This is a genomic window from Paractinoplanes rhizophilus, from assembly GCF_042664765.1.
Taxonomy (GTDB): domain Bacteria; phylum Actinomycetota; class Actinomycetes; order Mycobacteriales; family Micromonosporaceae; genus Actinoplanes; species Actinoplanes rhizophilus.
In genome coordinates this window covers 1-55,199 of sequence record NZ_JBHTBJ010000008.1, presented here as the reverse complement: position 1 = coordinate 55,199, position 55,199 = coordinate 1, and the positions used below count along the sequence as shown (strand labels likewise).

General features: G+C 71.6%; 53 protein-coding genes, 2 tRNA genes and 1 pseudogene (1 of these 56 running past the window's edge). 21 read left to right on the top strand and 35 right to left on the bottom strand.

The genetic code is table 11. From position 1 onward, the window contains the following. Both ACFQS1_RS13985 and ACFQS1_RS13980 read right to left on the bottom strand, forming a co-directional pair. On the bottom strand, positions 1 to 425 hold the 5' portion of the coding sequence (locus ACFQS1_RS13985; RefSeq protein ID WP_378967846.1) for a GNAT family N-acetyltransferase. It extends 46 nt beyond the left edge of the window; only the first 425 of its 471 coding nucleotides appear in the window; it begins with the start codon at positions 423 to 425; its stop codon lies off the left edge, out of view. A gap of 18 nt (positions 426 to 443) precedes the next feature. Further along, entirely contained in the window at positions 444 to 1,382 is a 939-nt protein-coding gene (locus ACFQS1_RS13980; protein ID WP_378967844.1) for a thiamine-phosphate kinase, read from the bottom strand. 113 nt (positions 1,383 to 1,495) lie between these two features. Between ACFQS1_RS13980 and ACFQS1_RS13975 the strand changes: the two genes are divergently transcribed. Both ACFQS1_RS13975 and ACFQS1_RS13970 read left to right on the top strand, forming a co-directional pair. After that, positions 1,496 to 1,729: an Lrp/AsnC ligand binding domain-containing protein gene (locus tag ACFQS1_RS13975; RefSeq protein WP_378967841.1), complete on the top strand. Its 234-nt coding sequence runs from the start codon at positions 1,496 to 1,498 to the stop codon at positions 1,727 to 1,729. 3 nt (positions 1,730 to 1,732) lie between these two features. Then, positions 1,733 to 2,371: a DUF3515 domain-containing protein gene (locus tag ACFQS1_RS13970; RefSeq protein WP_378967839.1), complete on the top strand. Its 639-nt coding sequence runs from the start codon at positions 1,733 to 1,735 to the stop codon at positions 2,369 to 2,371. A gap of 4 nt (positions 2,372 to 2,375) precedes the next feature. On the opposite strand, the gene ACFQS1_RS13965 is transcribed toward ACFQS1_RS13970, so the two are convergent. Beyond that, entirely contained in the window at positions 2,376 to 3,470 is a 1,095-nt protein-coding gene (locus ACFQS1_RS13965; protein ID WP_378967837.1) for a D-alanine--D-alanine ligase family protein, read from the bottom strand. Positions 3,471 to 3,578: 108 nt separating this feature from the next. Between ACFQS1_RS13965 and ACFQS1_RS13960 the strand changes: the two genes are divergently transcribed. Then, a complete protein-coding gene (locus ACFQS1_RS13960; RefSeq protein WP_378967835.1) occupies positions 3,579 to 4,061 on the top strand; it encodes a hypothetical protein in 483 nt (160 codons plus the stop codon). Between the two features lie 4 nt (positions 4,062 to 4,065). Here the strand turns inward: ACFQS1_RS13960 and ACFQS1_RS13955 are convergent, their stop codons facing one another. The 7 genes from ACFQS1_RS13955 to ACFQS1_RS13925 form a co-directional block, all read right to left on the bottom strand. After that, on the bottom strand, positions 4,066 to 4,749 hold the full coding sequence (locus tag ACFQS1_RS13955; RefSeq protein ID WP_378967833.1) for a hypothetical protein: 684 nt from the start codon (positions 4,747 to 4,749) through the stop codon (positions 4,066 to 4,068). Beyond that, a complete protein-coding gene (locus ACFQS1_RS13950) occupies positions 4,746 to 5,627 on the bottom strand; it encodes an ABC transporter ATP-binding protein (RefSeq protein ID WP_378967831.1) in 882 nt (293 codons plus the stop codon). Before ACFQS1_RS13950 ends, ACFQS1_RS13955 begins: the two co-directional genes overlap by 4 nt. Then, entirely contained in the window at positions 5,624 to 5,977 is a 354-nt protein-coding gene (locus ACFQS1_RS13945; protein ID WP_378967829.1) for a GntR family transcriptional regulator, read from the bottom strand. The genes ACFQS1_RS13950 and ACFQS1_RS13945 overlap by 4 nt, the downstream gene beginning before the upstream one ends. Before the next feature lie 77 nt (positions 5,978 to 6,054). Next, positions 6,055 to 6,408 (bottom strand): hypothetical protein, encoded by a 354-nt coding sequence (locus tag ACFQS1_RS13940; RefSeq protein WP_378967826.1) that lies wholly within the window; start codon positions 6,406 to 6,408, stop codon positions 6,055 to 6,057. Then, positions 6,405 to 7,550, bottom strand: coding sequence for a cystathionine gamma-lyase (locus ACFQS1_RS13935; protein WP_378967824.1), 1,146 nt, complete (start codon positions 7,548 to 7,550; stop codon positions 6,405 to 6,407). Before ACFQS1_RS13935 ends, ACFQS1_RS13940 begins: the two co-directional genes overlap by 4 nt. Then, positions 7,547 to 8,542, bottom strand: coding sequence for an NAD(P)H-dependent glycerol-3-phosphate dehydrogenase (locus tag ACFQS1_RS13930; RefSeq protein ID WP_378967822.1), 996 nt, complete (start codon positions 8,540 to 8,542; stop codon positions 7,547 to 7,549). The genes ACFQS1_RS13935 and ACFQS1_RS13930 overlap by 4 nt, the downstream gene beginning before the upstream one ends. After that, the gene (locus ACFQS1_RS13925) at positions 8,539 to 9,273 is read right to left on the bottom strand and encodes a lysophospholipid acyltransferase family protein (RefSeq protein ID WP_378967820.1); all 735 of its coding nucleotides are present in this window, start codon (positions 9,271 to 9,273) and stop codon (positions 8,539 to 8,541) included. The genes ACFQS1_RS13930 and ACFQS1_RS13925 overlap by 4 nt, the downstream gene beginning before the upstream one ends. A gap of 215 nt (positions 9,274 to 9,488) precedes the next feature. Here ACFQS1_RS13925 and cofC point away from each other — a divergent pair, with 215 nt between their 5' ends. The 4 genes and pseudogenes from cofC to ACFQS1_RS13905 all read left to right on the top strand — a co-directional run bounded on the left by cofC (position 9,489) and on the right by ACFQS1_RS13905 (position 13,536). Then, positions 9,489 to 10,133 carry a 2-phospho-L-lactate guanylyltransferase gene (gene cofC, locus ACFQS1_RS13920; protein WP_378967817.1) on the top strand — a complete coding sequence of 215 codons (645 nt, stop codon included), beginning with the start codon at positions 9,489 to 9,491 and terminating at the stop codon, positions 10,131 to 10,133. A gap of 19 nt (positions 10,134 to 10,152) precedes the next feature. Continuing rightward, a complete protein-coding gene (locus ACFQS1_RS13915) occupies positions 10,153 to 10,350 on the top strand; it encodes a cold-shock protein (RefSeq protein WP_378967815.1) in 198 nt (65 codons plus the stop codon). A gap of 199 nt (positions 10,351 to 10,549) precedes the next feature. Beyond that, positions 10,550 to 12,658 (top strand): annotated as a pseudogene (locus ACFQS1_RS13910) (RNA degradosome polyphosphate kinase); the annotation flags it as partial. After that, entirely contained in the window at positions 12,658 to 13,536 is an 879-nt protein-coding gene (locus tag ACFQS1_RS13905; protein ID WP_378967813.1) for an NUDIX hydrolase, read from the top strand. The pseudogene ACFQS1_RS13910 and the gene ACFQS1_RS13905, both read left to right, overlap by 1 nt. Here ACFQS1_RS13905 and ACFQS1_RS13900 read toward each other — a convergent pair. The 4 genes from ACFQS1_RS13900 to leuC form a co-directional block, all read right to left on the bottom strand. After that, positions 13,493 to 13,909: a hypothetical protein gene (locus tag ACFQS1_RS13900; RefSeq protein WP_378967810.1), complete on the bottom strand. Its 417-nt coding sequence runs from the start codon at positions 13,907 to 13,909 to the stop codon at positions 13,493 to 13,495. The genes ACFQS1_RS13905 and ACFQS1_RS13900 overlap by 44 nt on opposite strands. 103 nt (positions 13,910 to 14,012) lie before the next feature. Beyond that, on the bottom strand, positions 14,013 to 14,810 hold the full coding sequence (locus ACFQS1_RS13895; protein WP_378967808.1) for an HU family DNA-binding protein: 798 nt from the start codon (positions 14,808 to 14,810) through the stop codon (positions 14,013 to 14,015). Between the two features lie 259 nt (positions 14,811 to 15,069). Further along, entirely contained in the window at positions 15,070 to 15,657 is a 588-nt protein-coding gene (gene leuD, locus ACFQS1_RS13890) for a 3-isopropylmalate dehydratase small subunit (RefSeq protein WP_378967806.1), read from the bottom strand. Between the two features lie 29 nt (positions 15,658 to 15,686). Next, positions 15,687 to 17,132, bottom strand: coding sequence for a 3-isopropylmalate dehydratase large subunit (gene leuC, locus ACFQS1_RS13885; protein ID WP_378967804.1), 1,446 nt, complete (start codon positions 17,130 to 17,132; stop codon positions 15,687 to 15,689). 49 nt (positions 17,133 to 17,181) lie between these two features. On the opposite strand from leuC, the gene ACFQS1_RS13880 reads away from it, so the two are divergent. From ACFQS1_RS13880 to ACFQS1_RS13860, 5 genes are read left to right on the top strand one after another with little or no spacing between them, the layout of a single operon-like run. After that, on the top strand, positions 17,182 to 17,868 hold the full coding sequence (locus tag ACFQS1_RS13880) for an IclR family transcriptional regulator (RefSeq protein WP_364292830.1): 687 nt from the start codon (positions 17,182 to 17,184) through the stop codon (positions 17,866 to 17,868). 4 nt (positions 17,869 to 17,872) lie between these two features. Next, positions 17,873 to 20,518, top strand: a complete 2,646-nt coding sequence (locus tag ACFQS1_RS13875; RefSeq protein WP_378967801.1) for an AAA family ATPase — start codon at positions 17,873 to 17,875, stop codon at positions 20,516 to 20,518. Positions 20,519 to 20,562: 44 nt separating this feature from the next. Then, complete coding sequence (locus tag ACFQS1_RS13870; RefSeq protein WP_378967799.1) at positions 20,563 to 21,351, top strand: alpha/beta hydrolase; 789 nt, start codon at positions 20,563 to 20,565, stop codon at positions 21,349 to 21,351. Continuing rightward, on the top strand, positions 21,348 to 21,908 hold the full coding sequence (locus tag ACFQS1_RS13865; RefSeq protein ID WP_378967797.1) for an MBL fold metallo-hydrolase: 561 nt from the start codon (positions 21,348 to 21,350) through the stop codon (positions 21,906 to 21,908). Before ACFQS1_RS13870 ends, ACFQS1_RS13865 begins: the two co-directional genes overlap by 4 nt. Next, on the top strand, positions 21,905 to 22,078 hold the full coding sequence (locus ACFQS1_RS13860; protein ID WP_378967795.1) for a hypothetical protein: 174 nt from the start codon (positions 21,905 to 21,907) through the stop codon (positions 22,076 to 22,078). The genes ACFQS1_RS13865 and ACFQS1_RS13860 overlap by 4 nt, the downstream gene beginning before the upstream one ends. Here the strand turns inward: ACFQS1_RS13860 and ACFQS1_RS13855 are convergent. The 8 genes from ACFQS1_RS13855 to ACFQS1_RS13820 all read right to left on the bottom strand — a co-directional run bounded on the left by ACFQS1_RS13855 (position 22,027) and on the right by ACFQS1_RS13820 (position 27,153). After that, on the bottom strand, positions 22,027 to 22,722 hold the full coding sequence (locus tag ACFQS1_RS13855) for an N-acyl homoserine lactonase family protein (RefSeq protein ID WP_378967792.1): 696 nt from the start codon (positions 22,720 to 22,722) through the stop codon (positions 22,027 to 22,029). The genes ACFQS1_RS13860 and ACFQS1_RS13855 overlap by 52 nt on opposite strands. A gap of 444 nt (positions 22,723 to 23,166) precedes the next feature. After that, a tRNA-Glu gene (locus tag ACFQS1_RS13850) sits at positions 23,167 to 23,239 on the bottom strand. 91 nt (positions 23,240 to 23,330) lie between these two features. After that, positions 23,331 to 23,402, bottom strand: a tRNA-Gln gene (locus ACFQS1_RS13845). Positions 23,403 to 23,466: 64 nt separating this feature from the next. Continuing rightward, a complete protein-coding gene (locus ACFQS1_RS13840) occupies positions 23,467 to 24,279 on the bottom strand; it encodes an NAD(P)H-binding protein (RefSeq protein ID WP_378967790.1) in 813 nt (270 codons plus the stop codon). After that, the gene (locus tag ACFQS1_RS13835) at positions 24,276 to 25,070 is read right to left on the bottom strand and encodes a fumarylacetoacetate hydrolase family protein (protein ID WP_378967787.1); all 795 of its coding nucleotides are present in this window, start codon (positions 25,068 to 25,070) and stop codon (positions 24,276 to 24,278) included. Before ACFQS1_RS13835 ends, ACFQS1_RS13840 begins: the two co-directional genes overlap by 4 nt. Positions 25,071 to 25,107: 37 nt before the next feature. Next, positions 25,108 to 25,365, bottom strand: a complete 258-nt coding sequence (locus ACFQS1_RS13830; protein ID WP_378967785.1) for a helix-turn-helix transcriptional regulator — start codon at positions 25,363 to 25,365, stop codon at positions 25,108 to 25,110. Between the two features lie 16 nt (positions 25,366 to 25,381). Continuing rightward, a complete protein-coding gene (locus ACFQS1_RS13825) occupies positions 25,382 to 26,230 on the bottom strand; it encodes an ABC transporter permease (protein ID WP_378967783.1) in 849 nt (282 codons plus the stop codon). Beyond that, positions 26,227 to 27,153 carry an ABC transporter ATP-binding protein gene (locus tag ACFQS1_RS13820; protein WP_378968192.1) on the bottom strand — a complete coding sequence of 309 codons (927 nt, stop codon included), beginning with the start codon at positions 27,151 to 27,153 and terminating at the stop codon, positions 26,227 to 26,229. The genes ACFQS1_RS13825 and ACFQS1_RS13820 overlap by 4 nt, the downstream gene beginning before the upstream one ends. 56 nt (positions 27,154 to 27,209) lie before the next feature. Here ACFQS1_RS13820 and ACFQS1_RS13815 point away from each other — a divergent pair, with 56 nt between their 5' ends. Together ACFQS1_RS13815 and ACFQS1_RS13810 are read left to right on the top strand one after the other, a co-directional pair. After that, the gene (locus ACFQS1_RS13815; protein ID WP_378967781.1) at positions 27,210 to 27,971 is read left to right on the top strand and encodes an alpha/beta fold hydrolase; all 762 of its coding nucleotides are present in this window, start codon (positions 27,210 to 27,212) and stop codon (positions 27,969 to 27,971) included. A gap of 41 nt (positions 27,972 to 28,012) precedes the next feature. Further along, positions 28,013 to 28,954 carry a 3-methyladenine DNA glycosylase gene (locus tag ACFQS1_RS13810; RefSeq protein WP_378967779.1) on the top strand — a complete coding sequence of 314 codons (942 nt, stop codon included), beginning with the start codon at positions 28,013 to 28,015 and terminating at the stop codon, positions 28,952 to 28,954. 26 nt (positions 28,955 to 28,980) lie between these two features. Here the strand turns inward: ACFQS1_RS13810 and ACFQS1_RS13805 are convergent, their stop codons facing one another. Then, the gene (locus ACFQS1_RS13805) at positions 28,981 to 29,316 is read right to left on the bottom strand and encodes a hypothetical protein (RefSeq protein WP_378968190.1); all 336 of its coding nucleotides are present in this window, start codon (positions 29,314 to 29,316) and stop codon (positions 28,981 to 28,983) included. A 355-nt stretch (positions 29,317 to 29,671) separates the two neighbouring features. Here ACFQS1_RS13805 and ACFQS1_RS13800 point away from each other — a divergent pair, with 355 nt between their 5' ends. Both ACFQS1_RS13800 and ACFQS1_RS13795 read left to right on the top strand, forming a co-directional pair. After that, positions 29,672 to 30,703 carry a 3-isopropylmalate dehydrogenase gene (locus ACFQS1_RS13800; RefSeq protein ID WP_378967777.1) on the top strand — a complete coding sequence of 344 codons (1,032 nt, stop codon included), beginning with the start codon at positions 29,672 to 29,674 and terminating at the stop codon, positions 30,701 to 30,703. Positions 30,704 to 30,835: 132 nt separating this feature from the next. After that, a complete protein-coding gene (locus ACFQS1_RS13795; RefSeq protein ID WP_378967775.1) occupies positions 30,836 to 31,933 on the top strand; it encodes a branched-chain amino acid aminotransferase in 1,098 nt (365 codons plus the stop codon). Positions 31,934 to 31,954: 21 nt separating this feature from the next. On the opposite strand, the gene ACFQS1_RS13790 is transcribed toward ACFQS1_RS13795, so the two are convergent. Beyond that, complete coding sequence (locus ACFQS1_RS13790; RefSeq protein ID WP_378967772.1) at positions 31,955 to 32,170, bottom strand: helix-turn-helix transcriptional regulator; 216 nt, start codon at positions 32,168 to 32,170, stop codon at positions 31,955 to 31,957. A gap of 36 nt (positions 32,171 to 32,206) precedes the next feature. After that, entirely contained in the window at positions 32,207 to 32,947 is a 741-nt protein-coding gene (locus tag ACFQS1_RS13785) for a tyrosine-protein phosphatase (RefSeq protein ID WP_378967770.1), read from the bottom strand. A 195-nt stretch (positions 32,948 to 33,142) separates the two neighbouring features. Between ACFQS1_RS13785 and cimA the strand changes: the two genes are divergently transcribed. After that, positions 33,143 to 34,729 carry a citramalate synthase gene (gene cimA / locus ACFQS1_RS13780; protein ID WP_378967768.1) on the top strand — a complete coding sequence of 529 codons (1,587 nt, stop codon included), beginning with the start codon at positions 33,143 to 33,145 and terminating at the stop codon, positions 34,727 to 34,729. On the opposite strand, the gene thrS is transcribed toward cimA, so the two are convergent. From thrS to ACFQS1_RS13760, 4 genes are all read right to left on the bottom strand, one after another. After that, a complete protein-coding gene (gene thrS / locus ACFQS1_RS13775; protein ID WP_378967766.1) occupies positions 34,696 to 35,937 on the bottom strand; it encodes a threonine--tRNA ligase in 1,242 nt (413 codons plus the stop codon). The genes cimA and thrS overlap by 34 nt on opposite strands. Positions 35,938 to 36,108: 171 nt before the next feature. Beyond that, entirely contained in the window at positions 36,109 to 37,116 is a 1,008-nt protein-coding gene (locus ACFQS1_RS13770) for an endonuclease/exonuclease/phosphatase family protein (RefSeq protein ID WP_378968188.1), read from the bottom strand. 128 nt (positions 37,117 to 37,244) lie between these two features. Beyond that, complete coding sequence (locus ACFQS1_RS13765) at positions 37,245 to 38,591, bottom strand: M16 family metallopeptidase (RefSeq protein ID WP_378967764.1); 1,347 nt, start codon at positions 38,589 to 38,591, stop codon at positions 37,245 to 37,247. Next, positions 38,588 to 39,910, bottom strand: a complete 1,323-nt coding sequence (locus ACFQS1_RS13760; protein WP_378967761.1) for a M16 family metallopeptidase — start codon at positions 39,908 to 39,910, stop codon at positions 38,588 to 38,590. The genes ACFQS1_RS13765 and ACFQS1_RS13760 overlap by 4 nt, the downstream gene beginning before the upstream one ends. Positions 39,911 to 39,983: 73 nt before the next feature. Between ACFQS1_RS13760 and arfB the strand changes: the two genes are divergently transcribed. Then, on the top strand, positions 39,984 to 40,424 hold the full coding sequence (gene arfB / locus ACFQS1_RS13755) for an alternative ribosome rescue aminoacyl-tRNA hydrolase ArfB (protein ID WP_378967759.1): 441 nt from the start codon (positions 39,984 to 39,986) through the stop codon (positions 40,422 to 40,424). 11 nt (positions 40,425 to 40,435) lie between these two features. On the opposite strand, the gene serA is transcribed toward arfB, so the two are convergent. The 5 genes from serA to ACFQS1_RS13730 form a co-directional block, all read right to left on the bottom strand. Next, the gene (gene serA, locus ACFQS1_RS13750; RefSeq protein WP_378967757.1) at positions 40,436 to 42,034 is read right to left on the bottom strand and encodes a phosphoglycerate dehydrogenase; all 1,599 of its coding nucleotides are present in this window, start codon (positions 42,032 to 42,034) and stop codon (positions 40,436 to 40,438) included. Between the two features lie 207 nt (positions 42,035 to 42,241). Continuing rightward, positions 42,242 to 43,255 carry a ketol-acid reductoisomerase gene (gene ilvC / locus ACFQS1_RS13745; RefSeq protein WP_378967755.1) on the bottom strand — a complete coding sequence of 338 codons (1,014 nt, stop codon included), beginning with the start codon at positions 43,253 to 43,255 and terminating at the stop codon, positions 42,242 to 42,244. Positions 43,256 to 43,271: 16 nt separating this feature from the next. Then, positions 43,272 to 43,787: an acetolactate synthase small subunit gene (ilvN, locus tag ACFQS1_RS13740; RefSeq protein ID WP_378967752.1), complete on the bottom strand. Its 516-nt coding sequence runs from the start codon at positions 43,785 to 43,787 to the stop codon at positions 43,272 to 43,274. After that, a complete protein-coding gene (locus ACFQS1_RS13735) occupies positions 43,787 to 45,613 on the bottom strand; it encodes an acetolactate synthase large subunit (RefSeq protein ID WP_378967750.1) in 1,827 nt (608 codons plus the stop codon). The genes ilvN and ACFQS1_RS13735 overlap by 1 nt, the downstream gene beginning before the upstream one ends. A gap of 145 nt (positions 45,614 to 45,758) precedes the next feature. Beyond that, positions 45,759 to 48,113: a putative bifunctional diguanylate cyclase/phosphodiesterase gene (locus ACFQS1_RS13730; RefSeq protein ID WP_378967748.1), complete on the bottom strand. Its 2,355-nt coding sequence runs from the start codon at positions 48,111 to 48,113 to the stop codon at positions 45,759 to 45,761. Between the two features lie 101 nt (positions 48,114 to 48,214). Between ACFQS1_RS13730 and ilvD the strand changes: the two genes are divergently transcribed. Beyond that, positions 48,215 to 50,062, top strand: a complete 1,848-nt coding sequence (ilvD, locus tag ACFQS1_RS13725; protein ID WP_378967746.1) for a dihydroxy-acid dehydratase — start codon at positions 48,215 to 48,217, stop codon at positions 50,060 to 50,062. A 106-nt stretch (positions 50,063 to 50,168) separates the two neighbouring features. On the opposite strand, the gene ACFQS1_RS13720 is transcribed toward ilvD, so the two are convergent. Next, the gene (locus tag ACFQS1_RS13720; protein ID WP_378967743.1) at positions 50,169 to 50,735 is read right to left on the bottom strand and encodes a TetR/AcrR family transcriptional regulator; all 567 of its coding nucleotides are present in this window, start codon (positions 50,733 to 50,735) and stop codon (positions 50,169 to 50,171) included. An 82-nt stretch (positions 50,736 to 50,817) separates the two neighbouring features. On the opposite strand from ACFQS1_RS13720, the gene ACFQS1_RS13715 reads away from it, so the two are divergent. Continuing rightward, positions 50,818 to 51,699: an SDR family oxidoreductase gene (locus ACFQS1_RS13715; RefSeq protein WP_378967741.1), complete on the top strand. Its 882-nt coding sequence runs from the start codon at positions 50,818 to 50,820 to the stop codon at positions 51,697 to 51,699. Between the two features lie 25 nt (positions 51,700 to 51,724). Further along, entirely contained in the window at positions 51,725 to 54,397 is a 2,673-nt protein-coding gene (locus ACFQS1_RS13710; protein ID WP_378967739.1) for a DHA2 family efflux MFS transporter permease subunit, read from the top strand. The last annotated feature ends 802 nt before the right edge of the window (positions 54,398 to 55,199 follow it).

The window sequence follows — 55,199 nt, the reverse complement described above, 5'->3', positions numbered from 1 at the left end:
TACCCGAAGTCCTCGATGCGGGCGTACCCGGCCGACTGGTAAAGGCCGATCGCCTCGGGCTGCCGGTCGCCGGTCTCCAGGATCAGCCGCGAACACCCGGCCGCCCGCGCCGACTCCTCGATCGCCGCCAGCATCCGCCGGGCCAGGCCGCGCCCGCGGGCGGGCTTGGCGGTGAACATCCGCTTGAGCTCCGCGTCGGCGGCGCCGTGCCGGCGCCAGCCCGCGCAGCCGATCAGCCGCTCGCCGTCGTCGGCCACGAAGAACGCCCCGTTCGGCGGGGTGAAGTCGTCGTCGCCGATGGGCGTGTCGTCGCCGCTGCCGCCATACCGCTCGGACAGCTCGTCGAGCACTTCGACCAGCAGCGCCCGCACCGCCGGGTCGCCGAACTCCGCCGTCCTGATCTTGATTTCCGGAACTTCGAGCACGGCGACGACGGTACGTCGTCAGCGGAAATGATCCCAGCCCGCGGGTCCGCTCCAGGCCTTGCGGTCGACGGTGATCCCGGTCCCGTTGTGTACCGTCCCGATCTCGCGCCACCCCCCGGGCAGAGCGGCGCCGGGCGGGAACGTCGCCACCAGCGCGTGGTCCTCGCCGCCGGCGAGCAGCCACTGGTACGGGTCGACGCCCAGCGCCGCGGCCGCGTCCCGCATCGGGCCGGGCACCTCGAACGCGTCGGTGCGCACGTCGATCCCCACGACGCCGGCCGCGGCGATGTGACCGAGATCCTGCAGCAGTCCGTCCGAGACGTCGATCATCGAAGTGGCGCCGTGCGTCGCGGCCGACGGTCCCGCGGCGTACGGCACCTCCGGCCGCCGGTACGCCTCGACCAGCATCTTGGGCGTACGAAATCCCCGGGAAAGAATCGTGTAACCGGCCGCCGCGTGACCCGTACGCCCGGCAATCGCGACCACATCGCCCGGCTGCGCCCCCGACCGCACCACCGGCGGCCGGCCGCCGAGGTCGCCGAGCGCGGTCACCGCGATGGTGATCGTCCGGCTCGACGACATGTCGCCGCCCACCACGCTCGCGCCGACCAACGCCGCCTCCTCCGACAGCCCGCCCGCCAGTTCCTCGGCCCAGGCCACGTCGAGGTCGGCCGGCGCGCAGAACGCCACCAGCAGCGCCGTCGGCGTCGCTCCCATCGCCGCGATGTCCGCGAGGTTGGCCGCGGCCGCGCGGTGCCCGATGTCGGCGGGGCCGGACCAGTCGCGGCGGAAGTGCCGCCCCTCGACCAGCACGTCCGTGGAGGCCACGACCCGGCCGTCGGGCGCGGCCACCACCGCGGCGTCGTCGCCCGGCCCGAGCAGTGCCGCGGAACCCGTCCCGAGCCGCGCGACGACCCGGGAGATGAGCCCGAACTCGCCGATCTCGGCAATGCTCACCAGCGCAGCGCCCCTCTCCTGACAACAGCCCCCAAGGTGGCGTCCCGCAGCCGAGTGTGTTCTTACGGTAGTTTCACGTTCTGGTTACGGCTGGCGGCGGATGGGAGCGGATTGTGGTCCAGGCATACATCCTGATCCAAACAGAGGTCGGAAAGGCTCATGACGTGGCCGTATCGATCGGAAAGATCCCCGGAGTGATCCGGGTCGACGCGGTCACCGGGCCGTACGACGTGGTCGTGCTGGCCGAGGCGCACACGGTCGACGACCTCGGCGGGCTCATTGTGAGCAAAGTCCAGAACGTCTCGGGCATCATGCGGACGCTCACCTGCTCCGTGGTAAACCTCTGAACCATGGTTGACGTGGAGACCAGACCCGAGGCGAAAAGACCGGACCCGACGACCCGCAGCGCCGCCCTCTGGGCCGCCGCGTTCGCCGTGCCGATCGCCATCGTGGCCGGTCTCATCATGTTCGCGCGGTTGAGCCCGGGCGATCAGAAGGCCGACCCGGCGGCGACGGCCACCTCGGCCGCCGTGGTTCCGGCCACCCCGGTGCGGATGGCGGCCCCCCGGCTCGACGCCCGCGCCGCCCAGGTCTGCCTGGCCGTCACCTCGCAGCTACCGACGACACTGCGCGACCTGCCCGGCCGCAAGGTCAGCGCCGGCCCCGAGCAGAACGCGGCGTGGGGCGAGCCGCCGATCACCGTGGCCTGCGGCGTGACCCAGCCGACGATGTGCGAGCGGATCGACGGCGGCCATCCCGGCTGCGTGCCGCTCGACGCCACCATGTACGCGATGAACGGCGTCTGCTGGTGGGGCCAGGATCTCCCGGCCACCGACGTGTTCACCACGATGGACCGTGAGGTCGCCGTGCAGGTGAGCGTGCCCAGCAGCTATCAGCAGACGGCGCAGTGGGCCAACGAGTTCTCCGACCCGGTGGTCAAGACGGTCAAGTCCCGCGACAAGGGCGTGCCCACCGGCTGCACGCGATAAAGGGTCAGTGCAGTCCGGTCCCGCGGCGCAGCGCCGTGCGGATCAGCCGGTCCACGACCTTCGGGTACTCCAGCCCGGTGGCCGCCCACATCAGCGGGAACATCGAGGTCGGCGTCATGCCCGGCATCGTGTTGATCTCGTTGAGGTAGATCTGGTGGTCGGCGGTGACGAAGAAGTCGACCCGGGCCAGGCCGGCGCAGTCCAGCGCGGTGAAGGTGCGCCGGGCGTACTCCTGGACCCGCGCGGCGACGGGGCCGGGGAGGTCGGCCGGGATGTCGTAGCGGCCGCCGTCCAGGTACTTCGCCTCGAAGTCGTACCAGTCGTGGGAGTCGACGTGGATCTCGGCGAGCAGGGACGCCTCCGGCGCACCCCCGGCCTCGCCCTCGAGCACGCCACACTCGATCTCGCGGCCGGCGATCGCCGCCTCGACCAGCACCTTGGGGTCGATCCGCCGGGCGGTGGCGATCGCCGCGTCCAGGTCGGCCCAGTCGCTCACCTTGGTGATGCCGTGCGACGAGCCGGCCCGCGACGGCTTCACGAAGACCGGCAGGCCGAGCCGCTCCTTGTCCGCCTCGGACAGTTCGGAGCCGGCCCGCAACACCGCGTACGGCCCCACCGGGATGCCCTCGACGGCCGCCAGCTTCTTGGTGAACTCCTTGTCCATGGCCGCCGCCGAGGCGAAGACGTTGGCGCCGACGTACGGGATGCCGGCCATCTCGAGCATGCCCTGGATCGTGCCGTCCTCGCCGTAGGCGCCGTGCAGGACCGGGAAGACGACGTCGACGCCGGCCAGCGAGGAGACGCCCGCGGCCGGGTCGCGCACGATGAGCTCGGTGGCGGTCGGGTCGGCGGCGAGCACGACCGCGTTGCCGCTCGCGGTGGTGATCTCGGGGAGCTTGCGGTCGCTGATCGCGAGGGTGGCGGGATCGGCGCCGGCCAGCACCCAGGCGCCGTCCCGGGTGATGCCGACCGGGACGACCTCGTACTGACCCGGGTCGAGCGCGCGCAGGATGCTCCCGGCGCTCACGCACGAGATGGCGTGCTCGGTGCTGCGTCCACCGAACACGATCGCGACGCGGGTCTTCCGAGGAGTCGTCACTTTTCTCGCGCCTCTCGCTAGCGGTCATGCCGGGGGGAACCCTACTCTGCGTTAGCCACTCACGGGTTCACCCGTCCGCCGCCACGGAACAAGGAAAACTGCGGGTTCATGACTGCGTCACTCCACGTGATCTTCGGCATGGGTACCGGCCGGCTCGCGACCATCGCGCACCCGCGCGGCGACGGCTGGGCCGCCGATCGGCTGAGCGCGCTGGCCGCCGACGGCGTGTCCGTCCTGGTCTCCGCGCTGACCGCCCCCGAGCAGCAGCGGATGGGCTTCGACAGCACCGTCGCGGCGGCCGCCGCGCTGGGCGTGGAGATCGTCACGTTCCCGCTCGGCGAGGCCGGCGTGCCGCGCGAGGAGGCGGCCCAGGTCGTGCTGCTGGCCGGCCGGCTCGCCGCGCACGTACGCGCCGGCCGGTTCGTCGCGATTCAGTGTTTCGGCGGCGTCGGCCGGTCGACCCTGCTGGCCTGCCTGACGCTGGTGCTGCTGGGCATCGCCCCGGGCGACGCCCTGCGCCGCGTCACCGGTGGCGAGCCGGCCCCGGTGACGCGCGACTGGCTGCACGAGCTCGTCCTGCAAAAGGCCTGAGCGCTCAGGCGGCCGCCGGGCGGATCGCCACGTCGCTGATCAGCCGGTGGAAGAGCCACCCACCCAGCCCGGTCGCCAGCAGTGAGAGCGCCAGCGCCGCCGGGTACGGCACCCGGCCGGCCAGCTCGCCGAACTCGTTGTACCCGAGCAGCACCTCGGCGACCGCCGCCGGCACCAGCCCGCCCAGCATCACCACCAGCCCGGTCCACGGACGGAACCGGTAGAACCCGGCCGAGACGGCCGCCCCCGACACCAGATAGGCCGCCGCCACCGGCAGGACCGAGCCGAGCTCCCGCAGCGCCCCGCCGGCGGTCAGCGTCGGGTAGTCCGCCCCCCGGGCGCCGAAGGCGTTCAGCAGCAGGCTCTCCACCTCGTGCCCGAGCACCACCGCGACGGCCCAGCCCAGCACCATGACCAGAGCGAACACCCCGGCCCCGGCGATGAACTCGTGCCGGGTCACCCCGTTGACCACGAACTGCCGCAGCTGCATGGCGACCAGGATGATGCCGACCACCAGCAGCCAGTACTTCGCGGCCGACCCGGCCAGCACCAGCCACATGCTGAAGTCGAGGTCCGTCACGCTCGTCACGATCGCGGTGACGATCGCGGTGACGGCCACCAGGATGATCGCGAACGAGATGGAGATGATCGGCCGATAGATGCGGAACAGGGCGCCGGTGACGCTCATCGGGTGGCCTCCCACCGGGGCGCGGACGACGTGAGGTGGACGAAGAGGTCCTGGAGGCCGACCGGGCCGAAGGTCAGCCCGGCGCTCTCGCCGCGGGCGACCTCCTCGGGCGTCGGCCGCCAGTCGAGGGTGACCGCGCTGACCCCGCCGAGGCTCTGCTCGCCGAGCACCGGCCGCCCGACCACGAACTCGCCGACCGCCATGGCCGGCCCGGTCACCGTGACCCCGCGCCCGCGCAGCTCGTCGGTCTCCTCGTGCAGCAGCACCCGGCCGCGGTCGATGATGATCACGCGTTCGAAGAGGTCGGCGACCTCCTCGATGAGGTGCGTGGAGAGGATGATCGTGCGCGGGTGGGCCAGGTAGTCGTCGAGCAGCTCGCGGTAGAAGGCGGCCCGGGCCACCGCGTCCATGCCGAGGTACGTCTCGTCCAGGATGGTCAGCGGCGCGCGGGAGGCGAGGCCGAGCACGATCCCGACCGCCGACTTCTGCCCGCGGGACAGCGACGAGGCCCGCTTCCTGGGGTCGATCTCGAAGAGGTCGAGCAGCTTGGCCGCGTAGTCGGCGTCCCAGGTGGGCCGCATCCAGCCGGCGAAGGTCAGCAGCGCCCGCACCTTGTCGGACTCGTTGGTGTCGAGCGTGTCGCGGATGAAGCAGGTCTGCCGCATCACTGCGGGGTTCTCGAAGGCGTCGGCGCCGTCGACCCGGATCGTGCCGGCCGCCGGGCGGCGGAACGAGGCGAGCGCGCTGAGCAGGCTGGTCTTGCCGGAGCCGTTGCGCCCGAGCAGGCCGTAGATCTTGCCGGTCGGCAGGTCGAGGTCGATGCCGTCGACCGCGACGGTCGAGCCGTACCGGACGGTGACCCCGCGCAGCTCGATCATCGCGCACCGCCGAGGTGCCGGACGATCTCGTCGATCTCGATGCCGACCCGCTTGGCCTCGGCCAGCATCGGGTCGACGACCTCGGTGAAGAACCGCTCGCGCCGCTCGCGCCGGAGCTTCTCCCGGGCGTCCGGGCTGACGAACATGCCGATTCCCCGCTTCTTGTAGAGCACGCCCTCCTCGACCAGCTGGGCGAAGCCCTTGGCCGCGGTGGCGGGATTGATCCGGTAGAAGGCCGCGTACTGGTTGGTGGACATGACCTGTTCGTCCTCCTTGAGGGAGCCGCTCAGGACGTCGTTCTTGATCCCGTCGGCGATCTGCAGGTAGATCGGGCTGCGGTCGTCGAACACCGAGCCTCCCTAGTTCTGCGGTTCATTACTCATGTAACGAACCATAGAACCTAGTGCTCCGGGAGGTCAAGTGAAAGTCAGGCCGCGAAGGCCTGCGGCAGCACTCCGTCGTCCCACAGCCGATCGAGGTGTGCGAGGAAGCCCACCAGGCTGCATTCCAGCGCACGCCGCTCGCCGGCGGACAGGGCGGCGAGCGGGTCGGAGAAGACGAGTCCCTCGGGATGACGAGCCCGGGTGCCGACGAACTTGCGGCAGCCGGCGCACCAGACATAGCTCACGAGGGTGGGGCGACGAGCATTTTCAGGCGCATTCACGTACGTCCGGAGCCGGCGCTCGCCGCACGCCGGACAGATCCGCTCCCCCGGTGCGGCGAAGAAGCTCTCCCCGGTCGTCAGGGCCGCGACCTCGTCGCCGGAGAAGCTACCGATCAAGCTTGGTCCAAGGCGGCGGTCAGATCGGCCACCAGGTCGGCCGTGTCCTCGATGCCGCAGGAGAGCCGCACGAAGCCGGGCGCGGTGTCGTCGCCCCACTGCGCCCGGCGGTCGGCGGTGGTGTGCACGCCGCCGAACGAGGTGGCCGCGAAGACCAGCGCGGCCGCGGCGAGGAACCGGGCCACCCGGTCGGCCGAGCCCAGGTCGAACGAGACGATCCCGGGAATCCGGCGCATCTGCTTGCTCGCCACCTCGTAGGCCGGGTCGGACTCGAGCCCGGGCCAGCGGACCCCGGTCACGTCCGGCCGCTGCGACAGCAGCGCGGCGATCGCGCCCGCGTTCGACGTCTGGCGGGCCAGCCGCAGGTCGAGCGTGGCGATCGACCGGTGTGCCAGCCAGCAGTCGAAGGCGCCCGGCACCCCGCCGGTCTGCTTGCGCCAGGTCTCGATCCGGTCGAACAGCGCGTCGTCGGCGGTCGAGACGTAGCCGAGCAGCACGTCGGAGTGGCCGGTCAGCGCCTTGGTGCCGGAGGCGACGACGATGTCGGCGCCCAGGACCAGCGGATTCTGCCCGAGCGGCGTCGGGGTGGTGTTGTCGACGGCGACCAGGGCGCCGGCGGCGTGCGCGGCCGCGGCGACGGCCTGGATGTCGCACACGTCCAGGCCCGGGTTGGCCGGCGTTTCCAGCAGCACCAGCCGTACGCCGGAAAAATCGGGATATGGCCCGGCGGTCGGCACCTGCAGCGAGGTCACGCCCAGATCTCGGAGGGTTCCCTCGGCGAAGGCGCGCACCGTGAAATATCCGTCGGAGGGCAGCGCCACGGTGTCGCCCGGGCGCAGGACCGAGAGCAGCAGCGCCGTGATCGCCGCCTGACCGCTCGCGAAGACCAGCGTGGGCGCCCCCTCGAGCTGCCCGATCGCCGCCTCCAGTGCCCGCCGGGTGGGGTGCTCGGTGCGGCCGTAGCCGTTCTCCCCCGGCCCGGTCGCCGGGTCGAGATGGTACGGCGCGGCGAACACCGGCCCGGGCAGGAACGGCTCGCCGACCACCGGCTCGGGCAGTCCCGCGTGCACCACCCTGGTGCCATCAGAAAGGCTGCCTTCAGGCCGGTCAGGGGCGGCGGCGGGGTGGTTGGACGGGATCATTCCGGTTTGATCTCCCGTGTCATCAGCATCTTGACCGCTATCCGCGGGTCGGCGCCCTCGTGGCACACCTTTTCCACCTGCTCGACGATCGGCATCTCGACGCCGTGCGCCCGGGCCAGATCGCGGATCGACAGACAGCTCTTCACGCCCTCGGCGGTCTGCCGGGTGGCCGCCTGCGCCTGTTCCAGGCTCTCGCCGCGGCCCAGGTGCTCGCCGAAGGTGCGGTTGCGCGCCAGCGGCGACGAGCAGGACGCGACCAGGTCGCCCAGCCCGGCCAGCCCGGCGAAGGTCAGCGGGTCGGCGCCCAGCGCCGCGCCCAGCCGGGCCGTCTCGGCCAGCCCGCGGGTGATCAGCGACGCCCGGGTGTTGTCGCCCATGCCCATGGCGACCGTCATCCCGTAGGCCAGCGCGATCACGTTCTTGACCGCGCCGCCCAGCTCGCAGCCGACCACGTCGTCGCTGGTGTACGGCCGGAAGTAGGGCAGGGCCAGGGCGTGCTGCACCCGCTTGGCGCGGTCCTCGTCGAGGCAGGCAACGACGGTGGCGGTGGGCTGGCCCGCGGCGATCTCGGGCGCCAGGTTGGGGCCGGAGACCACCACCACCCGTTCCGGCTCCACCTGCGCGGTCTCGACGATCACCTCGCTCATCCGCCGGGTCGTGCCGAGCTCGATGCCCTTCATCAGCGAGACGATCGTCGCGTCCCGCCCGAAGTGGCCGGACCAGTCGGCGAGGTTGCCGCGCAGCGTCTGGGACGGCACCGCGATGGCGATCAGGTCGGCGCCGTGCACGGCCTCGGCCAGGTCGCCGCTGGCGGTGACCGTCTCGGGCAGCTTCACCCCCGGCAGCGAGATCTCGTTGCTGCGCCGGTCGCGGATCTCCTCGACCACCGAGGCCTTCCGCCCCCACATGGTCACGGACGCGCCGGCCTCGCCGAGCACCTTGGCGAACGCGGTGCCCCAGGCGCCCGAGCCGATGACCGCGGCCCGGGTCATCCCGTCTCCCCGGTCGTGTCGGCCGGCTTGGCGGCGGGCCGGGCGTAGAGGCCCTCCGGCGCCGGCTCGCCCCGCACCTCGGCGACCAGGCGCTGGACATCGAGCATGATGGCGTCGGTCATCTCCTCGAGCACGGCGCGGGTCGGCGTGGCGCCCTGCCAGCGGGCGAAATCCACCGGCTTGCCGGCGGTGACGGTCACCGGCGTACGCGGCCGGATGCGCAGCCTGCTCGTGCGCGGGTCGTAGATGGTCTGCGACCCCCAGTTGGCCATCGGGATCACCGGCGCGCCGGTGAGCAGGGCGAGCCGGGCCGCGCCGGTCTTGCCGCGCATCGGCCACAGGTCGGGCTGGCGGGTGGTGGTGCCCTCCGGGTAGATCACCACGGCGCCGCCGTCGTCGAGCGCCTCCACCAGCGCGTCCAGCGACTTCACCGCCTCCACACTGCCGCGTTCCACCGGGATCTGCTTGACCTTGCGCAGGAACGGGCCCAGGACCGGCACCTTCCACAGGCTGGCCTTGCCGAGGAAGCGCGGCCAGCGGCCGGCCCCGTAGATGAAGTGCGCCACCACCAGCGGGTCGAAATGCGACGCGTGGTTCGGCGCGATGATCACGCCGCCGGTCCGCGGGATGTTGTCCATCCCGGTCCAGGTCCGCCTGGTCCAGACCTTGAGCACCGGAAGCACCAACACCACCGCGAAACGCTGCCAGAATCCCAGCCCGCGCTGCGCCACGGCCCCTCCTGCCCTACCCACGGCGTGTCCCCACCGCGGCCGATACCTCGCCAGGAATCATGCCTGCTCCCGGCGCGCGGGACCAGGCAGGGGTGCCTGACCTGCCCGCTGGCACACTTGCGGCATGACCGCCCGCACCGAGCGGCAGTCAGCCGGCGCCGGACAACGGCGTCGCCGGCGAGGGCCAGAAGGCATGCCAAAGGAAGGCACAGGCGATGTTTGCGGACTGGACGGCGGTGATCCCCGTCAAACGGCTGAGCGCGGCCAAGAGCCGCCTGCGCGGCGCCGTGCCCCCGGCCCGCCACGCCGACCTGGCGCTGGCCATGGTGCGCGACACGGCGACGGCGGTGCTGGCCGGATCGGCCGTGGCCGAGCTGGTGGTGGTGACCGACGACCCGGTCACCGCGACCGCGGTGACCGAGCTGGGCGCCCGGGTGGTGCCGGACCGGCCGGGCGCCGATCTCAACGAGGCGATGCGCTTCGGCGCCGACGAGGCGGCCGGCCTCGACCGGTTCCGCGTGGTGATGACCGGCGACCTGCCCGCGCTGCGCCCCGAGCAGCTCGACGAGGCGCTGGCCACGGCGCAGGGGCGCAGCTTCGTGGCCGACGCGGCCGGCACCGGCACCGTGCTGCTCGCGGCCCCGCCCGGCGTCCCGCTCGGCCCGCGCTTCGGCCTCGGCTCGGCGGTGGCCCACGCGGCCTCCGGCGCCACCCCGCTCGCCGGCGACTGGCCGGGCCTGCGGCAGGACGTCGACACCCCCGCCGACCTGGCCGTCGTGCTGGCGCTCGGCGCCGGCCGGCACACCTGCGCGCTGCTGCGTGATCTGGGACTCACGGTGAGTTGCGCTCCCGCCGCGTGAACCCGGTAGCGTGCAGGGCATGCAGGGCACGATCGCGACCTTCGACCCGCGGACCCGGGCCGGGACCCTCCTCCTCGACGACGGCACTGAGCTGGCCTTCGACGCTGACGCGTTCCAGCGATCCGGGCTGCGGCTGCTCCGCCTCGGCCAGCGCGTCGTCGTGGAGGCCGAGGCCACGGGCCTGATCAGCCGGTTGGCCATTCCCGGAATCGGTTGAGTTGATCTAGGCGCCGTTCGTTTCACGTTTCCCCGGAAACCGCGATGATGGAGCGATGCAGACCCCGCCCCGGATCCCCGAAGCCCGCCGGCGTGGCCCCAACGGCCGCTTCCTGTCCCGGAGCCGGGAAAGCAGTACCGACCAGCACCAGCCGCAGCGATCGACGGAGCGCCGCATGACCGACATCGAGACCACCGAGGCGCCGGCGACGGACGAGGTCTTCGAGTCCGACAGCGCGCCCGAGCTGCCCGAGGACCGCTTCCTCAATCGTGAGCTGTCCTGGCTCGACTTCAACGCGCGCGTGCTGGCGCTGGCCGAGGACCCGAACACGCCGCTGCTCGAACGGGCCAAGTTCCTGGCCATCTTCGCCAGCAACCTCGACGAGTTCTACATGGTGCGCGTCGCCGGGCTGAAAAGGCGGCTCAGCGCCGGCCTGCCGATGCGCGGCGGCGACCGCTCGTCGCTGCGCAACCAGCTCGAGATGATCAGCGAGCGCACCGCCGACCTGGTGACCCGCCATTCGGCCTGCTTCACCGACGAGGTGCGCCCCAAGCTGTCGGCCGAGAGCATCCAGCTGGTCAGCTGGGGCGAGCTGGGCCCGGCCGAGCGCGAGCGCATGCGCACCTACTTCCGGGAGCAGGTCTTCCCGGTGCTGACCCCGCTCGCGGTCGACCCGGCGCACCCGTTCCCGTACATCTCGAGCCGGTCGCTCAACCTGGCCGTGGTCCTGCGCGACCCCGAGGACAGCCACTCCGAGCTGTTCGCCCGGATCAAGGTGCCCAACAACGTGCCCCGCTTCGTCACGGTGCAGAACGACAGCCGGGCGGTGCGCTTCCTGCCCGTCGAGGAGCTCATCGCGGTCCACCTCGACCAGCTCTTCTCCGGCATGCAGATCCAGGAGTGGCACCTGTTCCGGGTGACCCGCAACGCCGAGCTCGAGGTCGACGAGGACCGCGACGAGGACCTCCTGCAGGCGCTCGAGCGCGAGCTGGCGCAGCGCCGCTTCGGCCCGCCGGTACGGCTCGAGGTGGCCGCCTCGATCAGCGACCACGTGCTCGACACCCTCTGCCGCGAGCTCGACATGGATTCCCAGGACGTGCTGCGCGTGCCGGGCCTGCTCGACCTGTCGTCGCTGTGGCAGGTGTTCGGCGAGACCGACCGCGACGATCTGAAGGACCGCCCGTTCGTCCCGTCCACCCACCCGCAGCTGGCCGACGGCGAGGTGCCGCGCAGCGTGTTCAACCGCCTGCGGGAGAGCGACATCCTGGTGCACCACCCGTACCACTCGTTCTCGACGAGCGTGCAGCGTTTCATCGAGCAGGCCGCCGCCGACCCCAACGTGCTGGCCATCAAGCAGACGCTCTACCGCACCTCCGGCGACTCGCCGATCGTCGACGCGCTGGTCGACGCGGCCGCGGCCGGCAAGCAGGTGGTGGTGCTGGTCGAGGTCAAGGCGCGCTTCGACGAGGTGGCCAACATCGCCTGGGCCCGCACGCTGGAGCGGGCCGGCTGCCACGTGGTGTACGGCCTGGTCGGCCTCAAGACGCACTGCAAGACCGCGCTGGTGGTGCGCCAGGAGGGCAACCAGATCCGCCGCTACTGCCACATCGGCACCGGCAACTACCACCCCAAGACGGCGCGGCTGTACGAGGACTTCGGCATGCTCACCGCCGATCCCGAGGTGGGCGCGGACGTCACCGACCTGTTCAACGTGCTGACCGGGTACAGCCGGCAGCGGTCGTACCGCCGGCTGCTGGTCGCGCCGCACGGCGTCCGGTCCGGACTGATCGAGCGCATCGAGCGGCAGGCCACGATCGCCCGCGAGGGCGGCGAGGCGCTCGTGCAGTTCAAGGTGAACTCACTGGTCGACGAGGAGACCATCGACGCGCTCTACCGCGCCTCCCAGGACGGCGTGCGGATCGATCTGATCATCCGCGGCATGTGCGCGCTGCGCCCGGGCGTGCCAGGCCTGTCCGACAACATCCGGGTCCGCTCGATCGTGGGCCGCTTCCTCGAGCACTCGCGGGTGTTCCGGTTCGGCCCCGGCGACGACGCCGAGTATTGGATCGGCTCGGCCGACCTCATGCACCGCAACCTCGACCGCCGGGTCGAGGCGCTGGTGCGGGTGACGCTGCCGTCGGCCCAGCGCGACCTGCGGCAGGTCCTCGAGATGTCGATGAGCGACGAGAGCGAGGGCTGGGACCTGCACGGCGACGGCACCTGGCACCGGCGCCAGTACGGCCCGTCCGACCAGCACATGCACCTGCAGGAGGCGCTGCTGCGCCGCGTCATCGGCAAGGCGGCCTGATGCCGGAAGTGGTTCGGGCCGCGGGCGGCGTGCTCTACCGCCCGGCCGGCGACGGCGTCGAGATCTGTCTCGTGCACTGTCCCCGCTACGACGACTGGGCGCTGCCCAAGGGCAAGCTGGACGCCGGCGAGCACCCGCTGGCCGGCGCGGCCCGCGAGGTGGCCGAGGAGACCGGCTGCGCCGGCATCCCGCAACTGAGGCTGCCCACGCTCGCGTACGACCTGCCGGACGGCACTCCCAAGACGGTCGACTACTGGCTGATGCGCCTGGGCGAGGACGGCCCGGTGCGGGACACGTCCGAGGTCGACGAGATCGCGTGGCTGCCGCCCGGCGCGGCCGCGGCCCGGCTCAGCTACGACGACGAGCGCGGCCTGCTCGCCCGCCTCGCCGGCCTGCCGCCGATCACGTCGATGGTGGCGCTGGTGCGGCACGCCCACGCCGGCGAGCGCAAGGAGTGGAAGGGCAACGACGCCCTGCGGCCGATCGACGAGCGGGGCCGCGAGCAGGCCGAGCAGATCGGCGGGGTGCTGGCGCTGCTGCGGCCCGACCGGCTGGTCGCGGCGACGCCGTTGCGGTGCAAGCAGACGCTGGAGCCGTTGGCGGCGTTGCTCGGCGGCGTCCCGATCGTGCAGGACGGCGCGTTCGCCGAGCCGGCGGACATCGACGAGGCCCCGGCCCGGGCAAAGCTCGGCGCGCAGCGCCTGCTCGAGCTGCGCGGCGCGGGCGTGCCGGTGATCTGCAGCCAGGGCAAGGTCATGCCCACGATGCTGGCCACCCTGTGCGACGAGTCCGACCCGGCGCCCTACAAGACGCCCAAGGGCGACGGCTGGCTGCTCACCTGGTCCGGTGACCGACTGCTGGACGCATCGCGGATCTAGGCGGGTCCGCCCGCCACAGGCCGAGCCGGTCGCCGGTGAGCCAGCGCGCCCGCCACAGCTCCTCCTCGCGCGGCTCCCAGTCCCGGTAGGGCAACAGCGCGACCCGCCAGCACAGCACGCACGTGAGGTACCAGCCGTAGAGCGGGACGACGCCGAGCCAGCCGTCCCGCGCCCGGTAGGACCCCCACGGCGCCAGCACCCGCACCGCGAGGCCCGACCAGGCGCAGGTGACCAGCCAGTCGAGCAACCCGTTGCCGGTCCACGACTCGGTCAGGTCGCCGAGCGTCCATCCGGGCACCACGGCGACCGCGAAGAGCCCGGCGGCGACCAGCGACCGCCCGACCAGCCCCCGAGGTTCCGCTTCTCGCTGCATTCCCGGACGGTAGGCAGAGCCGCCGCATCCGCGCCTGAAGACACGAAAGGCGTCCACCGAAGGGTGGACGCCCAACGCGCCGCCTGCGCGGCGTACGGCTCGGTCAGCGGGTCTTGCGGGACGCCGACGTGTTGGCCCGGGCACGCGCCGGGGTGGCCGCCGCGGCGGCCGTCGTGGTCTTGCGGGCGGTGGTCTTCTTGGCCGCCGCCGTCTTGGTGGCGGTCGCCGTCTTCTTCGCCGGCGTCGCCTTGGCCGCCGTGGTCTTCTTGGCCGCCGCCGTCTTGCTCGCCGCCGTCTTGGCCGGAGCCTTGGTGGCGGTCGCCTTGGTGGCGGCGGTCTTGGTGGCGGTGGCCTTGGTGGCGGTCGTCTTCTTGGCCGCGGCCGTCTTGCTCGCCGCGGTCTTGGCCGGAGCGGCCTTCGTGGCGGTCGTCTTCTTGGCCGCCGCCGCCCTGGTCGCGGTGGTGGCCGTCTTCTTGGCCGGCGCCGCCTTGGTCGCCGTCGTCTTCTTGGCCGCGGTCGTCGTCCTGGCAGCCGCGGCGGTCTTGGCGGGAGTGGCCTTCGTGGCGGTGGTCTTCTTCGCCGCCGCGGTCGTCGCCGCCTTCTTGGCGGGGGCCGCCTTGGCGACCTTTCCGGACGCGACCATGTCCTTGAAGGCCGTGCCGGGCCGGAATGCGGGCACCGACGTTTTCTTCACTTTCACCGTCTCGCCGGTCCTCGGATTGCGCGCGGTACGCGCATTGCGCACCCGCTTCTCGAAGGAGCCGAAGCCGGTGATGGCTACCTTGTCGCCCTTGGTGACAGCGTTCTGCACCTCGCTGATGACCGCATCCAGCGCCGCCGTCGCCGTCTTGCGGTCTCCCAGTCGGGCGGCGAGCGCCTCGATGAGCTCGGCCTTGTTCACGGTAAATCCTCCCGAACGTGAGATGGTGCTGGTTCCCGACCGGCGACGAGCCGCACCGTGCTTGAGTCCGGCACTCCGCCTCCACCGTCGCGAACAAGCATCATTGGCCCCAATGCGAGCCATTCTGCGCGCACCGTATGCCCTCTGACCAGCAGACACAAACATTAGGGCAAAAAAATCCCTTGTGTTGCAACGAAAACGCCCCCGCCGGAGATGCGGCGGGGGCGGAATTTCGTGCTCTGGCAAGCGTTTTGAAGCCTCAGGCGAGAGCCGGCTTGAAAGCGGGACGGCCCTTCTCGTACGCCGTGATGGCGTCCTCGTGGCGCAACGTCAGTCCGATGTCGTCGAGGCCCTCCATGAGCCGCCACCTGCTGAAATCGTCGATCGGGAAGGACCAGGCGGCGTCGTCCACGCGCACCTGACGGCCCTCGAGGTCCACCGTGATCTGCTTTTCCGGCTCGCTCTCGGCCATGTCCCAGAGCGCCTCGACGGCTTTCTGGTCGAGCTGGACCGGCAGCAGACCCTCCTTGAGCGCATTCCCCCGGAAGATATCGCCGAAGCGGGCGGCGACGACCACCTTGAAGCCCCAGTCGCGCAGCGCCCAGACCGCGTGCTGGCGCGAGGAACCGGTGCCGAAGTTGGGCCCGGCGACCAGGATCGTGGCGCCGGCGTGCGCCGGATTGTTGAGCACGAACGAGGGGTCGTCGCGCCAGGCGCTGAACAGACCGTCCTCGAATCCGGTGCGGGTGACCCGCTTCAGATAGACCGCCGGGATGATCTGGTCGGTGTCCACATCGGAGCGGCGCAGCGGCATGACCTTGCCGCGGTGGCTGACGAACTTGTCCATCAAGAAACTCCTGTCACAGATCGGCCAGATCAAAGGTCGGCCGGGGCGGCGAGCCGGCCGACCACGGCGGTGGCGGCGGCGACCTGCGGCGAGACCAGGTGGGTGCGCCCGCCCTTGCCCTGCCGGCCCTCGAAGTTGCGGTTGGACGTGGAGGCGGCCCGCTGGCCCGGGCTCAGGGTGTCGGGGTTCATGCCCAGGCACATCGAACAGCCCGCGAACCGCCACTCGGCGCCCGCCTCGGTGAAGACCTTGTCGAGGCCCTCGGCCTCGGCGGCCTCGCGCACCTGGTACGACCCCGGCACGATCATCATGCGGACGCCCTCGTGCACCTTGTGGCCGCGCAGCACATCGGCGGCGGCGCGCAGGTCTTCGAGGCGGCCGTTGGTGCAGGAGCCCACGAAGACCACGTCGACCGGGACGTCGCGGAACGGCGTGCCGGGCGTGAGGTCCATGTACTCCAGCGCGCGCCGGGCGGCGTTGCGGTCGGTCTCCTCGACGAACTCCTCGGGGTCGGGCACCGCGGCGTCCAGCGGCGCGCCCTGGCCCGGGTTGGTGCCCCAGGTGATGAACGGGCTGACCGCCGAGGCGTCCAGGATGATCTCGGTGTCGTACTCGGCGCCCTCGTCGGTCACCAGCGTCTTCCAGTACTCGACCGCGGCGTCCCACTGCTCGCCCTTGGGCGCGTGCTCGCGGCCCTGGAGGTAGGCGAACGTGGTCTCGTCCGGCGCGATCATGCCGGCCTTGGCGCCCCACTCGATGCTCATGTTGCAGATGGTCATCCGGCCCTCCATCGAGAGCTTGCGGATGGCCTCGCCGCGGTACTCCACGATGTGGCCGTTGCCGCCGCCGGTGCCGGTCTGCGTGATGAGCGCGAGGATCAGATCCTTGGCGCTGACGCCGGGGCGCAGCTCGCCGACCACCGTGACGGCCATCGTCTTGGGCTTGGCCTGCGGCAGGGTCTGGGTGGCGAGCACGTGCTCGACCTCGCTGGTGCCGATGCCGAAGGCCAGCGCGCCGAATGCGCCGTGCGTGGCGGTGTGCGAGTCGCCACAGACGATCGTCAGGCCGGGCTGGGTGAGGCCGAGCTGCGGGCCGATCACGTGCACGATGCCCTGCTGGACGTCGCCGAGCGGGCGGATCTGCACGCCGAACTCGGCGCAGTTCTTGCGCAACGTCTCGATCTGGGTGCGCGACACCGTGTCGGCGATCGTGAGGAGCTCGCCGCGGCGGTTGTTGAACGCCGGATCCGCGTACCCGGTCGGGGTGTTGTGATCCTCGGTCGCGAGCGTGAGATCGGTGCGCCGCACCCGGCGACCGGCCAGCCGGAGGCCGTCGAAGGCCTGCGGGCTGGTCACCTCGTGCAGCAGGTGGAGGTCGATGTAGAGCAGGTCGGGCTCGCCATCGGCAGCCCGCACGACATGGTCGTCCCAGACCTTTTCCGCCAAGGTCCGCGGCTTCGGAGTGACTCCCACCATCTGGACATCCTAAATTCTGGGAGGTATGTTTCGGCTTGTGGGACACAGTATGAGCGGTGTCGGCGTTCTCGACAAGGCGGTAGTCATCCTGGCGGCATGTGTCGACGGCGCCAGTCTGGCCGAGCTCGTCGACCGTACGAAGCTGCCCCGGGCGACGGCACATCGCCTGGCCCAGGCCCTGGAGATCCACCGGATGCTGGTCCGGGACACCCAGGGCCGCTGGCGTCCGGGCCCCCGGCTGGGCGAGCTGGCGAACGCCGCGCCGGACGTGCTGCTGACCGCGGCCGAGCCGCTGCTTTCCGCATTGCGGGACGCGACCGGCGAGAGCGGGCAGCTCTACCTGCGCCGTGCCGACGAGCGCATCTGCGTCGCGGCGGCCGAGCGCGCGAGCGGCCTGCGCGACACCGTCCCGGTCGGCTCGGTGCTGCCGATGACGGCCGGCTCGGCCGCGCAGATCCTGCTCGCCTGGGAGCCGCCCGAGGCCGTGATGCCGCTGCTGCCGCGGTGCAAGTTCACCGGCCGCACGCTGGCCGAGGTGCGCCGCCGCGGCTGGGCTCAGAGCGTCGCCGAGCGCGAGCCCGGTGTGGCGAGTGTCTCGGCCCCGATCCGGGACCGCACCGGCCGGGTGATCGCCGCCATCTCGATAAGCGGCCCGATCGAGCGGCTGGGCCGCCGCCCCGGCGAGCGCCACGCGATGGCCGTGGTCCGCGCCGGGCAGCGCCTCTCCGGCTTGTAAGACCGTGATCCGGGGCCGCCGGGCGGAGATCGAGGCCCTGACCGCATTGCTGGACGCGGCCTGCGCCGGCACCGGTGGCGCCCTGGTCCTGCGGGGCGAGGCCGGCATCGGCAAGTCGGCGCTGCTGGAGCAGACCGCCGCCGCGGCCGGCGGCCGGGGATTCCGGGTTCTGGGCACGGCGGGCGTGCAGGCCGAGGTCCTCATCCCGTACGCCGGACTGGACCGGCTCACCCGGGCGCTGGCGCTGCCGACCGGCCCCGCGACCCAGCCCTACCGCCTGGCCACCGCGCTGCTCGAGGCGCTCGGCGCGGCCGGCGACCCGGTGCTGGTGGCCGTCGAGGACGTGCAGTGGCTCGACGAGGCGAGCTGGGCCGCCCTGGCCTTCGCCGCCCGCCGCCTCGGTGCCGACCCGATCGCGATCGTGCTGACCGCCCGCGACGGCGACGACGTCAGCGGCCGGCTGGCCGCGGCCGGCCTCGCCGAACGGAGACTCGAATCACTCGGCCCGGACGACTCCGCGGCCCTGCTCGCCGCGGTCGCGCCCGGCCTGAGTCCGGTGCTGGCCGCGCGCGTGCTCGAGCAGGCGGCCGGAAATCCCCTCGGCCTGGTGGAGTTGGGGATGGCGGCCTCCCGGGGCGGCGGCGCCGCGCTGCTGCCCGCCCGGCTGCCGTTGAGCGAGCGGCTCGAGCGCACCTTCGCCGGCCTGGTCGCCGAGCTGCCGCCGATCACCCGCGGCCTGTTGCTGGTGGCCGCGCTCGACGACGGCGACGACTTCGACGAGCTGATCGGCGCCTGCGCCCGGATGACCGGCGCGCCGGTCGTCGCCGACGACATCGAGCCGGCCGTCACCACCCGGCTGGTGCGGGTGGACGATCAGTTCCGGGTCCGGTTCCGGCATCCGCTGCTGCGCTCGGCCCTGCGCCAGGCGGCGACCGTGGCGCAGCGCCGCCGGGCGCACGCCGCCCTGGCCGGCACGGTCGCCGACCCCGAGCGGCGGGTCTGGCACCGGGCGGCCGCGGCGGCCGGCGCCGACGAGGCGCTGGCCCGAGAGCTGACCGAGACCGCGCGCCGAGCCCAGCACCGGCAGGCCGCCACGATCGCGGTGGAGGCCTTCGAGCGGGCCGCCCGGCTCAGCGCCGAGCCCGGTGCCCGGGGCGGACGCTTGCTCGCCGCCGCCAACGCGGCCGCGGAGCAGGGCGACCCGGCCACGGTGGTCCGTCTGCTCGCCGAGGTGCCGGAGCAGTGGCTGAGTGCCACCGACCGGGCCTGGCACGGCCTGCTCCGGGAGGTCTTCCTGGGCACCGGCTGGAGCGGCGGCGACCGGTTCGCGTCGTTCGTGGAAGCGGTCGAGACAATGTGCCGCGAGGGCGACACCGACATGGCGCTGGAGTCGTTGCTCGCCATCTGCCTGCGCGTCTACTGGACGGTGCCCGATCCCGAGACGGCCGGGCGCCTGCTGGCGGCGGCCGAGAGCGTCGGCGTCCCGCCCGGCGATCCGCGGCTGGTCGCGGTGCTCGCGCAGGTGGCGCCGGTGGCCCGCGGCGCCTTCTGCCTCAAGCAGATGCGGACGCTGCGCACCTCCGGCGAGGCCAACCCGCGCGAGCTGTTCGAGCTGGGCCTGGGCGCCGGCGCGATCGGCGCGTTCTCGCTCGGCGTCTCGTTCCACGCCGCCGCGCAGGTCGAGCTGCGCGCGCAAGGCCGGATCGGGCTGCTGGCCAAGTCGCTGGTGAGCCACGCGTTGCAGGCCGCACACCTCGGCGACGCGCGGACCGCGCTCGGCCTGGCCGCCGAGGGCGAGCAACTCGTCGCCGAGTCCGGCGAGCGCAACTGGCTGCCCACCGCGTGGATCGTCAGTGGCTTCGCCGAGGCGCTGCGCGGGGACGTGGCAGCCGCGCACCGGCATGCCGATCAGGCCGAGGCGGTGCTGATGCCGGGCGGGCGGCATCCGTTGCTGGCACTCGTGCGGCAGGTGCGCGGCACCGCCGCGCTCGCGGCCGGCCGCCCCGGGGAGGCCTTCCGCGAGCTGCGCCGGGTCTACGATCCGGCCGACGCCGGGCACCATGGGCACACCCGGCTCATGCTCCTCGGGTTCCTGGCCGAGGCGGCGCTCGGCTGCGGCGAGCTGGACGAGTTGCGGCGGCTGGCCGGCGAGATGGCGCCGCTGGGCGCGGGCCGCTCCCCGGCGCTGCTAGCCGGGCTGCGCTTCGCGCGGGCGGTGCTGGGCGACTCGGCCGAGTCGTTCGCCGAGGCGCTGGCCGAGGACGTGGAGTGGCCGTTCGAGCGGGCCCGGCTGGAGCTCGCCTACGGCGTGTGGCTGCGGCGGCAGCGCCGTGCCGCGGAATGCCGGCCGCTGCTGCGGGCGGCGGCCGACACCTTCGACGCGCTCGGCGCCACCGCCTGGGCCGACCGGGCGCGCGCCGAGCTGCGCGCGTCGGGCGAGACGCTGCGGCGCCCGGCGGAGGCGGCCCAGGGCCTCACCCCGCAGGAGCTTCAGATCGCGCGGCTCGCCGCCGACGGCCTGAGCAACAAGGACATCGCCGATCGGCTGTTCCTCTCGCCGCGCACGGTCACCACGCATCTCTCCCGCATCTACCCGAAACTGGGCATCCGCTCCCGTGGCGAGCTGTCCCGCGCCCTGCGAACTGCGTAGTTATACGGACGCCATCGGTAGCCGCCCCTGTTTAGCGTCGACGCATGAAACCGATCGTTCTGGTCCACGGGTTCTGGGTCACCCCGCGCAGCTGGGAGAACTGGATCGCGCACTACGAGGCCAAGGGTCACCGGGTCATCGCGCCGGGGTACCCGGGCTTCGAGGTCGAAGTGGAGGCGCTCAACGCCGACCCGGCCCCGATCGTGAACCTCACTGTCCCGGGCATCATCGCGCACTACGAGGAGGCGATCCGCGCCCTGCCCGAGCCGCCGATCATCATCGGGCACTCGGCCGGCGGCGCGTTCACCCAGATCCTGCTCGACCACGGCTTCGGCGCGGCCGGCGTGGCGATGAACTCGGCGCCCACCGAGGGCGTCCGGGTGGTGCCGCTGTCCCAGCTCAAGTCCACCTTCCCGGTGCTGAGGAGCCCGGCCAACCGGCACAAGGCGATCGGGCTCAGCTTCGAGGAGTGGAAGTACGCCTTCACCAACACGTTCCCCGAGGACGAGGCCCGCGCGCTCTACGAGCGGTACCACATCCCGGCCAGCGGCGGGATCCTGTGGGGCGGCGTGCTCGCCAACTTCCAGCCCGGGCACCAGGACACGTGGGTCGACTACCACAACGACAACCGGGCGCCGCTGCTGTTCGTCTCGGGCTCGGAGGACCACATCATGCCGCCGGCGGTCCAGGAGTCGAACTGCAAGCACTACAAGTCGAACACGATCACCGAGCGGCGCGAGTACCCGGAGTACGCCCACCTGCTGCCGGCCCAGAACGGCTGGGAGCAGATCGCCGACGAGGTCCTCGACTGGGCCCTCGCCCACGCGAAATGAACATCACCCATATCGGCGGGCCGACCACGCTGCTGGAGCTGGACGGGGTGCGGCTGCTGGTGGATCCGACCTTCGACGCCCCCGGCCGCCGCTACTCCTTCGGCTGGGGCACGTCGTCGCGGAAGACCGCCGGCCCGGCGCTCGCGGTCGCCGACCTCGGCCGGATCGACGCCGTGCTGCTGACCCACGACCAGCACGCCGACAACCTGGACGATGCGGGCCGGGCGCTGCTGTCCACGGTGCCCCGCGTGATCACCACGCCGGCCGGAGCCCGCCGGCTCGGCGCTTCCGGCCTTCGCCCGTGGGAGTCCACGAAGGTCGGCGACGTGGAGATCACCGCGACGCCGTCGCGGCACGGGCCCGCCTGGGCCGTGCCGATCGTCGGGCCGACGACGGGGTTCGCGCTGCGGGCCTCGTCGGAGACCGTCTGGATCTCGGGAGACACCGTGGTCTTCCCCGGGGTCCTGAAGGTGGCCGATCGGTTCGATGTGGACATCGCGGTCCTGCACCTGGGCAAGGTGCAGTTCGGCCGCACCGGCCGGCCCGGTTCACCATGACCGGGCGGGACGCGGTGCGGCTGTGCTCCGCGATCCGGCCGCGGACCATCGTGCCGGTGCACTACGAGGGCTGGTCACACTTCCACGAGGGGCGCGCCGAGATCTCGGCGGCGTTCCCTCAGGGCGCGCTGACCTGGCTCGTGCCGGGGGCCCAGACCGCGTTGTCGTGAGCGAAGACGACCTGCCGGGGGTCGAAGGCCAGGATCCGGTGCAGCCAGGCCGGGTAATGGCCGACACCCGAGTGCTGGGCCAGCACGTCGCCGGTGAACAGCGTCGCGTTGTCGTGGCTCTGCCCGGCCACCACGATCGTGCCATCGCCGCGGGTCACCAGCACCGATTGGTGGCCCGCGGTGTGGCCGGGCGTCGGCAGAATCACCACTCCCGGCAGGATCTCGGCCTCGCCGTCCAGCTCCTCGTACCGGGCGCCGGGGTGGTCGATCAACTCGGGCAGGGTGTGATCGGCGCCGCGGGCCAGCGCCAGCTCGGCGCGCTGGGCGAAGACGGGCCGGCCGGCCAGCAGCGGGTTGCCGCCGCAGTGGTCGAAGTGGAGATGGCAGTTGACGACGTAGTCGATGTCGTCGAGGTCGGCTCCCGCGGTCCTGAGCGCCGCCGCCAGCGGCACCCGCCGCGGCCGATAGTGCGCGTCAACCTCCGGATGCCGGCCCATGCCGGTGTCGACCAGCACCCGCCCGCCGCCCGGATGCTCGATCAGATATCCCAGCACCGGCTCGACCCGGCACTGACCGGTGCCGGTCTCCGCGGCGGGCCGAACGAAGTAGCCGAGATCGACCCGGCGGACCGCAATGTCAGCCATCGGGACATTATGCCGACCCGCAAGCCAACATCGAACTTAATCGAACCCACCCGTAACCCCGGGCAACGCAACCACCCAGGAGCGCAACCACCAGGAGCGCAACCACCCAGCAGCGCAACCACCAGGAGCGCAACCACCAGGAGCCGCAACCACCAGAAGCGCAACCACCAGGAGCGCAACCACCAGGAGCGCAACCACCAGGAGCCGCAACCACCAGAAGCGCAACCACCAGAAGCGCAACCACCAGAAGCGCAACCACCAGAAGCGCAACCACCAGAAGCGCAACCACCAGAAGCGCAACCACCAGAAGCGCAACCACCAGAAGCGCAACCACCCAGGAGCGCAACTATCCGCACCGTGGGGGTCTGGGGGGCTCGGCCCCCCAGGCAGATATACGAAGTGACCCCCGTCAGCGCACTGTGCTGACGGGGGTCACCCAGAACGTAGCCCCGAAGGGATTCGAACCCTCGCTACCGCCTTGAGAGGGCGGCGTCCTAGGCCGCTAGACGACGGGGCCATGGACTTGCTTTTTGCTTCCGCTCTGCTTCAGCGGCGGGCCGAACTCTATCAGAAGTCCAGCTCCACCCTCCTTTGCAGGAGCGGTAGCGCTGGGGTACCAGGACTCGAACCTAGACTAACTGAACCAGAATCAGTCGGGCTGCCAATTACCCCATACCCCATTTGGCCCGGCTTGCCGCGCCGAAGGAGAACTCTACCTGACCACTTCGGGGCCAACAAATCGGGTTACCGGTCCCGGAAGAGGTCGGCGTTCCGCGTCGCCCACTCGAGGAACGTTGTCGCAGGTCGGCCCGTAAGTTCGGCGACCGTGGCGACGGGCTGCTGGGGGTGTTGGACGAGCGTGGCCTGGCCATCGACGTACCAGGCGGCGTGCTCGCCCATGTCCTTCGACAGCTCCTCGATCGCCTCCTCGCGGGGAAGATCGACGTAGCGAAGGTCACGACCGAGCGCCTGCCCGATGAGCGCGACCTTCCGCCGCCGCGACAGCGCCTCGGGACCGGTCAGCTCGTACGAGCGGCCCTCGTGGCCCTCCTCCAGGAGCACCCGGGCGGCGACCGCGGCCACGTCCTCCTGGGCGATCGGAGCGTTCGCCGCGTCGCCGCACGTGTCCAGCACCACGTCGCCGGCCCGGATCTGGCGGGCCCAGAGCGTGGCGTTGGCCATGAACTCGCCCGGTTCCAGGTGGGTGAACGGCACGCCGCAGGCCTCGACCGCGTCCTCGACGGCCTGCCAGTGCGCGCCCTTGGGACCGGCCAGGTCGACGATCCGGCCGATCCCGGCCGCGGCGGCCAGCCGGCACGCCTCGGCCACCGTCGGCAGGTGCGGCGCGAGATAGAGCACATCCACCCCGGCGTACGCGGCGGGCAGCGTCGACGGGCGGCCGAGGAAGCCGCGCGCCACCTCGACCCCGTCCGGCAGCGCGGCCCGGACCGGGTCGACGGTCAGCGCGCGTACGTCGTCGGCGCCCGCCGCCAGCAGCTCGTCGACCACCATCCGCCCGATGTTGCCGGTGGCGCCGGTGACCAGGACCTTGGTCACTCCAGCGACACCACCGTGTTGCGCAGCTCGCCGATGCCCTGGATGGTGATCGAGCAGGTGTCGCCGGCGGTCAGCTCGCTGACCCCGGCCGGGGTGCCGGTGAGGATGATGTCGCCGGGCAGCAGGGTCATCACGTGCGACACGTACGACACCAGGGTGGGCACGTCGAAGACCATGTCCTTGGTGCGGCCGATCTGGCGTGCCTCGAGGTTGGCGGGGTCGCGGCCGACCTCGCAGCGGATCTCGAGGTCGCTCACGTCGAGGTCGGTGACGATCCACGGGCCGATCGGGCAGAACGAGTCGAAGCCCTTGGCCCTGGTCCACTGGGGGTCGCTGCGCTGCAGGTCGCGCGCGGTGACGTCGTTGCCGATCGTGTAACCGAAGATCGCCCGCTCGGCGCCGGCCCGGTCGACCCGGCGCGCGCCGGTCGCGCCGATCACGACGGCGAGCTCGGCCTCCTCCTCGACCCGCTGGGACTGCGGCGGCAGCCGGATCGCGTCGTTGGGACCGATCACCGAGGTGGAGGGCTTGATGAAGATCAGCGGCTCCGTCGGCACCTCGTTGCCGAACTCGGCGGCGTGGTCGGCGTAGTTGCGGCCGACCCCGATCACCTTGCTGGAGAAGATCGGGGCGAGCAGGCGCACGTCGGCGAGCGCCCAGCGCTGCCCGGTGAACTGCACCTTCTCGAACGGCAGCGAGCCGATCTCGGCGATGGTGAGGCCTTGCTGCTCATTGCCCTCGACGACACCGAACGACACTCCACCGGCATGGACAAAACGGGCGAAACGCACGGGTGACATCCCTATCTGTAGAAGGCTCACCCGAAATCTACGCCGGTCGGGACGCCCCGTTCGACTCCGCGCCCAGCCGCGGGAACGGATCGAGCGAGAAGACCACCTCGACCGGCACCTCGAAGTACGCGCAGATCCGCAGGGCCAGGTGCAGGCTCGGGCTGAACTCGCCGCGCTCCAGATAGCCCACCGTCTGGTAGTGGACACCCAGGGCGTCGGCGAGCTGCCGCCGCGAGATGCCGCGCTCCGCGCGCAGCATCGCGATCCGGTTGTACGTGACCTCGCTCGTGCCCATCTCTCCCTCAGCGCCCTCAGCGCCCGATCGTGGTGAGCGCCCGCTCGCGCCGGGCCGCGACCGCCGAGCCGGACTCGCGGCGCGCCATCCGCCGCAGGATCGCCGGCGCCAGCGTCAGGCCGAGCACGACCCAGATCGCGAGCACGCCGAACGTCTCGAGATGCCGCCAGGAGTGGGTGAGCTCGACGGCCGCCAGGGAATCGGGCAGGAACACCGAGCGCATGCCCAACCCTAGCCAGTACATCGGGAAGATCTGCCCGACGCCCTGCACCCAGCCCGGCATCGCGCTGATCGGATAGAAGATGCCGGAGATGGCGACCAACCCGAAGATCGGCAGGACGACGAGCCCCATGTTGCGCGGGTTCTCGAAGAGCGAGCCGATCACCGCGCCGATCGGCATGGTGGCCAGGAACGCCAGCGGGATCAGCCAGGCCAGGGTGAGCCAGCCGGTCGCGCTCACGTGCAGGCCGCTCACCAGGAACAGCCCCGGCACGAGCTGCAGCAGCATGCTGAGCACCGTCATCCCGCCGACCACCACGGCCTTGCCGATCAGGTACGCCGTCATGCCGTTTGGCGTGGCCTTGGCCCGCAGCAGCGTGCCGTCCTCGCGCTCGACCACGAGCTGCTGGGAGACGGTGAGCAGGCCGCCGAACGCCAGGCCCATGCCGAGCACGCTGGGCAGGGTGCTCGCGCCCAGCGAGAACGAGGTGCCCGGCACGTGGGCGTCCCGCATGAAGAAGATCGCCCCGAGCAGGATGACCACCGGGAAGAAGTAGGCGAACAGGTCGTTCGGCGTGGTCAGCGTCTGGCGCAGCTCGATGCCGCCGCGGGCCACCCCGGCGCGGAGTACCGAGATCGAGCTCATCGGGTGCCGCCCTCCGCTTCCAGGACCAGCTTCATGTACGTGTCCTCCAGGTTGTTGCGGCGCACCTCGAGGTCGGCGATGTCCTCGCCGTACTGCCGGAAGAGCTCGCGGACGAACGGGGTCGCGTCGACCGCGGAGTGCACGAAGCGCTGGCCGTCGCGGGTCCAGCGGATCTCGGTCTCGCCGGCGACCTGGCGGGAGAGCTGGTCGGCCGAGCCGTCCGCGATGATCCGGCCGGCCGCCAGGATCACGATGCGGTCGGCGAGCTTCTCCGCCTCGTCGAGGTCGTGGGTGGTGAGCAGGATCGTGGTGTCGTCCACATCGGTCAGCCGGTGCACCAGGTCGTGGAACTCGCGCCGGGCCGCCGGGTCGAAGCCGACCGTCGGCTCGTCTAGGAAGAGCAGCTCGGGACGGCCGACGATGCCGATCGCCACGTCGAGCCGGCGGCGCTGGCCGCCGGAGAGCCGCATCACCCGCTGGTCGGCCTGCGCGGTCAGGCCGACCACGTCGAGCAGGTCGTCGACCGGCCACGGGCGGCGGATCCGGTCGGTGGAGTACGGCGCGAAATACGTACCCAAGTGCTTGAGCAGCTCTCGCACCCGCCACTTGCCGTGGTCGCGCCAGGATTGCAGCACCACGCCGATGCGGGCGCGCCAGCGCTCGCCGGCGCTCGCCGGGTCGATGCCGAGCACGCTGACCTCGCCGGCCGAGCGCATGCGGAACCCCTCGAGGATCTCGATCGTGGTGGTCTTGCCGGCCCCGTTGGGACCGAGCAGCGCGAGCACCTCGCCGCGCCGGGCGTCGAAGCTCACGCCGGAGAGCACGTCCTTGGCCCCGTACCGCATCCGCAGGTCACGGACGTCGATGACCCGCTCGCCGCCCGGCACGCCGGTGCCGAGATCAAGCGCCCCCGTCAAAGTCATTCCTCCCATGTCCAGCACAGTATCAAAGTTGTAGTAGGTGTACTACATTCCTGAGTATGGCTTCTGTCGATGTTCTGACCACCGGGACGGGTCCCGGGCTCGTCGTCATCCCCGGCACCACCCGGCGCGCCCGCCATTACCAGTCGCTGGCCGACGCGCTGGCCGACCGGTACACGGTGCATGTCATCGAGCGGCGCGGTCGCGGCAAGAGCCCCGCACAGGGCGACGGCTACGGGCTCGACGCCGAGATCACCGACGTGCTCGAGGTGCTCGAGGAGACCAAGTCCCGGCAGGTGTTCGGGCACAGCTATGGCGGGCTGGTCGCGCTGCACGCAGCGCTCCGGACGGCATTGGACCGCGTGATCGTGTACGAGCCGGCGACCAGCATCAACGGCTCGCTCCCCGGCGGTTGGCTGCCCCGGTACGAGAAGTTGCTGGCCGACGGGCACGACGCGCGGGCGATGGTCCACTTTCTGCACGCGCTCGACATGATGCCGTCCGGGCCGGCCATGGTGGGCGTCGTCTGGGCGATGCAGCACCTCACGTCCGAGGGCCGCGCGACCCGTGAATTGCTGCCGACAGTTCCGCCGGAATTCCACGTCGCCGTGGAACTCGACTCGGACGGCGGCCGCTACTCCGCGGTCACCGCGCCGGCCCTGCTGCTCGGCGGCGGGCGCTCCCCGGCGTACCTGTTGGAGGTTTTGCATGTGCTCTCGCAGACGATCCCGCGTGCGCAGATGATAGTGACACCCGAATTCGACCACAATGCCCCGGATCTGAGCGCGCCGAAAGCGGTGGCCGAGCTCATTCGCGCCTAACGGTGATCGTGTTGGTCGCCTCGGCTGGATACGCTGATGCGATGGGGACCAAGCAGGTGAGGGCGCTCACCACGACGCTGCCCTCGGTCACCTGGATACCCCTCGCTCGCGCCCACGCCGAGCGCGCCGACGAGATGACCGCGGGCCACCGCGCCCGCCGCGCGACCGGCGAGAAGCACGCGATCGAGGATTTCCTCTACGACTACTACGGCACCCGGCCGGCCCAGCTGCGCCGGTGGCATCCCGGCATCGGGACTGGCCTCTCCCCCGCCCCGAGCGGGGTGGCCGAGCACGCGTCGTGGAAGTTCTACATGACGTACCCCGACGGCGTGGTCACCCTCGACCAGGACGCCTTCCTGCACGCCCGCGGCGAGAGCGTCCGCTACATCCACGGCCTGCTCACCGCGACGGCGTCGAGGCCGGTGTTCTCCGGCTGCTTCGGCCTGCACGAGTGGGCGATGGTGTATCGCTCGCCCGAGCACCGCCACCCGCTGCCGCTGCGCCTCGGCCAGGCCGAGACCGATCGGGTCGTCGAGCAGCACCCGATCCGGTGCACCCACTACGACGCGTTCCGCTTCTTCACGCCCGAGGCGGTCGGCCTCAACCGCCTGCAGCCGACCCGCGCCACCCAGGTCGACCTCGACCAGCCCGGCTGCCTGCACGCGGCGATGGACGTGCACAAGTGGGCGCAAAAGCTGGGGCCCGCCGTGCCCGGGGCGCTGGCGCTGGACTGCTTCGCGCTGGCGGCCGACATCCGGCTGCTCGACATGCAGGCCAGCCCCTACGACCTGACGTCGTACGGCTACCAGCCGGTGAAGATCGAGACGCCCGAGGGCAAGGCCGAGTACGTGGCCCGCCAGCGGGAGTTCGCCCGCCGGGCGGCGGCGCTGCGGACGCGGCTGATCCGCGTCTGCGAGGAGCTGCTGGGGCCGGAGGGCACGGCCCGCAGCCGGGAGGCCGTGGCGCCGTTCAACCACCGCTGAGGCCGGGCCGCCGGCCAGATCGCCGGCTAGCGAACCCGCGCCGGCGGCGGATAGACGGTGCCGTCCTGCAGGTCCAGCAGGTCGAGGTTGAGCTCGGCGGCCAGCCGCTCGATCGTCTCGAGCACCTCGTCCGGGCAGTCCTCGTCGAGCCGCATCTCGATGTGATCGGCGGCGGCGTGCAGCGGGGCCTGTGCCCACGGCGAGCCGGCCGCCGACGCGCGCGGGCCACGGTCGGGATAATCGCTGGTCAGGGCGTCATAGAAGGCGACGACGCGGGGGTCGGCCGGGCGCTGCGGGTGTTCTCCGCGCGCGCACCGCGCGTTGGCGGCCCGCACCGCGTCCGGCGGGTCCGTCCGGTCCATCGCCCACACCACTAGGTCGAAACTCACCGGCGCATGGTGCCATCACCGAGCGCGACTCGCCGGAACTATGCCGCCGACACGCGGGGGATGCGTCTTGCGCGTCTTTAGTCCGCATCGCTAGCGTTGTCCGTGCCACACGGCGCCGGTCGGGCTCGTCTTCGGGTGACGCTGCCCGTTCTTGTGCGCCATGTGTATCGGCGGGACCGAGCCACGCGTACTCGTCGCAACAGCCCCCGCACCGAATTGCCGCGGTGCGGGGGCTGTTCCTTTCCCCGGCGCTCATTTGCTGAGACCGGCTTACCGAAGATCGGGACGCGGGGCTAGCCTGGGGCTTTCGAGTCGTAGGGAGCATGACGTGAGCGTGGCGCGGATCGCGGTGGTGGCCGGCGACGGCATCGGGACCGAGGTGACCGCGCAGGCTCGCAAGGTCATCGAGGCGGTGCTCCCCGGCGCCGAGTTCCACGACTACGACCTCGGCGCGCGCTTCTACACCCGCACCGGCGAGGTCCTGCCCCGGTCCGTGGAGGACGAGCTGGCCGGCCACGACGCCATCCTGCTCGGCGCGATCGGCGACCCGAGCGTCCCGCCGGGCGTGCTCGAGCGCGGCCTGCTGCTCAAGCTCCGCTTCGACTTCGACCAGTATGTGAACCTGCGCCCCTCCAAGCTCTGGCCCGGCACCACCAGCCCGCTGGCCGGCCTGAAGCCCGGCGAGATCGACATGGTCGTGGTCCGCGAGGGCACCGAGGGCCTGTACGTCGGCGCCGGCGGCGTCCTGCACAGGGACACCCCCGCCGAGATCGCGACGGAGGAGAGCCTCAACACCCGGCACGGCGTCGAGCGGGTCGTCCGCGACGCATTCGCCCGCGCCCAGCGCCGCGAGCGCCGCCACCTCACGCTGGTGCACAAGACCAACGTCCTCACCAACGCCGGCAGCCTCTGGGCGCGCACGTTCGCCGCCGTCGCCGCCGAGTTCCCCGAGGTCACCACGGAATACCAGCATGTCGACGCGGCCTGCATGTTCATGGTCAGCAACCCGCAGCGGTACGACGTGATCGTGACCGACAACCTCTTCGGTGACATCGTCACCGACATCGCCGCGGCCGTGACCGGCGGCATCGGCATGGCGGCCAGTGGCTCCGTCAACCCGGAGCGCAAGTACCCGTCGACGTTCGAGCCGGTCCACGGCTCCGCGCCCGACATCGCCGGCCAGGGCATCGCCGACCCGGCCGCCGCGATCCTCTCCGCTTCGCTGCTGCTCGAGCACCTGGGCCACCACGACGAGGCCCGCCGAGTATCCGAGGCGGTGGCGGCCGAGGTCGCGTCCCGCGGCGCGGGCGCGCCGGTGCGCACCGCCGAGGTCGGCGACCGGGTCGCGTCCGCGCTCTAGACCGCGCTGCCGGGCCACGCCCTACTGCTCGGTCACTTCGGCCCCGTTGTCTTAACGGCCGTTCGGGGTATCTTCATGGCACTGCGGCTGACGCGTGCCCTCATTCTTTCCAGATAGGCAGGTCTATTCGCCATGAGTGGTGGTGACAACCTCGACTTCGAGATCCGTCCGAACGCGGCGCCGGTAAGCCCGGCCGAGCGGGACGCACTGCTGGTCAACCCCGGGTTCGGCCGCGTCTTCACCGATCACATGGTCACGGTGCGGTACGCCGAGGGCAAGGGCTGGTACGACGCCCGGGTCGAGGCCCGAGCGCCGATCTCGATCGACCCCGCCTCCGCGGTGCTCCACTACGCGCAGGAGATCTTCGAGGGCCTGAAGGCGTACAAGATGGCCGACGGCGGCGTGGCGATGTTCCGCCCGGACGCCAACGCGGCCCGGTTCGCCCAGTCCGCGAAGCGGATGGCCATGCCGGCGCTGCCGGAGGCGGCGTTCCTGCAGTCGCTGCGCGAGATCATCCGGATCGACCGGAACTGGATCCCACAGAGCGACGAGGGCAGCCTCTACCTTCGCCCGTTCGCGTACGCGAGCGAGGTCTTCCTCGGCGTGCGCCCCGCGCTGGAGTACCTCTACCTGGTCATCGCGTCCCCGGTGGGCGCGTACTTCTCGGGTGGGGTCAAGCCGGTCTCGGTGTGGGTCAGCCCCGACTACACCCGGGCGGCGCCCGGCGGCACCGGCGCGGCCAAGTGCGGCGGCAACTACGCGGCCAGCCTCTCGGCCCAGGCCGAGGCCATGGAGAACGGCTGTGACCAGGTCGTCTACCTCGACGCCGTGCAGCGCAAGTACATCGACGAGCTCGGCGGCATGAACGTCTTCTTCATCATGGACGACGGCAGCCTGGCCACCCCGCCGCTGACCGGCACGATCCTGCCCGGCATCACCCGCGACTCGGTGATCCAGCTGGCCGGCCGGGCCGGCCGGCGCGTCGAGGAGCGCCCGGTCGGCATCGACGAGTGGCGCGAGGGAGCGGCCTCCGGGCGCATCCGCGAGGCGTTCGCCTGCGGCACCGCGGCGGTGATCACCCCGATCGGCACGGTCAAGTCCCCCGACTTCGAGTTCACCGTCGCCGACGGCGGCCCGGGCGAGGTCACCATGGGACTGCGCAAGGAGCTGGTCGACATCCAGCGGGGGCGGGCGGCCGACCCGTTCGGCTGGGTGCACCGGGTCCTCTGACCGGTCGTGGCGAGGCGGCCGTCAGCCCGCCTTGTCGGCCGCCCGGCGATCTTTGGGGCGATGGGCGAGGATCCACGCTTCGATGTCCTCGGATCGCCACACCTTGCCCTGTTCGAGCTCCGCGATGGGCTTGGGAAACGTGCTGAAGTGGGTGAGCTGCTGGACGCGCTGGCGGCTGAGGCCGAGGCGCAGCCGGATCTCGTGGGCGCCGACGAGGCGGGATGGCGGTGACGTCATACCCATGACAATAGTCGTACGACTATAGGCGCGCAACTACCCGAGCAGGTGCGACCGCATCGACTCGACCTCCGAGCCGCGCATCCCGATCTCGCGCACGTAGTTCTCGATCGAGCCGTGCAGCCTCCGCAGGTCGGCCAGGAACATCAGCATCGCCTCCGGCGGCGATTCGAACATGTGCTCGTTCCCGAGCACCGCCGACGGGTGCTTCTCCATCAGGTAGGCGGTGAGCGCGGTCATCGCCTCGGTGGTCAGCGCGTAGTCGGCCGCGATGTCCTCGTCGGACACTCCCAGCAGCGCCAGCGCCAGCGCGCACACCGTGCCCGTACGGTCCTTGCCCGCCATGCAATGCACGATCACCGGCGCCCGCGACGGCTCGGCGATGATCCGCAGCGAGGCGAGGATCGCCTCGCGCCCGTCCTCGGCGAAGTTCAGATAGCGATCGGCCAGCCACCGGTCCTGGGGCACGTCGTCGGCCCGGGAAATCGTCTCCCAGTCGATGTGGTTGAGCACCAGGTGGCGGTAGTCCATGCCGTGCCGCTCGGGCACCCGGCCGAACTTCTCGACCTCGGCCGGGCGGCGCAGGTCGATCACGGTACGCACGCCGAGCTGGGCGAACGCCGCCGCGTCCGCCTCGCCGATGCGGTGCAGCGCGTCCGAGCGGAAGAGCCGCCGCCAGCGCACGGTGCGCCCGTCGAGCCCCGGATAACCGCCGACGTCGCGGAAGTTGTAGGTAGCGGAGAAACCGAGATTGCGGGGGTATGAGTCCGTCACCACATCTCAAACTTAGTCCCGAAAGATGGAACAACGCTTCCCGCGAGCCTCGTTAGTGGCATGCTTCATGCCGTGACCCGTCTCGTGCTCATTATTGGCACCTAGCGCGCCGGCCGACTTCTCGCCGACGCGCAGACCTCCCGCATCCGCGGGGGGTCTTTTTGTTGGGCCACCGACCCTCGGAAGGAAACCACGGTCATGGACTACCAGGTCTTCGATACGACGCTGCGAGACGGCGGGCAGCGGGAGGGGATCAGCTACTCGGTCGCCGACAAGCTGGCGGTCGCCCGGCTGCTGGACGAGTTCGGCGTGGGCTTCATCGAGGGCGGCTGGCCCGGCGCCATGCCCAAGGACACCGAGTTCTTCGAACGCGCGAAGACCGAGCTCGACCTCAAGAACGCGCTGCTGGTGGCGTTCGGCGCGACCCGCAAGGCCGGCGTCGCCGTGGACCGCGACCCTCAGGTGCAGGCCCTGCTGGACGCCGGGACCCCGGTCGTCTGCGTGGTCGCCAAGTCCGACATCCGGCACGTCGAGCGGGCCCTGCGCACCACCGGCGACGAGAACCTCGCCATGGTCCGGGACACGGTCCGGCACCTCAAAAGCCACGGCCGACGGGTTTTCGTCGACTGCGAGCACTTCTTCGACGGCTTCCGCTACGACCCCGCGTACACGGCCGGCGTCGTCTCCGCAGCCTTCGAGGCCGGCGCCGAGCGGGTCGTCATGTGCGACACCAACGGCGGCATGCTCCCCTCGATGATCACCAAAGCCATCGAGGAGGTCGTCGCCCGCACCGGGGTGAGCGCCGACCGGCTCGGCATCCACTGCCAGAACGACACCTCCTGCGCGGTCGCCAACACGATCGCCGCGGTCGAGGCGGGCGTGAAGCACTTCCAGTGCACCGCGAACGGCTACGGCGAGCGCCCCGGCAACGCCGACCTGTTCGCCACGGTCAGCAACATCCAGCTCAAGCTCGGGCGGCGGGTCCTACCGGACGGCTGCTTGGAACAGGCGACGCGGGTGTCCACCGCGCTCGCCGAGATCGCCAACATCGCCCCCGACACCCACCAGGCCTACGTCGGGGCCGCCGCCTTCGCCCACAAGGCGGGGTTGCACGCGAGCGCGATCAAGGTGGATCCGCTGCTCTACAACCACGTCGACCCGTCGGTTGTGGGCAACGACATGCGGATCCTGGTGACCGAGATGGCCGGCCGGGCCAGCATCGAGCTCAAGAGCAGGGAGCTCGGGCTGGATCTGGCCGGCCACCCGGACGCGCTGTCGGCGATCACCCAGAAGGTGAAGGACCTGGAGGCCGGCGGCTGGTCGTTCGAGGCCGCGGACGCCTCGTTCGAGCTGCTGGTGCGGGGCGAGCTGCCGGGCGAGAGCTTCACCCGCCCGTTCACCCTGGAGTCGTACCGGGTGCTGGTCGAGCACCGCGAGGACGGCACGGTGATCTCCGAGGCGACCGTGAAGGTGCGCGTCCGCGGCGAGCGGGTGATCGCCACCGCCGAGGGCGTCGGCCCGGTCAACGCGCTCGACGAGGCGCTGCGAGTGGCGCTGTCGCAGCACTACCCGCAGCTCCAGACCGTCGAGCTGACCGACTACAAGGTGCGCATCCTGGAGGGCACGCACGGCACCAACGCGATCACCCGGGTGCTGCTGGAGAGCGGCGACCGCAACCGCGAGTGGACCACCGTGGGCGTGCACGAGAACATCGTCGAGGCCAGCTGGGTGGCCCTGGTGGACGCGCTGACCTACGGCCTGGCCAGGACGTCGGCGCCGGCCTGAGAACCCGACCGGGACTCGGCCGCGGCGGAGGCGATCAACGCGATCGCCTCCGCCGCCGGCATGGCCGGCACCTGACGTCCGTCGCGCAGGCGGAGAGCGATCAGGTTTTCCGCCGCCTCCCGCTTGCCGACGATTGCCACGTACGGGATCTTCCGTCCCGCCGCAATCCGCACTCTCCCCCCGATTGATCCGTCGTCCAGTACCTCCGCCCGCAAACCGGCCTCGATCGCCGCTCGGCAGAATGCCGATGCCTCCGGGAGCTGCGCCGCCGCGACCGGGAGCACGGCGATCTGCACCGGGGCGTACCAGACCGGGAAGGCGCCCTGGTGGGCCTCGATGAGATAGCCGAAGAGGCGTTCCATCGAGCCGGCCAGGCTCCGATGCACCATGACCGGCCGCTCCCGCCCGCCGTCCGGGGCGACGAACTCCAGCCCGAACTGCGCCGGCTGATGGAAGTCCACCTGAATGGTCGACAGGCTCCACTCCCGACCGGCCGCGTCCTGGACCTGAATGTCGATCTTCGGCCCGTAGAACGCCGCCTCGCCCGGCGCCTCCTCGTAGGCGACGCCCGAGTCGTCCAGCGCCTGCCGCAACAGGGCCGAGGCCCGCTCCCACATCTCGTCGCTGCCCGCGTACTTGCCGGAGTCACCGCGCAGCGAGAGCCGGAACGACGACGGCCGCAGGCCGAGCGCGCGGTGCGCCACGCCCATCAGCCGCAGCACGTCGGCCACCTCGGACCCGACCTGGTCGAGCGGGCAGAAGATGTGCGAGTCGTTCAGCTGGATCGACCGCACCCGGGACAGCCCGCCCAGCACCCCCGACCGCTCGGCCCGGAACATCGGCCCGATCTCGGCGATGCGCAACGGCAGATCGCGGTAGGAGCGCTGCCGCGACTTGTAGATCAGCGCGTGGTGCGGGCAGAGGCTGGGCCGCAGCACCAGCTCGTCACCGCCGAGCGCCATCGGCGGGAACATGTCGTCGGCGAAGTTCTTCCAATGCCCGGACAGCTCGAACATCTGCTTCTTGCCGAGCGCGGGCGAGTACACATGCTGGTATCCGGCGCGCCGCTCCAGCTCGTGGAGGTACGACTCCACCTCGTAGCGGGCCGCCGCGCCGTCCGGCAGCCAGAACGGCAGGCCGGCACCGATCAGCGGATCGGAGTCGAAGAGGTCGAGCTCGCGGCCGAGCTTGCGATGGTCGATGTTCATGGGGATCTCCCTGGGAAGAGGGCGAGACCCCGCACAAAGACAACGCCCGGGCATCTCGCCCGGGCGGTTTTCTAGATGCGTGAACCGACGCCGGGACTCTCCGGCGTCGTCGTCATGGAACTGCGCATCATGCCGCCGACGATAGCGCGGCCGCGGCCGGCCGACATCCGATTAATCGGCCGCCGGCTGATCGGCCGCCGGCAGGGTGAGCGCGGCGATGACCGCGCGGTGGTCGCTGCCGGCGATCCGGTGCACGCTCATTTCGCGTACGCCGATGCGCTTGTCCACGAGAACGTGGTCCAGCGTCACCCACGGAATGCCGCGGTGCTCCAGATACGGCCAGGTCGGGGTCAGTCCCTGCCCGGTGGCGGCCCCGGCGTCCCGGTAGCCGCGCGCGATCAGCCGGCGCAGCGGCGCGTGATCGAGCGTCGCGTTGAAGTCGCCCAGCAGGATCCGCGGCACGCCGTCCGGGCCGGTGCCGGGTTCCGCGGCCAGATCGTCGCGCCACAGCCGGTTGACGCCGAGATCGGAGGGCGCCCGGGGGTGGGCCGACTCGACCAGGACGGGCTCGGCGTGTGGCGGCTGCACCGTCGCGTACGCCTGACGGAAGCCGCCGCCCATGCGGCGATGCCCGGCCCCGGCGATCGGATAGCGCGAGTAGAGCCCGGAGCCCGACGCCCCCGGCTCGTCGGCGAGGGACTGGTACGGCAGCAGGTCCTCGAGTCCGGCCTTGGCCAGGGCCTGCTTGCCGTCGGTGGTGAACTCCTGGACGGCCAGCACCGCGACGTCGTGCTCGCGGACCAGGCCGACGATCTGCTCCGGATCCGCGCCGCCGAAAAGCATGTTCGAGGTCATCACGGTCAGCCGCACGCCGGTGGCCGGCCCCCGGCCGCCCGGGATGGCCCGCGGCGCGACCAGCAGCGCGAAGAGCAGCACCACGGCGAGCGCCACCGCCGCGGCCGTCCACCGGCGGGTGGCCAGCGCCGGCACGACCGGCAGCACCGACCACGCCGCGACATACGGCGTGTAGGCGAGCAACTGCACGAGCGGGCCCCGATCCCATCCGGTCGCCCGGACGGTCAGCCAGAGCAGCGCGGGCGCGATCAGCACCCAGATCAGCACGGTCACGGCCACCCTTCCGCGCGGCCGGGCCGGCGGCTTCCGGGCCGGCGCGCTCATGATCGTCATGAGCGCGAGGCTAGCCACTCGGGGGCCGCGTTCGCCGGTCTCCACGGGATCTTCACGACCTCGGCACGGTACGGCCCCGGTGGGCGGCCCCGGGGACGCGCCCCGGAGCCGCCCGGTCGTCAGATCTCGGCGTCGGCCAGCTCGCCGATCCTCGCCGCCACCAGCTCGTCGCGGATCACCGCGGCGTCGCCCTCCACCACCAGGGTCAGGCCCTTCGGGTGCAGGTACTTCGCGGCGGCCGCGGACACCTGCTCGACGGTCGCCTCCAGATACTCGCGGCGCAGCGTCGGGTAGTAGTCGTCGGGCAGGCCGTGCAGCACCAGCGTGCTCAGCGCGCCCACGATCGCACCCGGCGTCTGCATCTCCACCGACAGCTGGCCGGCGCGCCACGAGCGGGCCACCGCCAGCTCGTCCTCGGTCACCCCGTCCAGCTGGGTGCGCGCGATCTCGCCGATCGTGTCGGTGATCGCCGGGACCGTCACCGCGGTCTGCACGCCCGCCGCGACCTCGAACCGGCCGAAGCGCCGGGTCATCGCGTAACTGCCGCGGATCCCGTACGTGTAGCCGCGCACCTCGCGGATGAGGTGGTTGAGCCGCGAGGTGAAGGCGCCGCCCAGCACCGTGGCCGCCAGCGTCATCGGCACGTAGTCGGGGGTCTTGCGCTCGGGCGAGCGGTGCCCGATGCGCAGCGTCGACTGCACGCTGCCCGGCCGGTCGACCAGCAGCACGCGCCGTCCGCCCGGGATCTCGTACGTCAGCGGAGCCTTGGCGTCCGGCGCGGTGCCGCTCGTGCCGGCGAACGCGGCCTCGCCCAGCGCGGCCAGGTCGAGCGTGCCGAGGTCGCCGGCGACCAGCAGCACCCCCGGCGTGCGCAGCCAGGCCTCGTGGAAGGCGACCACGTCGTCCACGGTCACCGCGGCGGTCGAGGCGGGATCGCCGTGCAGCGGGCGGCCGAACCGGTCGCCCGCCCCGAACAGCTCTCTGCGCAGCGCGGCGTCCGCCCGCGGGCCGGGCTGCGCCCAGTCCATCCGCAGCGCGGTCGCCTCGTCGTCGCGCACCCGGTTCACGTCGGCCGGATCGAGCCGGGGGGTACGGGTCGCCTCGGCGGCCAGGCGCACCGCGTCCAGCAGCATCGGCACCGGCGCCGAGACGCCGACCCGGAACGAGTCCCAGTCGACCGACGCGTTCAGCTCGGCGCCGAGGCCCTCGAGGGCGAGCGCGTACGCGGCCGAGTCGCGGGTCGTGGTGCCCTCCTCGAGGGACTTCGCGAGCACGGTCGCGGTGCCCTCGCGACCCTCGGCCTCGTGCGCCGCGCCGGCGTCGAGCATCAGCATCGAGCTGGCCAGCAGCTGACCGGGCAGGTGGGCGGCGACGACGGTGCCGCCGGCCACCTCCAGCCTCTTGATCTCGGGGAAGCGGTAGGGGCGGGCTTCGCCGGCCTCCGGGCGGTTGGCGACGAGGCTCACGCCGTCTCCTCCTTGGTCTCGGGCAGGTAGGTCAGGGTCACCCGGGACTCGGGCTTCAGCGCGTACGCGGCGGCCTCGGTGACATCGTCGGCGGTGACCGCCAGCCACTGCGGGAGGCGGTAGGCCACCGTCTCGGGGTCGCCGAACTGGGTCGTGTACCGGCCCAGGGTGTCGGCGCGGCCGCCCACCGTGGACAGCGAGCGCCACCAGGCGGTGGTGAGCATCGCCTTCGCCCGGTTGAGCTCGGTGTCGGTGACCGGCTCGGTGACCAGGCTGCCGACCACCTCGGCCAGCCCCTCCTCGAGGGTGGCCACGTCCACGCCGTCCTTGGCCGTCGCCGTGATGATCAGCGGGGCCGGCGCGTGCGCGAGGTCCACGCCGTACGAGCCGATGTAGTCCGGCTGGGCGATCCGCTTGCCGTCGGCGAGCCGCTGGTAGAGCCGGCTGCCCCGGCCGTTGCCCAGAACCGTGGCGAGGACGGTGATCGCGTCGTACCCCTTGGTGCCGAACGGGTGCGTGCGGTGCGACAGGTAGATCCGCGGCGCCGGCACCGCGGCCGTCACCGTCTCGCGGACGGGCGTGGTCGCCGGCCCGATCAGGTGTCCGCCCGGCGCAGGCGGGATGTCCGGCACCGGCGCGAGCGGGCCGAAGTACTTCTCGGCGTACGCGTACACCTGCGCCGCCTCGACGTCGCCGACCACCGTGAGCACGCAGTTGTTCGGCGCGTAGTACTGCTGGTGGAACGCCTTGAACGTGTCCAGGCTCGCCGCGTTCAGGTCCTCCATCGACCCGATCGTCGGGTGGTGGTACGGGTGGCCGGCCGGGTAGAGCAGCTCCAGCAGGCGCAGCCAGGCGTCGCCGTACGGCACGTTCTCGTACCGCTGGCGGCGCTCGTTCTTGACCACCTCGCGCTGGTTGTCCAGCGTCTCCTGGGTCAGCGCCGGCACCAGAGCGCCCATCCGGTCGGCCTCCAGCCAGAGCGCCAGCTCCAGGTGCTCCGACGGCATGGTCTCGAAATAGTTCGTCCGGTCGGGGTTCGTCGTCGCGTTCAGCGAGCCGCCGTTGCCCTGCACCAGCCGCATGTGCTCGGTCTTCTTGACGTGCACCGAGCCCTCGAACATGAGGTGCTCGAAGAGATGCGCGAAGCCGGTCTGCCCGGCCGGTTCGTGCCGGGATCCCACGTCATACCAGAGGTTGACGCAGACGACCGGTGCGGACCGGTCCTCGCTGACCACGACCCGCAGGCCGTTGCTCAGTCGCGTGGTTTCGATGGGCCACGGATAGCCGGTCGTGACAACCGGCGCGCTTGGGGACGTCACCCACCCATACTGCCTGTTCTCCGGCGCGCTGTGCATGATCGATATCGCGTGGCGCCCGCGGTGCCGCGGTGCCATGCTTTGCGGTGTGCTGGAAGATGTCCGGGTCAACGACCGCCTGACCATCCCGGCGGCCGAGCTCTCCTGGCGCTTCTCGCGCTCCGGCGGCCCCGGCGGCCAGGGCGTCAACACGACCGATTCCCGAGTCGAGCTCTCCTGGGATCTGGCGGGCTCCACGGTCCTGCCCGCACACCTGAAGGAACGGGCCGTCGCGCGGCTGAGCTCGCGCCTGGTGCACGGCGTGCTGACCATCACCGCTTCGGAGTTCCGCTCCCAGCTGCGCAACCGCGAGGCGGCCGCCGACCGCCTGGCCGGGCTGGTCGCCTCGGCGATCGCCCCGCCGCCGCGGGCCCGGCGCCCCACCCGCCCGTCGAAGGGCTCGGTCGAGCGCCGGATAGCCGACAAGAAGCGCCGGGGCGAGACGAAGCGGAATCGCCGCTCCTACCCGAACGACTAGCCTGGATTCGGTCAGTAGGCGCGCAGGTCGACCAGGCTGCCCTGGGACGAGCCGATCGCCGCCGCCACGGCGGAGAGCAGGTCGGCGTCGACCGAGCCGTCCACGGTCAGCGTCATCAGCGCCTCGCCGCCGGCCTCGCGCCGGGCCACCTGCATGGCGGCGATGTTGACGCCGGCCTCGCCGAGGATGGAGCCGATCGCCCCGATCACGCCGGGCCGGTCGCTGTATCGGAAGAACAGCAGCACCCCGTCGGCGGTGAGGTCCAGGTCGAAGTCGTCGACGCCGGTGAGCTTGCTGATCTCGCGGGTGGCGGTCAGCGTCAGGGTGCCGGCGACGCTCACCGGGCGGCCGTCGGGCAGCGCACCGCGTACGGTAACCAGGTTTTGATGTTCGGCCGGCTCGTCGCTGACCAGCAGTTCCACCTCGACGCCGCGATCCGCGGCGAGCTGCGGGGCGTTCACGTAGGTGACCCGCTCGTCGACCACCGAGGCGAACAGGCCCTTGGTGGCGGCCAGCCGCAGCACCCCCACGTCGTGCGAGACGATCTCGCCGCGGACCTCGACGGTCACGCTCGCGGCCACCCCGCCGGCCACCGCGGTGAAGACCCGGCCGAGCTTCTCGGCCAGCGCGAGCAGCGGGCGTACGTCCTCGTCCACCACCCCGCCGGCCTGCACGTTCACCGCGTCCGGCACGAACTCGCCCTGCAGCGCCAGCTTCACGCTGCGCGCCACCGCGAGGCCGGCCTTGTCCTGCGCCTCGACGGTCGAGGCGCCCAGGTGCGGGGCGACCACGACGTTGTCGAAGCCGAACAGCGGCGAATCGGTGATCGGCTCGGTCACGAAGACGTCGAGCCCGGCGCCGGCCACCCGCCCCTCGCGCAGCGCCACGACCAGCGCCTCCTCGTCGACCAGCCCGCCGCGGGCCGCGTTCACGATCCGCACCCCCGGCTTGACCAGAGCGAGCTCCTTCTCGCCGATCAGCCCGAACGTCTCCGGGGTCCGGGGCAGGTGCACGGAGATGAAGTCGCTCTCCCGCAGCAGCTCCTCGAGACCCACCAGGCGTACGCCCAACTGCGCGGCCCGGGCCGGCTGGATGTACGGGTCGTACGCGATCAGCCTGGTCCCGAACGCGGCCATCCGCTGCGCGAACAGCACCCCGATCCGGCCGAGCCCGACCACGCCCACGGTCTTGCCCTGCACCTCGACGCCGGTGTACCGCGACCGCTTCCACTCGCCGCGCTTGAGCGCCGCGCTCGCGCTGGCGGTGTGCCGGGCGACCGAGAGCAGCAGCGCGATCGCCTGCTCGGCGGCCGAGACGATGTTGCTGGTCGGCGCGTTGACCACCATGACCCCGCGGGCGGTGGCGACCGGCACCTCGACGTTGTCGAGCCCGACGCCGGCCCGGGCGATCACCTTGAGCCCGTCAGCGGCGCGGATCACCTCGGCGTCGACCCGGGTGGCGCTGCGCACGATCAGCGCGTCGGCCTCGGCCACGGCCTCGAGCAGGGCCGGGCGATCGGTGCCGTCGACGTGACGGACGTCGAAATCACAGGCAAGCACATCAATGGCGGACGGGGCGAGTTCCTCGGCGATCAGAACGACGGGAGTCAATGCGCCTCCATCCGGTTCGCGGCACCAGTATCGTGCCGTGAATCCCCGCCGCCGTGTCATCGGTATGTGATCGGAGTCACATTCGGAAAAGGCGACGGCGCCCGGCTCCCAGGGGAAGCGGGCGCCGTCGGCGCGAGTGATCAGGCGGTCTCGGTGATCAGGCGGTCTCGGTGATCAGGCGGTCTCGGTGATCAGGCGGTCTGGTGATCAGGCGGTCTCGGTGATCGGGCGGTCGACCCAGCTCATCATGCCGCGCAGCTTGCGGCCGGTGATCTCGATCGGGTGGTTGGCGCCCTGCTCGCGGTACTTGGTCAGCAGCGGGCGGCCGTTGTCGTCGTCCTCGATCAGCTGGCGGGTGAACTCGCCGGACTGGATGTCGGCCAGGATCCGCTTCATCTCGGCCTTGGTCTCCGCGTTGATCACGCGCGGGCCGCTGACGTAGTCGCCGAACTCGGCGGTGTCCGAGACGCTGTAGCGCATCCGGGAGATGCCGCCCTCGTACATCAGGTCGACGATCAGCTTGAGCTCGTGCAGGCACTCGAAGTACGCGATCTCGGGGGCGTAACCCGCCTCGGTCAGCACCTCGAAGCCGGTCTGCACCAGGGCCGCGGTGCCGCCGCAGAGCACGGCCTGCTCGCCGAAGAGGTCGGTCTCGGTCTCCTCCCTGAAGGTGGTCTTGATGACGCCGGCGCGCGAGCCGCCGATCGCCTTCGCGTAGGAGAGCGCGAGCGCCAGGCCCTGGCCGGTCGGGTCCTGCTCGACCGCCACCAGGCACGGCACGCCCTTGCCGTCCACGTACTGGCGGCGCACCAGGTGACCGGGGCCCTTGGGGGCGACCATCGCGACCGTCACGTCGGCCGGCGGCTTGATCAGCTCGAACCGGATGTTGAGGCCGTGGCCGAAGAACAGCGCCTTGCCGGCGCTCAGGTGCGGGGCGATCGACTCGGCGTAGACCTTGCGCTGCGCGGTGTCCGGCGCGAGCAGCATGATCACGTCGGCCCAGGCGGACGCCTCGGCCGGGGTCTTGACCTGCAGGCCCTGCTCCTCGGCCTTGGCCCGGCTCTTCGAGCCCTCCTGCAGGCCGACGACCACCTCGACGCCCGAGTCACGCAGCGACAGCGAGTGCGCGTGCCCCTGGCTGCCGTAGCCGATCACGGCGACCTTCTTGCCCTGGATGATCGACAGGTCGGCGTCGTCGTCGTAGAAAACTTCCGCGGTCATTTCTTTCCTTCGGATTTCAGGCGGCGCGCAGCGCCGGGCCAGTTGTGATGGAGCGGGAGCCGCGGCCGATGGCCACCAGGCCCGACTGCACCATCTCTTTGATGCCGTACGGCTCGAGGTCGCGCAGCAACGCGTCCAGTTTGTCGGGGTTACCCGTCGCCTCGATGGTGAGGGTGTCCGGAGCGACGTCGATCACCTTCGCCCGGAACAGCTCGACCGTCTCGAGGACCTGGTTCCGCTGCGCGCGATCGGCGCGCACCTTGACCAGCAGAAGCTCCCGCTGGACCGACTGCTGCGGATCCAGCTCCACGATCTTCAGGACGTTCACCAGCTTGTTGAGCTGCTTGGTCACCTGCTCCAGGGGTGAGGAGTCGGCGTTGACCACGATCGTGATGCGGGAGACGTCCGGGTTCTCCGTCTCGCCCACCGCCAGGGAGTCGATGTTGAAGCTTCGCCGCGAGAAGAGCCCGCTGACCCGCGCCAGCACACCGGGCTTGTTCTCGACCAGCACGGAAAGCGTGTGCTTGTTCATCACAGGTCGTCCTCGTCGAAGTTGGGACGCACGTCCCGGGCGAACATGATCTCGTCGTTGCTGGTGCCGGCCGCGACCATGGGCCAGACCATGGCGTCCTTGCCGACGGTGAAGTCGATGACCACGGGGGCATCGTTGATCTCCATGGCCTGCTTGATGATCTTGTCAACGTCCGCCTTGGACTCGCAGCGCAGCCCCACGCAGCCGAGCGCCTCGGCCAGCTTCACGAAATCGGGGATGCGGTGCTTGTGCGTGCCCAGCTCGGTGTTGGAGTAGCGGCCCTCGTAGAACAGCGTCTGCCACTGCCGGACCATGCCGAGGTTGCCGTTGTTGATGACCGCGATCTTGACCGGGATGCCTTCCAGCGCGCAGGTGGCGAGTTCCTGGTTGGTCATCTGGAAGCAGCCGTCGCCGTCGATCGCCCAGACCGCCGTGTCGGGCTGACCCACCTTGGCGCCCATCGCGGCCGGCACCGCGTAGCCCATCGTGCCGGCGCCGCCGGAGTTGAGCCAGGTGCCGGGCTTCTCGTACTTGATGAACTGCGAGGCCCACATCTGGTGCTGCCCGACGCCAGCCACGTAGATCGCGTCCGAGCCGACCAGCTCGCCGATCCGCTCGATCACGTACTGTGGGGCCAGCGAGCCGTCGGTCGGCTCCTCGTAGCCCAGCGGGTAGCGCTCGCGCAGCTCGTTCAGCGTGGCCCACCACGACTCGTACTGGGCGGCGCCGCCGGCCGTGGCCGAGACCGCCGCGATCAGCTCGTCGATCACGTGCCGCGCGTCGCCCACGATCGGGACGTCGGCGTGCCGGTTCTTGCCGATCTCGGCCGGGTCGATGTCGGCGTGCACGACCTTGGCGTCCGGGGCGAACGAGTCGAGCTTGCCGGTGACCCGGTCGTCGAAGCGGGCGCCCAGGGTGATCAATAGGTCCGACTTCTGCAGCGCGTAGACCGCCGGGACCGTGCCGTGCATGCCGGGCATGCCCAGGTGCTGCGGGTGCGAGTCGGGGAACGCGCCGAGCGCCATCAGCGTGGTGATCACCGGGATGCCGGTGAGCTCGGCCAGCTTGCGCAGCCCGTCGGTGGCGCCGGCCTTGAGCACGCCGCCGCCGACGTACAGCACCGGGCGCTTGGCCGCGGCGATCAGCCGGGCCGCCTCGCGGATCTGCTTGCCGTGCGGGTGCAGGGTCGGGCGGTAGCCGGGCAGGTCGAGGGTCGGCGGCCAGGCGAACGTGGTCTGCGCCTGCAGCACGTCCTTGGGGATGTCGACCAGGACCGGGCCGGGCCGGCCGGTGGCCGCCAGGTGGAACGCCTCGGCGAGGATCCGCGGGATCTCCTCGGCGTCCTGCACCAGGAAGTTGTGCTTGGTGATCGGCAGCGTGATGCCCTGGATGTCCGCCTCCTGGAAGGCGTCCGTGCCGATCGCCGGCCGCGCCACCTGGCCGGTGATCGCGACGATCGGCACCGAGTCCATGTACGCGTCGGCGATCGGCGTCACCAGGTTGGTCGCGCCCGGGCCGCTGGTCGCGATGCAGACGCCGACCTTGCCGGTGGCCTGCGCGTAGCCCGTCGCCGCGTGGCCCGCGCCCTGCTCGTGGCGCACCAGGATGTGGCGCACCTTCGAGTCGTAGAGCGGGTCGTACGCCGGCAGGATCGCCCCGCCGGGAATGCCGAACGCGACCTCGACCCCGAGCGCCTCGAGCGACCGAACGAGAGCGCCGGCGCCGGAGGTCGGCACCGGGGAGGCTACGGCCGGCGCAGCGGTGGCCGCCGCGACGGTGGCCGGGTTGGCTCGGTTAGCGAGAGTCTCGGGAGTGGGTCTCGTCATGGCTTATCGAACCTTCTCGGGATGGTCGTCCGTCGTTACTTGAGCAACAAAAAAGGCCCTCGTGCCTGAAGCACGGGACCTAGCGCACTCTCCAACGATCTGGGAGTGCGCTCACATAAGTACTCGGGACGCGAAGCACATGCGCCTAAGGTTGCCCCATCTCACTCGGCGAGTCAACTGATCCCACATTTTGATCACCCACGAGTGCCCCGAACGCGGGATCGGTCGGCAGGACGGCCCTGAGCTGCTTCATTCCGGGCCCGAGCGTGACCACCTGGCTGCGCGGCGCGCCGCTCACCGGCGGGTCGTTGCGCGGCACCGGCATCGGCCGCGGCGACCCGGTCCGCAGGCTGTCGAGCTGCGCCTCGAGGTGCTCGGCCGGCACCCCCCAGCCGAACAGCGAGCCCTGGCCGAGCCGGCAGCCCGCCTCCTCGACCGCGGCCCGCTGCGCCGGCGTGCCGATCCCCTCGGCCAGCACCTCGAGCCCGAGCCGGTGACCGAGGCGCACCACCACGTCGACGAGCGGGGCGGCCGTGCCGGTACGCGATTCCGGCTCCGCCACCAGCGCGTGATCGATCTTGAGAATGTCCACCGGAAGCGTCCGCAGCTGCCCGAGCGACGAGTACCCGGCGCCGAAGTCGTCGAGCGCCACCCGTACGCCGGTGGCCCGCAGCTCGGTGAGCCGGCCGATCAGCTCCTCCATGTCGGTGGCCACCGCGTGCTCGGTCACCTCGAGCACCAGCCGCTGGGCCGGCACCGCGTGCTCGGCCAGCACGTCGGCGACCTGGCCCGCGTAGTCGGCCGCGTGCAGCTCCTTGGGCGACAGGTTGACCGAGACCCAGACGTCGTGCCCCTTGGCCAGCCAGTCGGCGAGCTGCTCGCAGGCCTGCGCGAGCACCCACGAGCCGATCCGGTTGATCAGGCCGGCCTCCTCGGCGACCGGGATGAACTCGTCCGGCCGCACCGCGCCGAGCGTCGGGTGATGCCAGCGCAGCAGCGCCTCGGCGCCGACCGGGCGCATCGAGGGCAGCGCCACCACCGGCTGGAAGACCAGCCGCAGCTGGTCGCGGTCGATCGCGTGGCGCAGCTCGTTCGCCAGCGTGCCGCGGCGGCGCAGCAGCTCGTCGTAGCGGGCCTGATAGCGCTCCACGCGGTTCTTCCCGCGCTGCTTGGCGTAGCGCAGCGCCAGGTCGGCGTCGCGGATGAGCTCGCCGGTGTCGGCCACGCCGAGGCTGGCGGACAGGAACACCGGGCCGCCGTCGACCTCGTACGGCTCGCCCAGCACCGCCAGCAGCCGGTGCGCGGTGAGCATCGCTTCGTCGGCCGTGCCGTGCATGAGCACGGCGAACTCGTCGCCGCCCAGCCGCGCCGCCACGTCCCCGTCGAGCAGGTTGCGCCGCAGCCGCTCGCCGACCTCGGCCAGCACCGCGTCGCCGACGTCGTGGCCGCGCATGTCGTTGACCGTCTTGAAGCCGTCGAGGTCGATGCCGACCAGGACCAGCGGCTCGTCGGGGCACTTGCCGTCGCGCAGCGCCCGCTGCAGGCCCCGCCGGTTGGCCAGCCGGGTGAGCGGGTCGGTGTGCGCGAGCTCGCGGAAGTGCGCCTCGCTCTGCCGCAGCTTCAGCGTGAACCGCCGGACGTCGCCGAGCGCCAGATACTGCCGGCCGACCAGCGCGAAGCCCTGGACGCTGACGCCGAGGAAGGCGTAGAAGCCGAAGGCGCCGCCGCGGGACAGGTGCATGCCGAGCGCCGAGACCATCGCCACCATCGGGACCACCGCGTACGCCGTGCCGCGCTCGCTGAGGTCGCCGACCACCTCGACCGGCTGGTCGGCCGCCCGCACCGCGTGCGCGATCAGGAACAGCCCGACCGGCAGCAGCAGCGAGCCGCTCAGCACCCAGCTGTCGCGACCCTGACAGATGCCGCCACTGATGGCGATCGCCGCGGCGGCCACGACCGTCACCCCGGTGGCCACCCGGACGGTGGTCAGCCGCGGCCGGTGCGCGTGCAGCGCGAGCACGATGGTCAGCCCCAGCGAGATGCACAACAGCGCGGTCGGGATGAGCAGCGACGCGCAGGCCATCGGGGCGGAATCGCCGAGGAGGCTGGTCGGCTCGGTCAGCAGCACCCAGCCGATGAACCAGACGGCGGCCGCCATCACCAGGCCGTCGAGCAGATGGCGCACGGCCGCGCCCGGGCTCTCGGCCGCGCCCGGCAGCATGGCGGTGCCGATCAGCAGGGCGAGCGTGCCGATCCCGGTGCTGATGCCCACGGCCGAGCCGAGGCCGATCCGCGGCGGCGACGCGTCGCTGAGCAGAGCGCTCAGCGCGCCGGCCAGCGCCGCGGCGGTGACCACCGCGCCGCCGAGCGCCAGGATGAGGTGCGCCCGGCGGGCCGCGCCGGTGTGCTTGCGGCCCGAATTGCCCAGCACGGCCACGGCCGGGACGGTGACCAGAAGGCCGACGACCCCGGCAAGCTCCACGCCGGACGGTGATTGCACGGAAACACTGTGCCGGATGTCGATGTTTTTGGGTACCTCTCAAATCCCGAGTCGTGGACGCCACTGGCATTTCCGCCGGACCTCGGTGGCACTATGAGGGGATGCCTGACCTGCGTTCCCGGACCTCGACCCACGGGCGGACCATGGCCGGCGCGCGTGCCCTCTGGCGCGCCACCGGCATGACCGACGACGACTTCGGCAAGCCCATCGTGGCGATTGCCAACAGTTACACCCAGTTCGTACCGGGTCACGTGCACCTCAAGGACCTCGGCGGGATCGTCGCCGACGCGGTCGCCGACGCCGGCGGCGTCGGGCGCGAGTTCAACACCATCGCCGTGGACGACGGCATCGCGATGGGCCACGGCGGCATGCTCTATTCGCTGCCCAGCCGCGAGCTGATCGCCGACGCGGTGGAGTACATGGTGAACGCGCACTGCGCCGACGCCCTGGTCTGCATCTCGAACTGCGACAAGATCACTCCCGGCATGCTGATCGCCGCCCTGCGGCTCAACATCCCGACGGTCTTCGTCAGCGGCGGCCCGATGGAGGCCGGCAAGACGGTCGCCATCGAGGGCATCGTGCACGAAAAGCTCGACCTGATCGACGCGATGAGCGCGAGCGCCAACGAGGCGGTCACCGACGAGCAGCTCGGCGCCATCGAGCGCTCGGCCTGCCCGACCTGCGGCTCCTGCTCCGGCATGTTCACGGCCAACTCGATGAACTGCCTGACCGAGGCGATCGGCCTGGCCCTGCCGGGCAACGGCTCGACGCTGGCCACGCATGCCTCCCGCCGCGCCCTGTTCGAGCAGGCCGGCAAGCTGATCGTCGAGATCGCCAAGGACTACTACGAGAAGGACGACGAGTCCGTCCTGCCGCGCAACATCGCCAACCGCTCGGCCTTCGAGAACGCGGTGGCCCTCGACGTGGCGATGGGCGGCTCGACCAACACGGTGCTGCACCTGCTGGCCGCGGCGCGCGAGGCCGAGCTCGACTTCAGCGTGGCCGACATCGACGCGATCTCCCGCCGGGTGCCGTGCCTGTCCAAGGTCGCGCCCAACAGCGTGAAATACCACATGGAGGACGTGCACCGGGCCGGCGGCATCCCCGCGCTGCTCGGCGAGCTGCACCGCGGTGGCGCGCTCAAGACCGACGTGCGCGCGGTGCATTCACCCGATTTGTCCGACTGGCTGGGCGACTGGGACATCCGCGGCGGAAACCCGAGCCCGGCGGCGCTGGAGCTGTTCCACGCGGCGCCCGGCGGCGTCCGCACCACCCAGCCGTTCAGCACGGAAAACCGCTGGGCGACGCTCGACACCGACGCCGAGAACGGCTGCATCCGCAGCGTCGACCACGCCTACACGGTCGACGGCGGCCTGGCCATCCTCTTCGGCAACCTCGCCCCCGACGGCTGCGTGGTCAAGACCGCCGGCGTCGACGAGAGCCTGTGGAAGTTCACCGGCCCGGCCCGCGTCTTCGAGTCGCAGGACGCCGCCGTCGAGGGCATCCTCGGCAAGCAGGTGGTCGAGGGTGACGTCGTGGTGATCCGCTACGAGGGCCCGCGCGGCGGCCCCGGCATGCAGGAGATGCTCTATCCCACGAGCTTCCTCAAGGGCCGTGGCCTGGGCAAAGCCTGCGCGCTGATCACCGACGGCCGCTTCTCCGGCGGCACCAGCGGCCTCTCGATCGGCCACATCTCCCCCGAGGCAGCATCCGGCGGCCTCATCGCCCTGGTCGAGACCGGCGACGAGATCACCATCGACATCCCCGGCCGCGGCATCACGCTCAACGTCGACGACGAGACCCTGGCCCAGCGCCGCCACGCGCAGGAGCGCCGCCCGAAGCCCTACACGCCGGCCGATCGCACCCGCCCGGTCTCCGCGGCCCTGCGGGCCTACGCATCGATGGCCACCAGCGCTTCCGACGGCGCCTACCGCCGCGTTCCCGAATAAAAACCCAGATATCGTACGGCTCCGCCGGTTCACAACCGCAAATACGGCAGTCCCCTGGGCCACGCACCGGCCGGGTGCGTGGCCCGGACCGTCGGCCGCTTCCGGGTCAGTGGTCGGCAGTGACGACCGTGAGCCGCTCGATCGTCTCGCGCATGATCGCCCCCAGATCCCGGTCGTCCGGGCCACTCGTCCACTGCTCCCAGGCGACCCGGAACACCGCGATCCCCGCCTCGGCCGCCAGGCTGGCGTCGGCCGCCGGAACCCCGCGCCGGCGCAGCCCGTCGCGCAGCGCCTCGGCGATGGTCGCCATCTTGATGAGCTCGCGCTCGCGCAGCTCCGCGTTCGCCTCGATCAACGCCCGCCGCCGCCGCGAGAACGCCCGGTCGCGGCCCACCGCCTCGCTCGCCGCCGCCAGCGACGCCGCTACCGCCCGCATCGGCCCCTCGGACGCCGGCGTCGCCTCCAGCGCCTGCACCATCCCGGCGAGCAACAGGTCGGACCCCGCGAACAGCACCTCGCGCTTGTCGGCGTAGTGCCGGAAGAAGGTGCGCGCGGTCAGACCGGCCTCGGCCGCGATGTCGGCCACCGTCGTCTGGTCGTAGCCGCGCTCGCCGTACAGCTTCATCGCGGCCTCCCGCAGGCGGCCCGCCGCGTCACCCTCCCACCGTCCCACGCCATGATTCTAGTCATGTCACACAGTGACATGGTTGTGCTAGCGTGGCGATGTCAGCAAGTGACATCACTGGAGGTTCGACATGCGCGTCTTCGTCACCGGCGCATCCGGCTGGATCGGCTCGCCCACCGTCGCCGAGCTGCTCAAGGCCGGCCACCAGGTGGTCGGCCTGGCCCGCTCGGACGCGTCCGCCGCCAAGGTGGAAGCGCTCGGCGCCGAGGCCCGCCGCGGCGACCTGGACGACCTCGACGGCCTGCGCGCCGCCGCGGCCGACTCGGACGGCGTGGTCCACCTGGGCTACAAGCACGACTTCTCGCCGGCCGGCATCGCCGCCGGCGCCGAGACCGACCGCGCCGTGATCGACGCGATCGGCGAGGTGTTCCAAGGCACCGGCAAGCCGTTCGTCATCGCCTCGGGCGTGGTCGGCCTCACGACCGGCCGCGCCGCTACCGAGCGCGACCGGCCCGATGCCGGCTCACACCCCCGGACGGCCAGCGCGGCCGCCACCCTCGCCCTCGCCGAACGCGGAGTCCGATCCGCTGTCGTGCGTTTCGCCCCCACCGTGCACGGCCGCGGCGACCACGGCTTCGTCGCCACCCTGGTCGACATCGCCCGGCGCACCGGCGTGAGCGGCTACCCCGGCGACGGCGGCAACCGCTGGCCGGCCGTCCACGTGCTGGACGCTGCCGCCCTGCTCCGGCTCGTCGTCGAGCAGGCCACCCCCGGTTCGGTCTGGCACGCCATCGCCGACGAGGGCGTACCCACCCGCGAGATCGCCGCGGCGATCGGCCGCGCCACCGGCCTCCCGGTCGAGCAGGTCCCGGCGGAGCATTTCGAGTGGCTGGCCATGTTCTTCGCTTTGGACATGCCGGTCGAGAGCGGCTACACCCAGCAGACCCTCGGCTGGAAGCCCACCCACCCCACCCTGCTCGAGGATCTGAACGACGGCGCGTACACGTCGTAACCGCACAATGCATCGTTGCGACTAGGTGGGGTCAACCGGGTCATCGCAACTCAGTCACCGCCAGATCCTCGAGGTGCTCGCCGGCCTGATGCTCGGCATGTTCCTCGCCGCGCTCGACCAGACGATCGTGGCGTCGGCGATCCGCACCATCGGCGACGATCTGCACGGGCTGTCGATGCAGGCCTGGGTCACCACCGCGTACCTGATCACCGCGACCATCTCGACCCCGCTGTACGGCAAGCTCTCCGACATCTACGGCCGCAAGCGGTTCTTCCTGGCCGCCATCACCATCTTCGTGCTCGGCTCGGCCGCCTGCTCGTTCGCCACCTCGATGTACGTGCTGGCGGGCTGCCGGGCCGTGCAGGGCCTCGGCGCGGGCGGCCTGTTCTCGTTGGCCCTGGCCATCATCGCCGACGTCGTGCCGGCCCGCGACCGCCCGCGCTACCAGGGCTATTTCCTGGCCGTCTTCGGCATGTCCAGCGTCCTCGGCCCGGTCATCGGCGGCTTCTTCGCCGGCGCCGACGAGATCCTGGGCATCGCCGGCTGGCGCTGGGTGTTCCTGGTGAACGTCCCGATCGGCGTGGTCGCCCTGCTGGTGGTCGCCCGGGTCCTGCGCCTGCCGCACCGCCGCCGCGACCACCGGATCGACTGGTGGGGCGCGGTCACCATCTGCGTCTGCCTGGTGCCCCTGCTCACCGTCGCCGAGCAGGGACGTGGCTGGGGCTGGGCCTCGGCCGGCTCGCTGATCTGCTACGCGGCCGGGGCCTTCGGCCTGGTTCTGTTCCTGCTCACCGAGGCCGTGATGGGCGAGGAGGCGCTGATCCCGCTGCGCTTCTTCCGCAACCCGACCTTCGCCCTCACCTCGGCCGGCGGTTTCGTCATCGGCATGGGCATGTTCGGCGGCCTGGCCCTGCTGCCGCTCTATCTCCAGATCGTCCGCGGCGCCACCCCCACCGAGTCGGGCCTGCAGCTCCTGCCGCTGACCGCCGGCATCATGCTCGGCTCGCTCGTCTCCGGCCGGCTCATCAGCCGCACCGGCCAGTACAAGCCCTACCCCATCGGCGGGGCCTCGCTCATGGTCGCCGGGCTCGCCCTGCTCGCCACCCTCGGCGTCGGCACGCCTTTCTGGCGTACGGGATTGTTCATGGCCGTTTTTGGTCTTGGTCTTGGTTTTGTGCTCCAGCCGATCACCCTGGCCGTGCAGAACGCCATGGAACCCGCCGAGATCGGCGTGGCCACCGCTTCCGCGACGTTCTTCCGCCAGATGGGCGCGACCGCCGGCACCGCGATCTTCCTGTCCATCCTGTTCACCAAGCTGCAGGGCGATCGCGTCACCGCGTCCTCACTGGACGACACTTCGTTCCTCAACCACGCCCCGGCGGCCGTGGCCCACCCGTTCCGCGCCGCGTTCTCGACCACGATGGACCACATCTTCCTGATCGCCGCCGCGATTCTGATCGTCGCGTTCGTCCTGTTCCTCCTGCTCCCGCAGATCCCACTCCGCCCGGCCGGCGCCGCCGCCTCCCCCGCTGGCGCCGCCGCCTCCCCCGCTGGCGCCGCCGCCTCCCCCGCTGGCGCCGCCGCCTCCCCCGCTGGCGCCGCCGCCTCCCCCGCTGGCGCCGCCACCTCTCCCGCTGGCGCCGCCACCTCTCCCGCTGGCGCCGCCACCTCTCCCGCTGGCGCCGCTGCATCCCCCGCTGGCGCCGCCGCCTCCCCCGCCCGTTTGGGTGGGCCCAGTGAAGCAGCCGGGTACGACAAAAAATCGGCTCCGTCCACAACGGACCGCGAGCGGGCGGTGCCGACCCATGCCGAGCCGAAAGTTCCCGCGGCGGAGTCCGCCGCCTTCGCAGCTGGAGCGAGCACCATGCCGACCGACCACAAGTCCGGCCCGACGCCGCCCGCCGAACCGGCATCCGCGCCAACCGCCGGCCCGGTGATCAGCGGTCGCGTCGACGGGCCGGATGGCAATCCGCTGGCCGGCGCCACCGTCACCGTGGCCGAGTTCGCGGGCGGGCAGATCGCGCACGCCACCACGGCCGGGGACGGCGAGTTCCGGCTGTCGCTGCCGACCGGCGGCGCCTTCATGCTGATCTGCGCCGCCGACGACCACCAGCCCGCCGCCGTGCTGGTCAACGCGGGCGTGGGCGAGATCCGCCGGGTGCTGTCGCTGGCCGGTGCCGGCCGGATCGAGGGCCGCATCACCGACCGGCAGTCCCGCCCGGTCCGGAATGCCGCGGTCACCCTCACCGACCTGGCCGGCACGGTGGTGGCCACCGCGACCACGGGCGCCGACGGCCGCTACCGGCTCTCCGGGCTCGACCAGGCCGACTACATGCTCACCGCGACCGCCGAGCACGCCCGCCCGGCGACCCGCATCATCGCCCCCGGCCGCTCCCGCCAGGCCGACCTGGCTCTCACCATCGGCACCACGCTGACCGGGATCGTCCGCGCAGTCCGCTCCGGCCGTCCGATCCCCGAGGCGTCGGTGATGGCGGTCGACCAGGCCGGCGAGGTGGCCGGCTCCACCATCACCGACGACGAGGGCCGGTACGAGCTACGCGACCTCCCGCCCGGCGTCTACACGGTCGCCGCGAGCGGCCACGCGCCGGTGGCGGCCCGGGTGACGTTGTCCGGCGAGCACATCGACCACGACATCCTGCTCGGCGCGAGCCCGGCGACGACCGGCGCAGCGACCTAGAGACCATTCGGAGTCGGGTCCGACGCGCCCGCCCGGCCCTCTGTGGACAGCGACGAATTCTTGTCGCACCCACCTGCTCTACTCGGCCCCACCCAAGTGCGGGGGCGGGGGATGGACTGTGGGCGCCACGACTCGTGATCAAAATGGGGCTTGCGGTGATCGCCGGCGAGGAGCTGGGGCTTCCACGGCCCGGAGGCGTGGGTGGGCGGCGCTGGGTGCTGCCGGTCGCGCGGACCCGCTCCGGGATCCCACCATCCGGCGGCCGGGTCCAGCCAGCAGGACACGTTCCCGCATACTGGCCGGGTGTCACGAAGCATGGGACGACCCGCCCATCACATGGGACGGCTGCCGGGAATATCGGTTATGTCCGACGATAGTTGATCACGGATGGCCAAGGTTGAAGAGTTCCCGTCGGGCCGCAACCGCAGCTCATCAAGATCAGCGCGCCGCGGCACCCGGGACGAGCCGACGCCGGAGAACGCGGCCACCACCGGCACGGCGGCGTGCGACCCGGCCGGCACCCCGTCCAGCGCCGTGGCGAGCCGCCCGCAACCGGCCGCACCCACGGCGACCACACACGACCCCGGCAACGCCCCGGCAACCGCCGACACCCACGCCGACCACGCACGACCCAAGCAACCGGCGACCACGCGCGACCGAGGCAACCGGCGACCATGTCAAGCCCCGGGTTTGGTGGAGAGTTGGTTAGCTGGTTTTCAGGGGTGCGGTGACCGGCTGGGTCATCGCGTGTAGTGCCTCGTGTTCGGCGGGCGGGACGTGTCCGAGCTCGCCGTGCAGGCGG

What these genes read in the sequence shown, in the direction of transcription:
- ACFQS1_RS13860 (WP_378967795.1), top strand. Translation starts at nt 21,905, where the DNA reads ATGACCGGGCGGGACGCGGTGCGGCTGTGCTCCGCGATCCGGCCGCGG.
- leuC (WP_378967804.1), bottom strand. Translation starts at nt 17,132, where the DNA reads ATGGTGGGAGTCACTCCGAAGCCGCGGACCTTGGCGGAAAAGGTCTGG.
- ACFQS1_RS13915 (WP_378967815.1), top strand. Translation starts at nt 10,153, where the DNA reads ATGCAGGGCACGATCGCGACCTTCGACCCGCGGACCCGGGCCGGGACC.
- ACFQS1_RS13900 (WP_378967810.1), bottom strand. Translation starts at nt 13,909, where the DNA reads ATGCAGCGAGAAGCGGAACCTCGGGGGCTGGTCGGGCGGTCGCTGGTC.
- ACFQS1_RS13795 (WP_378967775.1), top strand. Translation starts at nt 30,836, where the DNA reads ATGAGTGGTGGTGACAACCTCGACTTCGAGATCCGTCCGAACGCGGCG.
- ACFQS1_RS13810 (WP_378967779.1), top strand. Translation starts at nt 28,013, where the DNA reads ATGGGGACCAAGCAGGTGAGGGCGCTCACCACGACGCTGCCCTCGGTC.
- ACFQS1_RS13790 (WP_378967772.1), bottom strand. Translation starts at nt 32,170, where the DNA reads ATGACGTCACCGCCATCCCGCCTCGTCGGCGCCCACGAGATCCGGCTG.
- ilvD (WP_378967746.1), top strand. Translation starts at nt 48,215, where the DNA reads ATGCCTGACCTGCGTTCCCGGACCTCGACCCACGGGCGGACCATGGCC.
- ACFQS1_RS13935 (WP_378967824.1), bottom strand. Translation starts at nt 7,550, where the DNA reads ATGATCCCGTCCAACCACCCCGCCGCCGCCCCTGACCGGCCTGAAGGC.
- ilvC (WP_378967755.1), bottom strand. Translation starts at nt 43,255, where the DNA reads ATGACCGCGGAAGTTTTCTACGACGACGACGCCGACCTGTCGATCATC.
- ACFQS1_RS13805 (WP_378968190.1), bottom strand. Translation starts at nt 29,316, where the DNA reads ATGGACCGGACGGACCCGCCGGACGCGGTGCGGGCCGCCAACGCGCGG.
- ilvN (WP_378967752.1), bottom strand. Translation starts at nt 43,787, where the DNA reads ATGAACAAGCACACGCTTTCCGTGCTGGTCGAGAACAAGCCCGGTGTG.
- ACFQS1_RS13880 (WP_364292830.1), top strand. Translation starts at nt 17,182, where the DNA reads ATGAGCGGTGTCGGCGTTCTCGACAAGGCGGTAGTCATCCTGGCGGCA.
- ACFQS1_RS13950 (WP_378967831.1), bottom strand. Translation starts at nt 5,627, where the DNA reads ATGATCGAGCTGCGCGGGGTCACCGTCCGGTACGGCTCGACCGTCGCG.
- ACFQS1_RS13960 (WP_378967835.1), top strand. Translation starts at nt 3,579, where the DNA reads ATGACTGCGTCACTCCACGTGATCTTCGGCATGGGTACCGGCCGGCTC.
- leuD (WP_378967806.1), bottom strand. Translation starts at nt 15,657, where the DNA reads ATGGACAAGTTCGTCAGCCACCGCGGCAAGGTCATGCCGCTGCGCCGC.
- ACFQS1_RS13865 (WP_378967797.1), top strand. Translation starts at nt 21,348, where the DNA reads ATGAACATCACCCATATCGGCGGGCCGACCACGCTGCTGGAGCTGGAC.
- ACFQS1_RS13820 (WP_378968192.1), bottom strand. Translation starts at nt 27,153, where the DNA reads ATGACTTTGACGGGGGCGCTTGATCTCGGCACCGGCGTGCCGGGCGGC.
- ACFQS1_RS13825 (WP_378967783.1), bottom strand. Translation starts at nt 26,230, where the DNA reads ATGAGCTCGATCTCGGTACTCCGCGCCGGGGTGGCCCGCGGCGGCATC.
- ACFQS1_RS13970 (WP_378967839.1), top strand. Translation starts at nt 1,733, where the DNA reads ATGGTTGACGTGGAGACCAGACCCGAGGCGAAAAGACCGGACCCGACG.
- ACFQS1_RS13830 (WP_378967785.1), bottom strand. Translation starts at nt 25,365, where the DNA reads ATGGGCACGAGCGAGGTCACGTACAACCGGATCGCGATGCTGCGCGCG.
- thrS (WP_378967766.1), bottom strand. Translation starts at nt 35,937, where the DNA reads ATGAACATCGACCATCGCAAGCTCGGCCGCGAGCTCGACCTCTTCGAC.
- ACFQS1_RS13905 (WP_378967813.1), top strand. Translation starts at nt 12,658, where the DNA reads ATGCCGGAAGTGGTTCGGGCCGCGGGCGGCGTGCTCTACCGCCCGGCC.
- arfB (WP_378967759.1), top strand. Translation starts at nt 39,984, where the DNA reads ATGCTTTGCGGTGTGCTGGAAGATGTCCGGGTCAACGACCGCCTGACC.
- ACFQS1_RS13715 (WP_378967741.1), top strand. Translation starts at nt 50,818, where the DNA reads ATGCGCGTCTTCGTCACCGGCGCATCCGGCTGGATCGGCTCGCCCACC.
- ACFQS1_RS13955 (WP_378967833.1), bottom strand. Translation starts at nt 4,749, where the DNA reads ATGAGCGTCACCGGCGCCCTGTTCCGCATCTATCGGCCGATCATCTCC.
- ACFQS1_RS13930 (WP_378967822.1), bottom strand. Translation starts at nt 8,542, where the DNA reads ATGACCCGGGCCGCGGTCATCGGCTCGGGCGCCTGGGGCACCGCGTTC.
- ACFQS1_RS13735 (WP_378967750.1), bottom strand. Translation starts at nt 45,613, where the DNA reads ATGACGAGACCCACTCCCGAGACTCTCGCTAACCGAGCCAACCCGGCC.
- ACFQS1_RS13855 (WP_378967792.1), bottom strand. Translation starts at nt 22,722, where the DNA reads ATGGCTGACATTGCGGTCCGCCGGGTCGATCTCGGCTACTTCGTTCGG.
- ACFQS1_RS13870 (WP_378967799.1), top strand. Translation starts at nt 20,563, where the DNA reads ATGAAACCGATCGTTCTGGTCCACGGGTTCTGGGTCACCCCGCGCAGC.
- cimA (WP_378967768.1), top strand. Translation starts at nt 33,143, where the DNA reads ATGGACTACCAGGTCTTCGATACGACGCTGCGAGACGGCGGGCAGCGG.
- cofC (WP_378967817.1), top strand. Translation starts at nt 9,489, where the DNA reads ATGTTTGCGGACTGGACGGCGGTGATCCCCGTCAAACGGCTGAGCGCG.
- ACFQS1_RS13770 (WP_378968188.1), bottom strand. Translation starts at nt 37,116, where the DNA reads ATGAGCGCGCCGGCCCGGAAGCCGCCGGCCCGGCCGCGCGGAAGGGTG.
- ACFQS1_RS13815 (WP_378967781.1), top strand. Translation starts at nt 27,210, where the DNA reads ATGGCTTCTGTCGATGTTCTGACCACCGGGACGGGTCCCGGGCTCGTC.